A 55,925-nucleotide genomic window follows, 5' to 3' on the forward strand; every position below is an offset into this window, starting at 1 on the left:
ATGAATCTTCCTCCCTGAATTGGTCTTAGCAACTTTATTCTAACTGGAAAGTTCATATGTTTCTATTTTTTTGTGTAAAAATAGGCGTGAATGAATTTCTTCATCCACACCAAAAATTATACAGCCATTTTTTACTAATACGTAGAAATGAGGGGCTTTTTTATGAATTTAAAAACGTTTATTTACCACTTAAAACACACTCAAGGTATTAGCAATCTAAGTCTCTTAAAAATAATTGAGCACTGTTTAACGACTGCTCAAACAGAACTTACTTTTGCTGAACTTGCTGCATTAGTCAAGATTCCTCAAGAGAAACGGCAACTTGTTGAAGCTAGCTTATATGACTCTCAAGCAAATGGTGTGGAACTCTCTAGCGATTGCGGCATGGTGACGATTATCGACCAAGACTATCCAGAGCCTTTAAAAGAAGTCTATAACCCGCCGGCGGCCTTGTTTTATCAAGGTAATATCCAGTTATTAAAAGAGCCTAGTATCGCCATTGTTGGTTCACGGAAAATGACAGATTATGGCAAACGTGTCATTGGCAGCTTAGTTCCAAGCTTAGTCGCTCATAACTTAACAATCGTTAGTGGTTTAGCTAGAGGGGTTGATACGTATGCTCATCAACAAACGATTTATCAAAAAGGCAAAACAATCGGCATCATCGGCTCGGGACTAAACGTGACTTACCCTCAGGAAAACTTCCGGCTTCAAGACTATCTAGGAAAAGCTCACTTACTAGTAAGTGAATACTCACGAGACAGCCCGCCAAAACCTTATCACTTTCCCGCTCGTAATCGGATCATTGCCGGGATCACAGCCGGCACATGTATTATTGAAGCTAAGGAGTCTAGTGGCAGTTTAATAACAGCTCAATTAGCCTTAGAAGCTGGTCGGGAAGTTTTTGCCGTGCCAGGGGATATTCATTCCGAAGAATCAATCGGCCCAATCCAGCTGATTCAGCAAGGGGCGAAGTGTGTAAGAAAGGCTCAAGATATCTTAGAAGAGTACCCATTTAATTGTAAAGATTTTATGAATTAGAGAACAAATGTTGACAAACCCTTACAATATGGCATAAGATTGAAACGATTCGTAATATGAATAGCCGATTTATCAAATATAATGAGTTTATTGAAAAAGGTGGTAGTTAACTACATGGCATATAAATACTTAGTGATCGTGGAATCACCAGCCAAAGCAAAGACAATTGAAAAATATTTAGGACGTAATTACAAAGTAGTGGCCAGTGTTGGTCATATTAGAGATTTACCGAAAAGTAAGATGGGCGTGGATACTGAAAATAATTATGATCCACACTACATTTCAATTCGGGGTAAAGGTCCAGTCATTAAGGAACTAAAGAAATATGCTAAAAAAGCCCAAAAAGTCTATCTCGCAAGTGACCCGGATAGAGAAGGGGAAGCAATTGCTTGGCATTTAGCTTTCTTACTTGGATTAGATTTAGAAGATCAAAATCGCGTTGTTTTCAACGAAATTACGAAAGATGCTGTCAAAGCCGCTTTTAAAGAACCACGCTCAATTAATGTTGATTTAGTTGACGCCCAACAAGCTCGTCGTATTTTAGACCGCTTAGTAGGTTATTCAATTAGTCCACTACTATGGAAGAAAGTTAAAAAAGGCTTAAGTGCTGGCCGTGTTCAATCGGTGGCGTTAAAAATTATTATGGACCGTGAAGAAGAGATTAAGGCTTTTGAACCAGAAGAATACTGGAGCATTAATGGCGATTTCTTAAAGAAACGCAAAAAATTCAAAGCCGCTTTTTACGGCGTCGATGGTAAAAAAATGAAATTGGCTAATGCTGATGATGTCAAATCAGTGACAGAACGCCTAACGTCTCGAGATTATACAGTTGAGAAAATTACTAAAAAAGAACGGAAACGTAATCCGGCTAAACCATTTACAACGAGTAGCATGCAACAAGAAGCTGCTCGTAAGTTAAATTTTAGAACTCGGAAAACAATGATGGTTGCCCAACAACTTTATGAAGGAATTAACCTTGGTAAAGAGGGGACAGTTGGTTTAATTACGTATATGCGTACGGACTCAACTCGTTTGTCAGATGTTTGTAAAAATGAAGCAGCTAGCTTTATTGAAGAAACCTATGGTAAAGAGTATGCTATTGGCTTTAAAGAAACGAAGAAGAATGAAAAAGGGGCTCAGGACGCCCATGAGGCGATTAGACCCTCAAGTGTCATGAGAACACCAGAATCGATTAAAGAACGGTTAGACAAGGACCAATTTAAGTTGTACAGCCTAATATGGTCTCGTGTAGTCGCAAGTCAGATGACACCAGCTGTTTTAGACACAATGCGCGTTAATCTTTTGCAAAACGGCGTTACTTTTATTGCTAATGGCTCAAAAATTAAATTTCATGGCTTTATGAAAGTCTACATTGAAGGCAATGATGAAGGCAAAGAAGAAAAAGAAAATATTTTACCTGATTTGGAAGAAGGGGAAGTTGTCATTGCTGCTGACTTAGAGGAAAAACAACACTTCACTCAACCACCAGCCCGATTCAGTGAAGCAACTTTAATTAAAACCTTGGAAGAGAACGGCGTAGGTCGTCCTTCAACTTATGCGCCGACCTTAGAGACGATTCAACGACGTTATTACGTTAAGCTAGTTAGTAAACGTTTCGAACCAACTGAACTTGGAGAAATCGTCAATGGGTTAATCGTTGAGTTCTTCCCACAAATCGTCGATGAAAACTTTACCGCTCAAATGGAGAAAGATTTAGATAAAATCGCCGAAGCTCAAGAACATTGGGTCGATGTGGTTGATCGCTTCTATAAACCTTTCGCAATTGAATTAGAAAAAGCCGAAACGAATATGGAAAAAATTCAAATCAAAGATGAACCAGCTGGTTTTGATTGTGAAGAATGTGGAAATCCAATGGTTATAAAACTTGGGCGTTACGGCAAGTTTTACGCCTGTAGTAATTTCCCGGACTGTCGCAATACGAAGGCGATTGTTAAAGAGATTGGCGTTAAATGTCCGACTTGTAGTGAAGGTGAAGTCATTGAACGTAAATCTAAGAAGAACCGTCTATTCTATGGCTGTGGTCGTTACCCAGAATGTGAGTTTACCTCATGGGATAAACCGATTGGCCGTAATTGTCCGAAATGTGAAAAATACTTAGTTGAGAAAAAAGTCAAAGGTGGCAAACAAGTCATCTGTAGTGACTGTGATTATAAGGAAGACATTCAAAAATAAACATTTAAAATACGATGCGACGGTTCCAATAATGGAGCTGTCGTATTCTTGATTAATAAAGGAGCTGACAAAATGACAGAAGTCGTAAATATTATTGGAGCAGGATTAGCAGGTAGTGAGGCCGCATGGCAAGCTGCTGAAGCAGGTGTCCAAGTTAATTTATATGAAATGCGGAAATTGAAAAAATCCCCAGCCCATCATACTGAAAATTTTGCCGAGTTAGTTTGTTCCAATTCTTTAAGAGCAAACAATGTCACCAATGCCGTAGGTTTATTAAAAGAAGAAATGCGTCGTTTTAATTCGATTATTATTAATTCTGCCGACCAAACAGCTGTACCAGCCGGTGGGGCTTTAGCCGTTGATCGAGACAATTTTTCAGCGTTGATTACGGAACGGTTGCGCAATCATCCGAACATTAAGGTGATTGATGAAGAAGTTACTAGTATTCCTGAGGGGATTACGATTATTGCCACAGGACCTTTAACAGCAGAAGCTTTGGCTAATGAGATCTCTGAGTTTACAGAGTCAAAAGGTCTTTACTTTTACGATGCAGCAGCACCGATTATTGAAAAAAGTTCTATTGATATGGAAAAAGTCTATTTGAAATCACGATATGACAAAGGGGAAGCGGCCTATTTAAATTGTCCTATGAATGAAGAAGAGTTTATGGCTTTCCGTAAAGAATTAATTACGGCAGAAGTTGCCCCGTTAAAAGAATTTGAAAAAGAAAAATTCTTTGAAGGGTGTATGCCAATCGAAGTGATGGCTAACCGTGGGGAAAAAACAATGCTCTTTGGTCCGTTAAAACCAGTGGGCTTAGAAGATCCTAAAACGGATAAACGGCCACATGCAGTGATTCAATTGCGACAAGATGATGCAGCAGCCTCACTATACAACATTGTCGGCTTCCAAACTCATTTAAAATGGGGGGAGCAAAAACGAATTATTCGCATGATTCCAGGTCTTGAAAATGCTGAGATTGTTCGTTATGGTGTCATGCATCGCAACACCTTTATGAATTCACCAGAATTGTTAGAACCGACGTACCAATCACGTAAACGGTCTAATTTGTTCTTTGCCGGTCAAATGACAGGGGTGGAAGGTTATGTTGAAAGTGCCGCTAGTGGCATGGTAGCAGGAATCAATGCTGCTAAGATGGCTAAAGGTGAGGAGCTGTTAACTTTCCCACGGGAAACGGCTGTTGGCAGTATGGCGTATTACATCACTCATACAGCGGGCAAGCATTTCCAACCGATGAATGCTAACTTTGGCATTTTCCCTGAGTTACCAGCGAAGATTAAAGATAAGAAAGAACGTTACACAGCTATTTCCGACCGTGCTTTAGCGGCGACAGCTGAAGTTTTAAAAAATAAATAAAGTCACCTCAAAAAGTTAAGAATCATTTCTTAACTTTTTTTGTGCCTTGTACTGGTTACTGAATAAGGTTAAAATGAAAAGTGACATGAAGAGTAAATTAACAAAGGAAAAGGAATGAATTCATGAATAACCAAGGAAAACTAATTAAAACATTACGTTTTTGGAATATGATTTTAGTCATTTTCGGTGGCTTAGGGGGAGTTATTGGGATTATGGGCTTACCGGCCTTGCTCGATTCGACAAAACAACTTCAGCAAGTCAATGAAAGTATCAGTAAAGTCAGTGACCCAGCTTTAATCAAAACGATGGAGCAATCTTTAGCTTTGATGATTACCCCGTTGTATCGAGGCTACTCACTCTTAATCTTAGTTTTAAGTCTAGTGATCTTAACGGCCTTCGTTCAAAATCTTAATAAACTTCGACAAGGCTTGCCACTAGTGATGTGGCCTTATTACTTACATTTAAGTAAGATTGTCTTAGCGGTGATCGTCAGCTTGTTAGTCGGTGGGGTGTCATTAAATGGTAGTTTGTTTTTATCAACGATTATCTTAAACTGCTGTTGGGCAATTCCAGCAGTGCTCATCATCCTGAAAGTGAATCAAATGAAAAACCAACAGCCTCCTAGCTAAGGCTGTTGGTTTTTGCTTTCATTAAGGAACTGTATAAAGTTAACTGAGCGTTTTTTATCCCGTCAATTTCCTGACAGGCTTGTTGCTCTCCTTGGTGATATCGGCGATGAAGCTCTTGGGAAATAGTAATTAAATTAGACTCGTGATCACTGCCACCTTCAGAGACGAAAATTAAATGATGAATTTCTAACGTGCCATTACTTGCTGGGATCCTGACGCCAAACTTGTTACGTTGGGCTAAATCTTCGCCAGTCACCCGGCAATAAAAGTCATCCCGGCAAGCAATCCGATAAGGCAAGGCAGCTAAACTCCGTTTGAAATAAGTCGCTTTGCCATAAGCCCGGGAACAACTATCTTTACAAAAGGAGCGACGAGGCGGAGTTAACTTTAAGCCACACCATTTACAATTATTTTTAGTCAAGCGAAAATCGGCGTTACTGGCAGGGGCGGCTTCACCAAAGGCTTTTTCATAAGCCCCTAAACTTAGCCAACTCCGTTGATAAGTCGTTGATTCTTTCGATAAGCGCAGTTGACTGCCGTGAGCTTTGTACTGAAATTTATCTGGTAAGGCTGTCACAAGGGTTTTAAGGCTCTGGCGGCGTTCATCAGACAAGGTTTTTAAACTAGTCGTCAGACTTAGTTCGCCAACCTTGAACTGGTGAACTTTTCGACATTTAAAACAAATGGCAAACTGGGCCAAGGTCTTAGTTGCTTCTTCTGGTAGCAGCAATTCTAACTTACGACCACACTTGGGGCAATAGGCACCAAGTGGTTTTATCCGGAGATACTTCAAGGGAAATCTTCCTTTCTAAGTCTTCAATGGTACTAGTTTAACATTCAAAGGAAAATGAAGAAAGACTAAATAATCTTAAATACAGATTGCATTAATTTTGTCATGGTTTATACTGGATAAGTGTTTATTTTTATTTTAACTCTAACTTAAAAGAAGTTTGTGTTTTAGTATTGAAGGAGATATCAATGAAAACTAAAATTAGATTAGCAAAATTATCAGAAGCAACGAGTGTTACCCGTTTATTAAATCAAGTCACCTTAGACTTGTTAGAAAAGGGCAATAAGCAATGGGGCTACCCTTGGCAACAAGATCAAATAGTTAAAGAAGTTGGCTTAGGCAACGTTAATCTAATTGTCAATGAACCGGAAATTATCGGTGTGTTCTTTTTAAGGCCCGCACCGGAATTAACTTACTTAGGGTCAGTCGACCGCAGTTTATATTTAAATCACATTGCGATTGTCCCGGAGTTTCAAGGAATGGGCTTAGGAACTAAAATATTAAGTCATTGTTATGATTTATCAATTTATAATCAAGCTAATATTTTCTTAGATTGTGCCACAAGTAATACTAAGCTACGTGGGTTTTATGAAAAAAATCGGGGGCAATTTATTGGGGACTTCCCTAAAAAAGATTACCAAATTAGTTTGTATCGATTAAGTCGTTAAAGGGAAGGATGCTGGAGATGAACGTTGTATTTGATTTAGATGGCACGATTTGTTACGACGGTCAAACCATTGCAACAGTTTTAACAGACTTTTTAAGGACAGCTATTTATCGCCAGCCAGAACATCGTTTGATTTTCGCTTCGGCCCGACCAGTCAGAGATATTTTACCTTTATTGCCCGCTGAATTAAGCGAGACTTATTTAATTGGCGGTAACGGCACGATGCTCTATTATCAGGGGAAGTGTCAATGGTTGAACTATTTGGCACCGGCTGATAGCCAGTTTTTAATCAAGTACATCAAAGAAAAAAACTTAGACTATTTAGTTGATGAAGCATGGGATTATGCCTTACATGGTCCCTCCTTAGCTCATTTAAGTAGTAAAATTGATGTCTTAAAGCAAGGGCGAAAACGGGATTTAGACGAAATTAAGGACCCAATTAAAATCTTACTTGCTAATTATCCTAGCCAAGAACAAGTCTTGACTGATTTACAACACTTATCCGTCACTTGTACCTGTTACCCTCGTGAAAAGTGTTTAGATTTTACTAATCAAGGAGTTAATAAAGCCAGTGCTTTAAAAAAACTGTTTGGATCAGAAGAATACATTGCTTTTGGTAATGATCACAACGATGTTGAAATGCTTCGTCAAGGAACCGTTAGTGTGGCAATTGGCGATAATCAAGCAATCCAAGAAATTTGTGATTATCACTTATCTGAGAGTCCTCAGGCAATCATCAAGTTATTAAAAGAGTTGTTACTCCCTTCTTAAAAAGGCGGGAGTTAGTTTCTTCAAGGAGGGGAAAAGGAGATGGCTAAGCAGCTTGAAAAAACAGTCAAAGAACTGTTTAAATGGACAAGTATATCTTTAGTAATCGGTACTGGCATTGGCTTGTTAGCAAGTTTCTTTTTAATGAGTTTAGCACTAGTTACTAAGATTAGAGAAGCTAACCTCTGGATTATTCTTTTTCTACCCCTGAGTGGGATGTTGTTTATGCATCTGTATTTAAAATATAGTCGGGAAAGTTTAGGTGGCAATAACTTAGTGATTCGCCAAGGTCAAGGCGCAACTGGAAATGTCCCATGGCAAATGTTACCTTTGACTTTATTCGGGACGATTACTACCCATCTATTTGGTGGTTCAGTTGGCCGAGAAGGTACGGCTGTTCAAATGGGGGGGGCTTTAGCGGAAGCTACGGGAAAGCTTTTCCGAGTCAATCAAAAAGACCGCTGGCTATTAATAATTTGTGGGATTAGCGGCGGCTTTAGTGCAGTCTTTGGCACACCAGTGGCAGGGGCGATTTTTAGTTTTGAAGTGTTGAAAAGAGCTAAATTCAAAGGCACATCTTTAGTCGTTAGTTTATTAACAGCCTTGATAGCTAATCGCGTCGCTACATTAGCCGGGGCGACTCATAGTCTGTACCAACTTGGGGAAGTTCCCCAAACAACTTTGCGGGTCTTCGGTTACGTCCTTGTTTTTAGTGTGATTTTTGGCCTAGTTAGTCGGTTTTTTGCTTTTTCTGTGAGCTTTATCAAAAAACTTTATCAGAAGTTGATTGTAAATGAGGTTCTTCGGATTGGTTTTGGGGCGTGTTTAGTGTTATTGTTAGCAGGGAGCTATGGTACTAGTCGTTATTTAGGTTTAAGTCTACCAATTTTAAGTGACTCTTTTCAAGGAAGCCAACCAACTTTCGATTTCTTAAATAAATTTATTTTCACAGTTCTATCTTTAGGAGCAGGGTTCCAAGGAGGGGAAGTGACCCCTTTATTTGAAATCGGCGCCTCCTTAGGTAGTCTTTTAGGTCAGCTCAGTCAGCTGCCTGTAGGATTTGTCGCTGGCTTAGGTTTTGTTTCAGTTTTTGCAGGTGCGACTAAAACCCCAGTTGCCAGTTTTTTCATGGCTCTTGAGTTATTTGGGGTCACGGCTGCTGGTTGGTTCTTACTTGGGTCATTTATCAGTGTCTTAGCTTCTGGTAAAAAAGGGATTTATGAAAGTCAGCTAAGGAAAATATCATAAACGTTCGTTAAACGAATAATTCTTTGGTTCTGAATATTTTTATGATAGAATTAAGAATAACTATTTTTGGAGGAGAAAAAATGTATAAAACAAGTTCTCAACTTAAAGCGGAAGCAAAAGAAGCTTTAAAAGGGCGTTGGAAAGACGCCGTATTTTTAAATATCGTGCCATCAGTGTTGAATATCTTAGCCGTGTGGGGTGTCTTACTAGTTTTAGGGATTAGTTTAGTCGCGGCAGTTGTCTTTTTTGAAAATTTTGAATCGAGTAGTCAAACAATGAGTCAAACCGAACAATTCGAAGATCTTTTTGAAGACGGGGATACAATTTGGGATGATGAAGATAATTGGGAAGACCAGAATGAATTTTCAGTAAATAATGAATTTTCATCATCAGATTTTTTTGATGGGGTGGCTTCAGGTAGTACCTCAGTTAATTTCGTTCTCAGAACGGGCTTTAGCGTTATTTTAAGTTTCTTAACAATTGGAATTTCTTTTACGTTCTTAGAAGTTTTGAGAAACCCAAGACGTCAAATTAACCCAAGTAATGACCAATTCAGAATGTTTAATGGTCGGGATTTTGTGCCATTAGTTTTAATTCAATTGTTAAGTTCATTCTTTATCTACTTATGGTCGTTACTCTTTGTGATACCAGGAATTGTTAAAGGTTATGCTTATTCACAGTCATTCTTTATTTATAAGGATTTATCAGAGCATACCGATACTCAAGGTTTATCAGCAAACAACTATATTACTGAAAGTAAATTAATGATGCAAGGTCATAAAGGCCGTTTATTCTACATTGATTTGAGTTTTATCGGCTGGACACTCTTGTCATGGGCGACTTTAGGTTTAGGTTATTTATTCTTAAATCCTTATCGCAATTTAACAAAAGCAGCATTTTACCGTGATCTCTCAAAAGATCGTTACACTAAGTCAGGTGAATCAGCAGAAAATCCTGAAATCGTGACAGAAGCCGATGAGTGGACTAGCTTTTAGATGAAGGTTTTCTCATCTGATTTTTAGAGGCGGCACATAAGATAAACAGCGGTTTTTTATTTCTAAGACGTATGATACTTATATGCCAGTTATCCCGAATTGGTTTTCATACTTACTCTTTTAAAGAGTAACAACAACCTTCATTTCCACCGTATGTCATTACGGTGGTTTTTTTTCTGTTTATTAAAATGATATTTTTTACTAAAATATGTTATAGTATAAGGGAGAGTAAAAGGAGGAAGTTAGATGAATTTGATGGATATTTTGTTAAAAAAACGACAGCTAACCCGCTACGATGTAGCAAAACAGTCTGGTATTTCACAACAAACCTTATATAGTGCCAACAAAAAAGCTGCTGAATCTTATTCTGGTAAAGTCTTAATCGCTTTAAGTCAAGTTATGACGGAAAGTCCAGGCGAAGTTCTCGATGAATTAATTGCGATTGAAAAAAGCCGAGAAATCTATCGAGCAGTTAATTTTCAGGAATTAAAAATAGCCATGGAATCAAAAACCCCCAGATTTATTGCTACAGGGGAAGTCTATCAAGCAATCTTGGCTATTTCTAAAACCCAGTTGTCTGAAACCGAACGCTTAGGTTTTGACTTAGGGAGTAACGGAACTGGTCGGATTTTTGAAAACTTACTAAACAAATTTTGGGATTTTCAAGACAAAAGCCTTACTGCCGAAACTGCAAAAATCAAACGCCAATTAATTGCTACTTATGACTTTAAAAGGCTGTCTCAGAATGAAATTGAAGTTAGTTTGAAAAGTTTAACCTATTAAAATAAGCAGATTAGCTCTTAGCTAATCTGCTTATTAGTTATTTATTCCGAATGACGAGAACATTACCTTTAGCGTGGTTAACGACATAATTAGTTGTTGAACCAATCCAAAGTTTATCTAAGCCCGTTTTACCAGTAGCACCAATCACGATTAAATCGATGTCGTACTTTTCTGGCACTTTATTAGTAATAATATCGCGAGGTTGTCCTTGCTTAACTAAAGGAACAGCTTGAGCGACCCCTTTTTCTTTGGCTAGGTCTGCTAGTTTAAGCATGTCTTCTTTAGCTTCTTCTAATTGTTCTTCTAGAACCCCTTCAATAATATAGGGGGCAAATGGATCTAAGCGGGTATCGACAACTCGTAAAATATACAACGTAGCCTCATTTCTCTTGGCGATTTCCACCGCTTCTTGAAAGGCTAAAAGGGCATTTTCTGAGCCGTCATTGGCAACTAAGATGTGTTGGTAATTTGCTAACATTTTCAACAACCTCCTTCAACTAGTTCTTGCCTTTATTATAACACAGGGATGTGAAAAGGTTTACATTTAACTTCTAAAAAAGAGCTGATTATCGAATCAGCTCTTTTTGGATATAATTATTAATCTAAGTTAAGACCGTTAGAAGCGATGACTTTTTTGTACCAGTCAAAAGATTTTTTCTTGCTGCGGTTTAAGGTTCCGTTACCGTCATTATCTCGATCAACGTAGATAAAGCCGTAACGTTTACTCATTTCACCTGAACCGGCACTGACTAAGTCAATACAGCCCCAAGTAGTGTAACCTAAACATTCCACGCCATCGGCAATGGCTTCGCCCATTTCGCGAATGTGTTCACGTAAGTAGGCAATGCGGTAATCATCAATAATAGAACCGTCAGCTTCAACGACGTCTTTAGCACCTAAGCCATTTTCAACTACGAAAAGAGGTTTTTGATAACGGTCGTATATTTGGTTCATCGTCGTTCTTAAACCAAGAGGGTCAATTTGCCAACCCCATTCACTGGCTTTTAAGTACGGATTTTTCAGTGAGGCGAAGACATTTCCTTCTGTCTCTTCATTGACTTTTGGATCAGCACTAGTCAAACGAGAAGAGTAGTAGCTGAAAGAAATAAAGTCAACAGTATTTTCTTTCATGACTTCTAAATCACCTTCAGCAATCTCTAAAGTAATGTTGTTCTCTTTAAAGAATCGTTTGCTGTAACTTGGGTAGTAGCCGCGAGCTTGAACGTCAATAAAGAAGTAACCTTCACGGTCAGCTTCTAAAGATTTCCAAACATCCTCAGGTGCACAAGTGTTAGGGTAAGTTGCCCCAGCGGCTAACATACAGCCGATTTGGAAATCAGGGTTGATGCTGTGTCCTAGTTTAGTTGCCATAGCTGAAGCGACTAATTGGTGGTGAGCACTTTGATATTTAACTTCTTCAGGGTTTTCCTCATTCGTTAAGTCTAAGCCGCCACCAAAGAAAGGGATATGTAAAATCATATTGATCTCGTTGAATGTTAACCAATACTTAACATTGTCTTTGTAACGCTTAAAGACAACGTCACAGTAATTTAAATAAAAGTCGATTAGTTTTCGGTTTTTCCAACCGCCGTATTTAGTCATTAAAGCCACAGGTGTATCAAAATGTTGAATTGTAACGAGGGGTTCCATACCTAAACGTTGGCATTCGTTAAACAAATCATCGTAAAATTTTAGCCCAGCTTCATTTGGTTCGGTTTCATCACCATTTGGAAAAATCCGCGCCCAACAAATAGATGTTCTGAAAGTTTTAAAGCCCATTTCAGCCATTAACGCTAAATCTTCTTTGTAACGGTGGTAGAAGTCGATAGACTCATGACTTGGGTAAAAGCCGTAATCTGTCTCTAAGGCCTTTGTAGGGTTCATTAAAGCGTCCCAACGACCGTGATGAACGTCTGGTAAGACATCAACCGGTGATAACCCTTTACCATCGACGTCAAAAGCGCCTTCACATTGGTTAGCGGCTACTGCGCCACCCCATAAAAAATCATCTTGAAAATTACTCGTTGTCATAACATAAACTCCCTTCAAATCTAAAGTGGTTACCTAGAGAAGCTTAACCATCCGCCTTTATTTTAGCATAAAATACGGGTGTAAAATAAGGACAATCAGCTTTTATGACTTGTTTTTTTCAAAAAAACAAGTTCTTTTAAAAGAAAGCAAAGGTTAAAAAGTAAATTATTTCAGAATAAGATGAAATCTAAGGTGAAAATAGGTATAATTTGATTTGTGACGTGTTTATCGTAATAGAAAAGAGGGAAAACTAGTGAATACTAAGGATATTTATGCAGTTGTTGATATTGAAACAACTGGCACTAATCCCAAAGAAGATCGGATCATTCAATTTGGTTGTGTCTTTATTAAAGAGGGGCAGATTATTTCAAGTTTTGCCCAAGACATTAATCCTAAAATAAAAATCTCTAAACAAATAGAAAATTTAACGGGCATTAGCAATCAGCAAGTGGCTCAAGCCCCTTATTTAGAAGATGTGGCAAGTAAAATTAGTCAAATGCTAGAAAATTGTATTTTTGTGGCACACAATATTTACTTCGACTACCAATTTTTAAGTAAAGAACTGGTTCGTTGTGGTGAACAGCCCTTAACTAATCCTGGGATTGATACTGTTGAATTAGCGCAAATCTTTTTACCAACATCAGCGAGTTTCCGCTTAGGTGACTTAGCGGAGCAGTACGGTATTAGTCACGATCGGCCTCATCAAGCAGACAGTGATGCCGAAGTGACTGGGGAAATATTGTTGTTAATTACGGAAAAAATGAAAGACTTGCCATTAGTGACAATGGAAAAAATTATCCCTTTAGCGGATCAGTGTGGCATGGAAACCGGAGAATATATTAAAGGCATTGCAGCTGAACAGCGGGAAACTAACAAGTCGTTAGCCTCAGGAATCCAAATTATTAAAGGCTTAGCCATTCGCAAAAAAATAGTTCAGTCATTTGATTATTATGGCTTAGCCAATCAAACCTTTCCTAAAAATAAAGGGAGTAAAGAAAAACTTTACGGCCAACACTTTGATTACCGTCAAAATCAAAGTAAGATGATGAACATGGTCTATGATTTTTTTAACCCGACAGAGAACACGGCTAATCAGTCTTTGGAGCATAAAAATTTAGCCATTGAAGCATCAACTGGTAGTGGCAAAACCTTTGGTTATTTGTTGCCACTTAGTTATTTAGCAACACCAGAACAGCCAGTTGTGATTAGCACAGTCTCTTTATTGCTAGAAAGTCAGCTTGTAGAAAAAGATGTGGCCCAAGTTAATCAAATTAGACCAGGGAGTTTAGTGGCGACTTTAGTTAAAAGTCACCAGCATTTTATTGATTTAGACCGTTTTGAAGCGACTTTACAAGAACCAACGAAACAGAAACAGTACGCCTTGTATCAAATGGGAGTCTTAGTTTGGTTAACCGAAACCGAAACTGGAGATTTAGATGAACTTAATTTAACGACGTTGAATCACCTTTTCTTTAAGCAGATTAAACATAAAGGGGAGGCCTTTTTATCGAAAGTCTCAGCCTTTTACGAAGTCGACTTTTGGCGCCATTTACAAAAGAAAATGGCTCAGTCAAATGTGATTGTGATCAATCACGCCTTTTTATGTCAAGAGAACTACCGGGAAAAACCGTTACTGCCGAAAAGTCATTATTTAATCATTGATGAAGCCCATCATTTATCAGAAATTGCCCAACGCTCAGGTTTTATGCAGTTGAATGATTATCAAGTGACTAAGCAATTAAATCAAATGTTGAATGAAGACGGTCGCTCGGAAAAATTAAAAGAGTTGCAACAACAGCCTGAATGGCAAAAGACTATTCGTTCTTTGGAACTAATTATTGACGAGAGTGTGACGACTTTAGCAGAACTGAAGCAAGACATCGTGGAAGGGCTCCTGATTGATCATAACTATCAGTACGAAGAAGAAGTCTTAATTTCTAACGAATTACTTGCGAATATGCCAGTTTACACCCGAAAAGACTTGGAACAATTTAGTTTATTATTAAAAGAAGGTGTGGAACTTTATGAGTTGCTCCAAGGCCAATTTTTAAAGGAGTTAGATAAGTGGACGCCTTCAGAACAATTAGTCTTATCGGAATGGTTAGAAGATGTTGGGCAACTGGGAGAAATCAAACGTTTTGTTAACTTATTTAGTAATGGCACCGCCAGTAATGTCGTTAAATGGTGCCGCTTAAGTGAGAAAAACCAACAAATCACAGCTTATTACAGTGATTTCACCGCTTCGATTGCCGAAGAAAGTGTCTGGTATCACCGTTTTTCTAAAATTTTATATACAGGCGGCACGATCAGAATTGGAAAAGATACGCAATATTTGGCCCGTAATTTAGGGATTGATTACATTCCCTTTAAGTCGTTACCAAGTACGTATGATTATAGTCAACAAGCCCGTCTGTATGTTCCTACTGAAACTTCAGGATTTAAAGAGCTTAACTCTAGCCAGTTCGTTGATTTTATTAGTCAAACAGTCCAAAAATTAGCTCGCCAAGAACATAAATCGATTTTGGTTTTATTCAGTTCCCATGAGATGTTGCAAAAAGTCTACCAAAAAATCCATTATCAGTTATTGTTAGAAGGAATTGAAGTTCTCGGGCAAGGGATATCTGGCTCTCGGGAAAAAATTATGAAACGCTTTGTTAATTCAAATCACAATATTTTATTAGGAACAGACTCATTTTGGGAAGGTGTTGATATTCCCGGTCAAGCCCTAGAAATTATTATTGTGGCTCGCTTGCCATTCGAATCACCGGAACGGCCCTTTGTGAAAGAGAAGTATCAATTTCTGAAAGACAATGGCATTGATTCCTTTAGTAAGTATGCACTGCCGAAAGCGTCTTTACGTTTGCGTCAAGGCTTAGGTCGTTTAATTCGTTCAGAAGAAGATAAAGGGGTATTGATTGTTCTTGATCGGCGCTTAGTGAAAGCGAAGTATGGTCAAAGAATGATTAAAGCTTTACCGGCTGATTTGCCTTTGTTGGAATTAAGTTTGACAGAAACCTTAGCAGATATTCAAGAATTTCTTTAATTTCTAGCGTTCTAATCACAAGTTTGAAAAAATTCTGTTATAATTAACAACAAGAATATTTATGAGGAGTTTTCATTTGAAAAATAAAGTATTAGCGTCTTTAAGTTTAGTGTTAGCGATTTTTATCTTTTGTTCAATCTTTTTTTTAGTGCGAGCTAATCGACCGATGTACCGGGCCAAAAAAGAAGCCATTGGGATTGCTGAGGAACTAACGGATTTAAAGAAAGTCGATAAGTTCTACTGGTATACCCGTGAAAAAACTTATTTTACACTGATGGGAACGACGGCTAAAGAAGAGCAAATAATTGTAATCGTACCTCAAGATGGCGAAAAAGTGACTGTTTTAGATCAAAAGAGCGGTCTAAGTGAAAATGACGTCTTAACGAAAATTATTGAAGCGGAAAACCCTAATAAAATTGTTAAGATTAATTTAGGGATGATTGACGACCTACCAACGTGGGAAGTTGTTGCCCAAAATGAAAACAATGGCATGGATTATTACTTAGTAGATTTTGAATCGGGTAAAGTCATCGATATCATTAAAAATGTTTAATATAACCTAAGAAATGAGGGATAGTATGGTATTATCAACGAGAGCTCAGCAATTAGAACCATCAGTCACCTTAGCTGCTTCAGCGAAGGCGAAAGAATTAGCGGCAGCTGGCCATGACATTGTTAGTTTAACTTTAGGTGAACCAGATTTTATGACCCCATCACATATTCGGCAAGCAGCGATTGCCTCCATCGATAATGGCAAAGCTAGTTTTTATACGCCGGCTGCGGGGATTCCAGAATTGCGCCGAGCAGTCATCGAACGAACGAAAAAAGATTATGGCATTGAGTATCAAATGAACCAAGTTGTTGTGACTGACGGTGCCAAATTTGGTCTTTATGCCTTATTTCAAGGGATTTTAAACAAAGGGGATGAAGTGATTATTCCAGTCCCTTATTGGGTGAGTTACGGGGAACAAGTCAAGCTTGCTGAAGGTCAGCCGATCTTCGTGGAAACAGCTCAAAGCAATGATTTTAAAATTACAGTGGAACAATTAGAAGCCGCCTTGACACCGAAAACGAAAGCCTTTATTTTAAATACCCCTTCTAATCCAACTGGTTCGATTTATTCTCGCTCAGAGCTCTTAGCCATTGGCGAATGGGCTGTTGCGAAAAATATTTTGATTATTGCAGATGATATTTACGGTAAACTAGTCTATAATGGTAATGTCTTTACCCCGATTGCTAGTTTATCACCAGCCATTGAAAAGCAAACAATCGTCGTGAATGGGGTGTCGAAAAGTTATTCGATGACCGGTTGGCGCATTGGCTACGTCTTAGGTGATGCTGAAATCATTGGAGCGATTATTGATATTGCTTCCCAAGCCACAAGTAACTGTTCAGCTGTTAGCCAGTATGCGGCTTTAGAAGCCTTAAATGGCAACCAAAGTTCAGTGGAAACGATGCGTCAAGCGTTTGAAGAACGCTTAAATAAAATTTACCCGCAAATGGTAGCATTACCAGGCTTTAAGTTAACAAAACCCCAAGGGGCTTTTTACTTGTTTCCAAATGTTAAAGAAACAATGGACCTTTGTGGCTATTCAGACATTAACGCCTTCGTTGAAGGCTTGTTGATGGAAGCCGGCGTAGCAGTTGTCACCGGCGCTGGCTTTGGAGCACCAGAAAACTTGCGTATTAGTTACGCAACTGATTTAGAGACATTAGAAGAGGCTGTCAGACGGATGGCCGCTTTTATTGATAAAAAACAACAATAATATCTTTTGTAGATAAGTTGAAATGATAGAATGGAGAGACATCAATGGAAAGAATTAGAATCATTGATTCAAAAGATCATGTAGGAGAAACAGTTCAAATTGGAGGCTGGATCGCTAATAAACGCTCAAGTGGAAAAATTGCCTTCTTACAATTAAGAGATGGCTCAGCCTATTTCCAAGGTGTCGTAGTTAAGGCGGAAGTTGCTGAAGAAATCTTTGAAACAGCTAAATCATTAAACCAAGAAACCTCAGTTATTATTACTGGCGAAATCCGTGAGGACACACGCTCAAAATTCGGTTATGAAATTGGCGTTTCCGGGATTGAAGTCGTTGGTGAAAGTCATGAGTACCCAATTACACCAAAAGAGCACGGCACTGATTTCTTAATGGATCACCGTCACTTATGGTTACGTTCAAGCAAACAACATGCGATTATGCAAATCCGTAACGAATTAATTCGCGCAACTTACGAGTTTTTCAATACTCGTGGCTTTATTAAAATTGACCCACCAATCTTAACTAGTAGTGCGCCAGAAGGTACCACTGAATTGTTCAGTACGGACTATTTTGGTCAAGAAGCCTATTTATCACAAACAGGTCAATTATACTTAGAAGCAGCAGCAATGGCTTTTGGAAAAGTATTCTCATTCGGCCCAACATTTAGAGCTGAAAAATCAAAAACCCGCCGTCATTTAACAGAATTTTGGATGATGGAACCAGAGATGGCTTTCGTTGAACATGATGAAAGTTTAGAAATTCAAGAACAATACGTGGCCTTTATGGTCCAAGCTTGTTTAGATAACTGTGATTACGCTTTAGACGTTTTAGGACGTGACAAAGAGCTATTAAAATCTTACACTGAGTTGCCATTCCCACGTATTTCCTACGATGATGCGGTGACTTTATTACAAGAGAACGGCTTTGACGATGTTAAATGGGGAGATGACTTTGGATCACCACATGAAACCTTTATTGCGAATAACTTTAATAAACCAGTTTTCATTTTAAACTATCCAAAATCAATGAGCCCATTTTACATGAAGCCTCATCCAGATCGTGATGATGTTGTGATTCGTGCCGATTTAATCGCCCCTGAAGGTTACGGCGAAATTATCGGTGGTAGTGAACGTGCTGTTGGTTACGACTACGTCCTTGATCAAATCGAGAAAGACGGTCTAAATGAAGCAGATTACGCTTGGTATTTAGATTTACAAAAATACGGAGCAGTTCCTCACTCTGGTTTTGGTTTAGGTCTAGAACGCACAGTGACATGGATTTCTGGCACAGAACATGTCCGTGAAGCTAGTCCATTCCCACGTTTATTACACAGAATTTACCCATAAAAATAAAAAAACCAACTTCTTTTAAAGAAGTTGGTTTTTTGTTTTAAAGACTAGTCACTGCAAAATAACGATTTTCATTGTCAGCGAAGTTAAAAACCAATTTGTCGCCTCGTTGGCTTAACTCACTTACAAAATAGTCACTAGTAGCCATTTTGCCGTGGAGTCCGTGAATATCTTCGGTTGTCAGTAACAAAGAAGGAGGCGCTAAGCTAACTTCTGGCGAGAATTTTTGAATAAAGTCACTGGCGAATAACTGTAAATTAAATCCTTGTCCTGTAGATAAAACAATCGACGGGTAGCCTTCAATTTCTAGTTCTTGGATTACTTCAAACTCTAAATAAGTTTGCCAAAAAGTGGCGGTGGCTTTAACGTTAGTCACGTAAAGCATGATGGTTATTTCTTTAATCATCAGTCAGCTCCTTAAGTTGATAACTTTAATTTAGCTAAAAAAAATAAAAAAGTAAACACTTTTGCTTAGATCATTATCAAAAAAGCCGCTGAGTAATCTCAGCAGCGGTGACATATTAGTAGATGTTATGACTTAATAAAGTAAAGAGGCCTAACAATAAATAAAAAACAAACGGCAACAAAATGATCAGTAAGGCGACCCCATTTAAGAGGCGATTATTTTTTTTGATAATTTCAGAAGTTGAGAGCAGTAGCACCGTTGCGCTAAAGAGTAACTGAAACAAGCCGACTTGAGGGGCCATCAGTGACCAAGAACAAATGAAAAGTCCGAGAGAACTAAAGGCGAAACTCAATGATGTCAAGGTTGTCAGCGAATAGTTTGATTTTTGAGTAGCTAGTAACATACTAACACATCCTTTAGATTTAATAATTTAAGTATACGATAAGGACAGTCAGAAAACTATCCGTCTTAAGACTTATTTCCTAATGACAAGGGGGAAGTCTTTAACGTTGACAGTTGTAATCGCAAGGTGTAAACTTAAGTTGAATTCAAGTAGGACAGACAGGAGGGATCTAATGACGAAGGAACAGGATGTAAAAATCAGTGATGCAGAGTGGGAAGTCATGCGAGTCATTTGGACGAAAGGTTATTCAACTAGCCCTGAAATTATCAAAGTGTTAGAAAAGAAAATGAGTTGGAAACCAGCAACGATTAAAACGTTGATTGGTCGCTTAGTTAAAAAAAATATGTTAAGTACGGAGAGCTCAGGGAACAAATTTATTTATCGCCCGCTAGTCTCGGAAGCTAGAACTGTTCGCAGTGCTACAGAAACCTTATTTACACATATTTGTGCGCAAAAAGTTGGCCAAACAATTGCGGATTTAATAATGGAAGCAGAATTAACAAAGGCTGATTTAGACTTAATTATTCAGACTGCTCAAGCTAAGATGGGGGAGGCAGTTAGTTCGATTCCGTGCAATTGCATACCAGGTCAATGTCAGTGCGCCGAACATAAAAAATAGAAATGAGAGTGTTATTATGAAAAAGGAATTTAATGTTACCGGAATGTCGTGTCAAAACTGTGTCAATCACGTTGAAAAAGGCGTCGCTAGTCTCAGTGGTGTCGCAAAAGTTAAAGTCAACTTAAAGAAAGGCCGGGCAATCGTTAAGTACGATGATTCGGTTATCTCTGATTCGGAGATTATTGCTAAAATTAAAGACGTTGGTTATGAAGCTGTGGAAGCTTAGACTGGCTGTTTCCGTTAACGGGTGAGGTTGGCTTCCTGAATCTTCTTAATTATTTCAGTTAATAGTAATTAAAAGCGCTAAAGTTGTTTTCTTTATCGCTTTTTTGCGTGTTATGTATTATCATTATTACTGACGTTTCAAGCTAAAAGGATATAAGGCACTCTGTCATGCAGACGGTAAGAGTTTAAAGGAGGTCAAATAAAAATGAGATACAAGTTAACTAAGCCTTATCAACGGATATTTGATTTATTAAATATCTTATTAGATGCTAACAGCCCCTTATCAAAATTTGAAGTTGCGGAAGAAATTCATTGTTCTCGCCCAACCCTAGACCGGACAATCATCGATACTAATATATTAATTAAGGAATTTAGTCAAATAGAATTCACTAATGAAGGCTTATTTTTAGCTAAATCAGGGTATTTAAACAAACGCCAAGTCCGCTCCCTTATTAGTAACGAAACTTTTGTCGTGCAATTTTTAACTGATTTACTTTTTGGCAAGTTCAATAAAGTCGAAGAATGGTCAGAAGCTAAATTTCATAGCCCCTCAGTCATTTACCGTAAAGTTAAAAATTTAGAGTTCTTTTTAGGACGAATTGGTATCACTTTAGTCAATGACGAATCAGGCTTAATGTTAAAAGGCGATAGCTGGCGCATTCGCTATTTATATTTTCAAATTTTTAAAGAAAAAGCGATTATTGATGATCATTGGCCCTTTAAAGACTTTGAATATCACGTATTACTCAAATTTGTTAAGGCAGTCTGTGCTGAGTTAGAAGTGCGGGTAAGTCCTATTGTGGAGTATTTTTTCAGCTTAATGACCGCTATTCATCTAGTTGTTTCTAAGAGTGCCTATACAGAAGAAATCATAAAGAACGAGCGCTACTTACTTTTATTAAATAATCATAACTTTCAACAGCCTTTAAAAGAACTTGAAGCTCATATTGGTGGCCACTTTACAGAAGAAGAAAAAGCCATGCTTATTAGTTCAATTGAATTATTTCCAGTGACTTATGAAACTGAGGCAGCCATGCATCGTCGCGTTGTTCACTCCACATTAAGTGATCACCTGATGTATCACTTAGCGTTTCAAGTCTATCAAATTTTTCACCCAAGAGAAAAGGATCTCACTAAATTTGTTCAATACTTAGATATTTTCACCTCACTTGAAATGTTAAACGATTTTCAAGTCATTAATTTTGACGGTGCCCAAAGTCAACCACTACGCTTAGAGAGAAGTCGTCAAACAGAAATATTTATGAGTAAAATCCTTCAAGTGGAAGAAAAAATGAAATCATTGCCGTATTATGGTAGTTATGACACTAATCGGGCTTTAATTCAACAAAAACTCTATTTTTTATTTCAAACATATGCTTTTATGCCGAATATAGAACCTCTTTCCGTGACAATTGTTTCTCAAGAAGGTCACTTAAAAGAAAAATATTACAAACATCGTTTAATTGATAATTTTTTTAGTGAACGAATCAGAACGATTGATTCCCAACTTGTTCATGAACAAGACTTGTGGAACGAAGTTGATTTGATTTTAACGGATTATACATTATCAAGCTTTCAAAAAGCCAAAACAATTTATTATTTAGATAATGATTTGACAACGAATGATATTCAAAAAATTGATGAACTTGTGACGCGCCTAGAAAAAGCCCGTCTAAAAAATTATTAAAAGTAAATGTGAGTTTTATGTGATAAAATAAATAATAAAAGAGGAGTGGTAGTCATGGAAGAATTTACAGGAAGTTTCAATCGACAATTAAGTCGTATCACACCGTCGCCAATTAGAGACTTTGACGAAAAATGTTCGAGCATCGAGGGAATTATTAAGTTAACTTTAGGTGAACCGGATTTTAATACACCGGAACATGTTAAAGCAGCGGGGATCCAAGCGATTCAAAATAATTATTCCCGTTACACGCCTAATGCGGGAGAACTTAAGTTACGGCAAGCCGTTAGTGCTTTTTTTCAAGAAAAGTACAACGTGTCTTATCGAGCTGAAGATGAAATCATTGTAACTGTTGGAGCAACGGAAGCTTATTCAGCTAGTTTACTAGCGATCTTAAATCCTGGTGATAAAGTTTTAATCCCAACACCGACCTTTCCAGGTTACGAGCCAGTCGTGACACTAGCAGGTGCTGAAGCAGTTCATATCGATACATCTAGCAATGGCTTTGTGTTAAGTCCAGAGATGATTCGTCAAGCAATGTCGACTCACGGTCAAGCCGTTAAAGCAATCATTTTAAACTACCCGAGCAACCCCACGGGAGTCACGTATAATCGTCAAGAAGTCCAAGCAATTGCTGACTGTTTAAAAGAATTTAATATTTTTGTGATTTCTGATGAAATATATAGTGAGCTGACTTATGAAGGCCAACACGTCTCGATTAGCGAATTTATTCCAGAACGAACAATTTTAGTTAGTGGTTTATCGAAATCCCATGCCATGACCGGTTGGCGAGTTGGTTTTATTTTAACCCCGGCAAGCATTGCGAGAGAAATTAGTAAAAGCCATCAATTTATCGTGACAGCTAGTACATCAATTTCTCAATATGCAGCAATTAATGCCTTAACAGAAGGGAAAAATGATGGACAAATCATGAAAGATGCTTATCAAGAGCGGCGAGATTTTGTTTGTGGAGTATTAGCCAAGCTTGAGATGGAAGTCGCACGACCGTCAGGGGCTTTTTATGTCTTTGCGAAGATTCCCGCTAATTTCGAACAAAATTCTTTAGCTTTTTGTGAAGACCTAGCCGTCACTGAGAAGCTAGCGATTGTCCCAGGAAGTGCCTTTGGGCCTGGTGGGGAAGGTTATGTTAGAATTAGCTATGCTGCTAGTCTTGCAACCTTAGAAGAGGCGATGAACCGCCTGACTCGTTTTTTAAAAAACAAATAGCAAAAGAGCCAGCTTGAGAAAATTCTCAAACTGGCTCTTTTTTCCTCTACCATACTTTCCACAAAGTAATCCAGGTAGAGTGGAACTCATATTACGAGTTCTGACGACTCATCGCATGTTAGCAGTATAGCACAGACTGCTTTTATTTACTACAACTATTTATCAAGTCAGTGAATTAGTCAAAAAGTATGCTATAATATAAGACTTAGGGAACGATTCGACTCAAAGGCTGAGCAAGTAAGTCGGGATAACTTTAGGAGTGTTTTTATGAGTGAGATACTTAATTATTTTAATCAAGATTATCAAAAACTTGGTCAAGCAACACGAGCTGAGATTCATGAAAAAGGCTTATGGCATGAAACGTTTCATTGTTGGATTTATACTTACGTTGAAGGGGAGTTGTCGTTGTATTTTCAACAACGGGCTTGCCAGAAAAAAGATTTTCCTAATCAACTAGACATTAGTGCAGCTGGCCATCTATTAGCAACTGAAGGCGTCTCTGATGGCCTCCGGGAAGTGGAAGAAGAATTAGGCTTAGAACTGACTTTCAAGGCATTAGAAAGTCTCGGAGTCTTTCCAATGTCTTATGATTTTCAAGAGTTGAAAGACCGGGAGTTTACGAATATCTTTCTATATGATGGTTCGAATTTAAGTTTCGCTGATTTTTATCTCCAAATAGAAGAAGTTCAAGGCCTCTATCTGTTTCCATTAAAAACCTTAATGGCTTTGTTGACAGAGGAAATCACGTCATGTGAACTAATGGGAATTAGTCAAGAAGGTAGTCAACATATTAATGAAGTAAAAACCTTTAGAAAAAAGGATATTTGTGCTCAATCAATGGCTTATTACCAATTTTTATTCGAAAAACTAAAAAAAAAGCAGTTTAACTGCAATTCTGATTGACTATTTATAAGAGAATAGGTAACCTATTAGTGTTAGTAAAAGTTAGGAGCGACAGAGATGGCTATAGAAAAAACGAATCGAATGAATGCGTTATTTGAGTTTTATTCTACTTTATTAACTGAGAAGCAAATGAATTATGTGGAATTTTATTATGCAGATGACTTTTCTTTAACAGAGATTGCCGATGAATATGGCGTGAGTCGTCAAGCAGTTTATGATAATATTAAACGAACAGAAAAGATTCTTGAAAACTATGAACGGAACTTACATTTATATTCAAATTTTATTATGAGAGAAGATTTATTAAATAAAATTAACGTTCATGTTAAAGATAAATACCCAGAAGATTTAGAATTACAAAAAATGATAAGAGCAATTCAAGAGATTGAGGAATAGGAGATAGTATAATGGCATTTGAGAATTTAACTGATCGTCTGCAAAATGCAATGAGTAAACTTCGTCGTAAGGGGAAAGTGTCAGAGGCAGATGTTAAGGAAATGATGCGGGAAATCCGTTTAGCCTTACTTGAGGCCGATGTTAACTTTAAAGTTGTTAAGGATTTTACTAAACGAGTCAGTGATCGAGCAGTTGGTGTGGAAGTTTTAGAAAGTTTAAGCCCAGCCCAACAAATCGTTAAAATCGTCGATGAAGAATTGACAGAAACTTTAGGAACAGCTGCTGTTCCTTTGAATAAATCACCAAAAATTCCAACGATTATTATGATGTCTGGTTTACAAGGGGCAGGTAAAACAACGTTCGTAGGAAAAATGGCAAATCAACTTAAGAAAACTGAAAACGCCCGACCGTTAATGATCGCAGCCGATGTTTATCGTCCAGCGGCGATTGACCAGTTAAAAGTTTTAGGCCAACAAATTGATGTGCCAGTCTTTGAATTAGGGACTGAGGTTAGTCCTGTTGAGATTGTCCGTCAAGGTTTAGCCCAAGCTCAGGCGAATAAAAATGACTACGTCTTTATTGATACGGCAGGTCGTCTACACATTGACGAAGTCTTAATGGAAGAACTTAAACAAATTAAAGAATTAGCCAATCCAGATGAAATCTTGTTAGTTGTCGATGCGATGACTGGTCAAGACGCTGTCAACGTGGCTGAAAGCTTCAATGCCCAATTAGAAATTACTGGTGTTGTTGTTACTAAATTAGATGGTGACACTCGTGGTGGTGCTGCTCTTTCAATTCGTGCTGTCACAGGTAAACCAATTAAGTTCGTAGGTACCGGTGAAAAATTAACTGATTTAGAAGTCTTCCATCCTGACCGGATGTCTAGTCGAATTTTAGGCATGGGTGACATGTTAACTTTGATTGAAAAAGCTCAAGTTGACTATGATGAAAAGAAAGCCGAAGAACTTGCCACTAAAATGAAAGAAAATACTTTCGATTTTAATGACTTTATCGAGCAATTGGATCAAGTGATGGGGATGGGACCAATCGAAGATCTACTGAAAATGATTCCTGGGATGAGCAACATGCCTGGTTTAGATCAAGTTAAAGTTGATCCAAAGGACGTAGAGCGCAAGAAAGCTATGGTTTATTCAATGACCCCAGCCGAACGTGAAAAACCAGAATTACTAACACCGAGTCGTCGTCGTCGGATTGCAGCTGGTTCAGGTAATAATGTTATCGAAGTTAACCGGATGATTAAACAATTCAACGAATCACGAAAAATGATGCAACAAATGACGAAAGGTCAAATGCCTGCTGGGATGGAGCAAATGCTCGGTTCAGGGATCAAAGGCAAAATGGGTAAAATGGCCATGAATCAGATGGTTAGAAAAAATAAAAAAGCCCGTAAAAAGAAAGCTCGTAAAAAATAAAAGTCAGAAACAGGTTGCCTCAGTTGAGTGACCTGTTTTTTTGTGATTAAATAACTAAAAAACAAGTTGTTTTTAAGGTGCCTTTTTTAGTTAACGTTATAAAATATGAGCATTATAAAAGGCTATTATGAATCTAAATGCTATAATATAACAAATTAGTTATAAAAAGGAGATGGAAAAGATGAGTGGAATTGTTTGGAATTTATTATCAACAGTCATTGGTGGCGCAATTGGTGGAGGCGGTAGTAAAGCTATTAAAAACTTACCAACTAGCATGACAACAAATGCAGCAACTGGGGCGATAGGCGGTTTAATTGCGAGTTTTCTAGGCAGTGGCCAACTTGATTTAGCAAGTCTCTTAACAACAATCGTTGGTGGTGCTGGTGCACCGGCTATTTTAAATATTATTATGAAATCTTTAGTTAAACCTGCAAAATAATTTATCTTCGTAGCTATTTTAACATTTATTATAAAACGTCAAATAACTAATTTTGAGCTATCCTTTGTACCTAAAGTGATGGCTTTTTATTTTCCTAAATGAAGAAAAAGAGCAGAAATAAAACTTTTTTTGCCATGTAAAGAAAAAACACTTTACATCGTTGTGAAAAACTGTTAAACTACTATTTGTAATCAAGTTAATGGAGGTGGAATTATAAATGTCAGTTAAAATTCGTTTAAAACGTATGGGTTCAAAACAAAGCCCTTTTTACCGTATCGTAGTAGCAGATTCGCGTTCTCCTCGTGATGGACGTTTCATCGAAACTGTAGGAACTTACAACCCGTTGAAAGACCCTGCAGAAGTAGTCTTAAAAGAAGAATTAGTTTTAGATTGGTTATCAAAAGGTGCACAACCTTCAGATACAGTCCGTAACATTCTTTCTGTTGAAGGCGTTATGAAAAAACACCACGAAGCAAAATACGTTAAAAAATAAGGTGGGCTGAAAAATGACAGATGTGAAAGAATTGGTTTTAACCATTGTGCGTCCGTTAGTCAGTCAACCAGAAGAGATTAAGTTAGAAATTAGTGAATCAGCTGATTTTCAAGAGTATAACTTAACTGTTCACCCAGAAGATATTGGGCGTATCATCGGCAAACAAGGGCGAGTAGCGAAAGCTATTCGAACGATCGTTTACAGTGTGCGTTTAGAGGGCCAGAAAAAGGTCCGCCTAAACATATTGGATGGAAAATAATAACGTTCGTCTCAGTTCTGAAAAGAATTGAGGCGTTTTTTGATTGTCTAATTAACATTGGAAAGCAATGTGAAAAACTGAGCAATCTGTTATAATCAAAGTATCACAAATAGATAGGGGTAATCATATGAAAAAAGTAAGATTAGGGTTAGTAATAATGGGAGCGCTTTTATTAGTAACCGGTTGTCAGGCAGATGAGAAAAAAGAGGCAGAGGGGTCAACGTCAGAAATTAAGACTGAAGAAAGGGCAGCAGACTCGACGACTGATGGAACTAGTGGTGCTTCTGAAGCAACAACTTTATCAGTTCCAGCGGGGACATTAGCAATTCGTCAGTTGTATACAGCGCCACATGGGGATAAATCTTTTGCTGTCACAACAGTTGTGATGGATGGTGACAAAATCTTACTAGCTGAAATGGATGAATTCCAGTATTTAAATAAAGCTGAGTTTGAAGGCGTACCGAATTCAGATGGTGGTTTCGGTGAAAATTATCCTGAAGGCTTAGTTTTAAGTTCAAAATTAGTGAATGATCAAGCTTACAGTGAGATGATGAAAGAAAAAGGCCAGGCGACTAAAAAGTATTCAGAATCAATGTCAGCTATTATGAACCACGTTAAAGGCAAAACTATTTCTGAGTTAGAAAAACTAGTTGAAACGGATCCTGTGACTGATGTCATTACGGGAGCGACTTTTGCTGATGCTAACGGCTATCTGCAAGCAGTTATTGATACTGCTAAAAACGGGTATGGTTTAGCTGGCCTTAAAAATGACGACACAGAATTAACTTTAAGCCAAGTTTACGGCGCACCACATGGCGACAAATCATTCTCAGTGACTAGCATCGCTAAGGCTGGCGATAAAATCGCTGCTGTTTACACTGATGAGTTTCAATTTCTTGAAGCAGGGGACGTTCTAGGGGTTCCGAATGCCGATGGTGGCTTCGGTGAGAATTTCGCCAAAGGGACTGTCTTAGTCTCTAAAATGACGAATAATCCAGCTTATAGTAAGATGATGACGGAAATGGGGAAAGCCACCCAAGAATATGCAGAGTCGATGACGGCAATTCTAGAATACGCTACAGGTAAAACTGTCAAAGAAATCGAAGAGGATTTAAAAGCCAATGAAGAAATGACCGACGTCGTAACGGGAGCTACTTTCAGTGACACAACAGGTTACGTTAAAGGGATTGTAGAAGCGGCTAAGTAACAAAGACAATAAAAAAAGCAAAGACCGCTAACGGATAATTAGCGGTCTTTTTTAGCTTTATTTTGGTGGAAAGGTAATTTTTGATAATACTGTTGGTGCTGTTCCTTGATACCAAGGCGGATACTAGCTAAAAAGTCGTTTTTTGACTGTGGTGAAAAAGGTTGTGAAGAGACTTGACTATAATAAGCCTGTTCGTAGGTAGTCGTTAAACGTTGTAATGGTTTTTCCCAGTCTGGATTTTTCAAACTTAGCAGCTTAACATAGTCAGCTAAAGTTTGATTCCTTTCCCGGGGAATCAGTCGTTCCAATTGCTTTAACAATCGGTAGTAAGCGTGTTGGAACTCTTTCGGTGGAAACCACTTGTTTCGTAATAATAACCAATACCAGCGGACTAATTCTGACATGACTAAGAAGAATAAAAGGATCACACTTGAAACAGTTAGTAATTGCCACTGATAAGTAGCGAAAAATTGTTTTAAATCAAACTCTTTATTATCAGGAGTCTGTGGGGTGTCAGTGGCACCGGCTTCTGACTCATTTCTGTTAGAGTCACTTTCTTCAGTCGAGTTAGTTGGATTAGCAGGTGTCCCTTCTAGTGTGTCGTTATCATTCGTTGTGGCAAAGATTATGAGCTGCTAATAAGTTCGTTTGTTCGGGGTTATTAAAAGATTTAGTCGGTTCAAAAGGGACCCAGCCAATCCCTTCAAAAAAGACTTCTGGCCAGACGTGAGCATCTTTATTGCGGATTTCATAGGTTTTTAAGCCATTGCTGTCTTCCTGAACTAAAGTTCCTGGCGCAAAGCCCTTGGCCCAACGAGTTGGAATATCAATCGTTCGTAAGAGCACAACCATAGCCGAGGCGAAATGTTCGCAGTAACCAATTAAGGAATCAAATAAAAAGAAATCAACGTAATCGCGATTGTCAGGAACAGACTCAGCATTTTCTAGTGAATAAGTGAACTCACCTTGTAGCTTCAAATAAGTCTCAATCCTTTTAACTCGTTCATAATCGGATTGACTGTCTTTTGTCAGCTCTTCAGCGAGCTCTCTCACCCGTTCAGGTAAGTTCTCAGGTAATTGCGCATAAGCAGCTTCTTCGCCTTGTTTAAAGGCTGAGGCAGCTTGTAAATCGGCAATCGAGTAATCAGGTAGTTGGTAAGAATAATTAACTGTCGAAAAAGCATTGTAATTAAAAAGTTTTGTATTGACTCGCTGAGTACTAGGAACATAGGTGATTTCAGGAAAGCCTAGAGATGTTTCGGAATTTAAAACATCCCAAGTCACTTTACCATAAGGCAGAGGTAAATAAGGAATGCTTCTTTCCGGAGAAATTTCAACCTTTAAGGAATCTTCTAAATAGTTCGTATAAGTATCCCCTAAGATCAAAGGCGATTCCGTCATAGTGAGGCTAGAATAGTTAGTATTACTCCAACCAGAACCGGAATAAAGGTTTTTCGAGTCGACTCGCCAGTAATGGCTTTCACTTTGTTTAGCAGTGAAAACTAAGCTCTCATCAGGAATTATTGGGCCACCTAAGGTTGAGTCGTCTTCACCAAAACCAGTTTGGCCAATGGAACCTCCCCGGCCTCGTCGTAAAATCCCGTAAAAGTCTTTTGCTTGGAGGTCACGGCGGAGCTGGTTCGTTTCTTTGAGGACTTTAGTATGGAGGGCAGTCTGTTTAACTGGAATCCACCAAGCCAAAGTGGCAATCACTATGAGGGATATTAGACTAATGCTACTTTTTAATAAAAAGTTTTTAAGCGGCAAGTCTTGCATTTGTTCTAAGTAAGCAAAAAATAAGGCAGCCCCAATTAAAGTAATCAGCTGGGGTGTCACATTAGTATAATTGACAGCGGCTAAAGTTAACAAGTAGCCTAAAGAAAAGAAAAAAGCCGTTAGCCAATGGTGATAATTAATAGCAAGTCGTAAAAATAATAAGCTAATACTCAAAAAAATCAGGAGTGCTAATAGTTCTGGAAAATAACTAGCGTTGCCATTAATCACTTGTGAAATGTTATTTTTTAGTTCGTTAGCTAAACTTTGAAACCAATTTTTAGCCACTTGGTTACTAAAAGGGAAATAGTAATACACGGTGATAAAAAAGCTACATAAAAGTAAGGGCACCGTTAGCCACTTTTTCCGGAAAATAGTTAAGGTCAAAGCAACAATGATAATAAAGCTATAATAGGGCCAAGGGGAGTCTAAGCCGTTTGCTTCAGTAAAGGGTCCCACGATAGTCAAGAGCATCAGACTAGCTAAGAAACTATGACTTGCTTTCAGAATAAAGTCTTTAAACATTGACGTGCTCCTTTCTATTAGGAATAATACAGATCGATTTTCTGCTGAGGACGGACTAAGATGACAAAAATGTTCTGCTCCGTATTGTCTAAGAGCTCTTCTAAATAGTTCGTCATGTCTGTTGTGAAAATCACTAGTTGATTTTTCTCAGGGAGACTGGCTAATAAGCTAGTTAAAGCTTGAACTTCGTCAGTGATTGGCCGGACTTCAGCGAAATTAAGTAAGGTAGGGTCAGAAATTAGTTTGTTTTTATCAGTCACTAACTTCACCGACGAACAAGCTAAGGCTTCTTGGTACGTTTGTTGAAAGTCATAAAAAGCCCCTAAAGTCGTTTCGAAATTTGGGTTAGCGAGACCATAAAAAGCGAGACTAATCGCGTTTTTTAGTTCTTTTTCAACTTCTTTTACAATGTAAGTTTGTTTCTTGGCTGAGAGTTTCCAATCAATGCCGTGATAGTCTTCGCCATCCCGGAAAGGTTTGAAGGCTTTAAGTTGAAAATTATCCATATGGTCAGCTATTAATAATTTTTTGGAAGCTGTTGAAAGTCGCTGATAAATTTTTTCTGCCAAGACGCCTTGTTCTTTAGGTAGGACGACAATGTGAGTATCTAATTGAATGAAGCGCTGATGCTTTAATAAACCAAAATAATCAGTCACTGTCAGCTGAATGAGTGGGTTTGGATACGTCCCCCGAGGTAAAAAAGCTAAGTCCCATTGGCAAGCGTGATTAGCGTAAGTCACTCGATAAGTGTCACCAGCAATCAGTAAGTCTCCAGTCAGTTGAACAAGTGAAGATAAGGCTTGATATTTATAAGATAATTCAAGTATTAACGGTTCCTTTGAGCCTTTCGTAAAAATGATTTCTTTTGAAGATTTAGGGATAAGTTGTTTCAAAGGTAGGAAAATAATCAGGGTGGAAGAAAGTAACAGTACTAGAAAGAAATAAAAAGTCAGCCAAAAAATTAACTGATTAAAAATACTAGCTAGACTTAACAAGGCAATCAAAAATAAGAGCCAGAGAAGATTATTGATCAGAGCGCCTTTTTTTTGTTTTATTTTCATTAGCTAGTCCCTCACTGGTATCGGGACAGAAGCTTGGACATCAGCTAGAATTTTTTCAATGGCATTGGGCTGCTGTTTGTAGTTGTTTGCTAAAATCAGGCGATGACCAAAGACTGGCAAAATTAATTTTACGAAATCATCAGGTAAACAATAATCTCGGCCTTCTGTAACGGCTAAAGCTTTAGCAACTTGTAAAAAGGCCATTGAGCCTCGTGGGCTAATGCCTAGCTTAATTTTAGGATGAGTCCGAGTTTTATGAACGAGAGTTAGTGCATAGTCGATTAAGACCGGACTGACGTAAACTTCAGTCACAGCTCGTTTCAACGCTCTAATTTCCGTTTTTTCTAATAAGGGGTGGACTTTAGCTAAGCGTGCTTGGCGATTTTCTTTAGTTAATAATTCTTTTTCCTCTTCAAATGTAGGATAACCGATTTTTAGATTAAGTAAAAAGCGATCTAACTGAGCTTCAGGTAGAGGATAAGTCCCTTCGTAATCGAAGGGGTTTTGGGTTGCTAAAACAAAAAAGTTGGGACTTAAAGGGTAAGTTTTACCATCAATCGTCAACTGTTTTTCAGACATTGCTTCGAGTAAAGCCGCTTGGGAACGAGGGGTTGTCCGGTTGATTTCATCGGCAATTAAAATATCAGTAAAAATAGGCCCTGGATGAAAATCAAACTGTTGTTGCTGATCGTTAAAAATCGAGACACCTAAAATATCACTAGGTAATAAATCCGGAGTAAACTGAATGCGAGTGTAAGCAGCTTGTACCGCTTTAGCAAAAGTTTTAACCAGCATTGTTTTACCAACACCAGGAATATCTTCAAAGAGAATATGGCCGTCAGCTAAAAAAGCTGCGACGGTTAGTTTGATTGTGTCACGTTTGCCGATAATCACGGTTTCAATTTCATTAATTAATAAATCAATTTTATTTTTATTAGATAACTGTTTAATATTTTCCAAGTCAACGCCTCCATCAATTAATAATACTTCCTATTTTAAAGGTTAAGTTAGTGAACTACAAACCATAAGGGTTAAATTATCAGAATATTAAGGAAAGAAGGGCTGGAAATATTCTTGACAGTTGCCTAGATTTACTATAAATTTAAATGAGCTTTATTAAAAGGAGTTATTTAGATGGAAATTTCAACAATCGAGGAGTTATACAAAGTCTTGCGCCGTCGGAAAAGGGACTATCTTTTTTCAGGACCGGTCTTAGACCGCTTGAGTTATTTAAATCAACAAACACTGAATCAAAAAGAAGAAATGATGTGGTATTTAGGCGGACCCATCTATTGGTGGATCAATCAACGAGCCCGCAAGAAAAGTGATTTAAAATTCGGGATTTCAAAAATCGAACGAAAAATAATCCATATTATAAGTAATTACGAAGTTACTCTAAAAAATGAACAGTGCTATTTAGTCGAGAAAGAATCGTTAACTAATGATTAATCTAGTAAGTTTCCCTTAGCAATGTTACAATATGTAATGAATTTAAGGGATTTCCCTGAGAAAAAGGAGCTAAATCATGATAGATTATTATAATGTTGGCAAAATAGTAAATACCCAAGGCATTAAAGGTGAAGTTCGCGTCATTTCAACAACGGATTTTGCAGAAGAGCGCTATAAAAAAGGACAAGTCTTACACTTGTTCCAAGATAAGAAACAACCTGTAGCCTTAACAATTCGTTCTCATCGCAAACATAAGAATTTTGACATCGTTGCTTTTGAAGATCACCCAAATATTAACGACGTTGAAAAATACCGAGACGGCATTTTAAAAGTGACTGGTGAGCATTTAACAGAATTACCAGATAATGAGTTTTATTACCATGAAATCGTTGGTTTAGTAGTCTTTGATGAAAATGGCGTTGAAATGGGAAAAATCAAAGAGATTTTGTCGCCAGGCGCAAATGATGTCTGGGTTGTCCAAAGACCTGGCAAGAAAGATGCCTTAATTCCCTACATTGAATCGGTTGTTAAGAAGATTGATTTAGCTAATAAAGCCGTTCACGTAGAAATTCCAGAGGGGTTATTAGACGATGAGAATTGATGTCTTAACTCTTTTTCCGAAGATGTTTACTGGACCTCTGACAGAATCGATTTTAGGGAAGGCGATTGCGAAAGAAATCGTCGATGTCCACTTGACTGACTTTAGAGATTTTTCAGATAACAAGCATCAGCAAGTTGATGACTATCCATACGGTGGTGGAGCTGGCATGTTGTTAAAAGCACAACCAATCTATGCCTCTTTAGCTAATATTGCAGAAGCTAGCCCTAAAACTAAAAAACGAATTGTGCTGCTAGACCCAGCTGGTAAAAAGTTTGATCAAAAAATGGCAGAAGAATTTGCTGAAGAAGAGCATTTAATTTTTATTTGTGGTCACTATGAAGGTTATGATGAACGGATTCGAAGTTTCGTGACTGATGAAGTCTCTTTAGGTGACTATGTGTTAACTGGCGGTGAGCTTGGGGCAATGGTGATGATTGATGCAACGGTCCGTTTATTACCAGACGTCCTAGGGAATGATGAATCAGCTAAAGGTGACTCTCATTCTACAGGGTTATTAGAACATCCTCAATATACCCGACCAGCTGAATACTTAGGAATGGAAGTGCCTGAAGTTATTCGAAATGGCAATCATAAATTAATTGCTGAGTGGCAACTAAAAGAGTCTTTGCGCCGAACGTATTTACGCCGACCAGAGATGTTAACTAAAGTTGCAATGACAGCTGAGATGGAAAAACTATTAGCTGAAGTCATTGCTGAAGAAAAGACTAATAAGTCAGAGATGTAAAGAATTTCAGCTTTACAAGTAGTTAAGCCTGTGTTAAACTATTTGAGTGAGTGCAAAAGCACTTAACTATTACGATATTCCGCTGTGAAGAAACTCATATGAATGTTTGGAATAAGGGAGAAAGATAAAATGAATCCATTAATCGAATCAATCACGAAAGAACAATTACGTAGTGATATTCCAGCTTTTCGTCCTGGGGACACTGTACGTGTTCACGCGAAAGTTGTCGAAGGTACTCGTGAGCGTATCCAGTTATTTGAAGGTGTTGTTATTAAACGCCAAGGAGCTGGAATTAGCGAGACTTACACAGTCCGTAAAATGTCTGGCGGTGTTGGGGTAGAACGTACGTTCCCAGTCCACACTCCTCGTGTTGCTGAAATTGAAGTTATTCGCTTTGGTAAAGTTCGTCGTGCGAAACTTTATTACATCCGTGAACGTCATGGTAAAGCAGCTCGTATCAAAGAAATGCGTCGTTAATTCAACGTTATTGTTTGAGCAAAGAACCCTTGAGAAATCAAGGGTTCTTTTTGTGTTGTGTCGTTATATTGTTTAGGGGGAATTGATGCTTTAACTTTTTTTACATATAGTAATAACAAGCATCGATTGACCTTAGATCACATAACAAATTTGTCATAGCTAATAAAAAAAGACTCCAACAAGAGTCTTTTTTTGAAATTTATTTGACTGTTAGTCGATATGTAGAAACGGAAACAGGAACTTTCTTCTCGATCAAAGCTAGTCTAGAAAGAATCTTTGCGCTAAACAAGCACTTGAAGTTAAGTGACTCTAATTATTGTCTTTAAATAATTCTTCATTGGCTTCCTTGTAATAGTCAGGATTAATGTCGTCAGTTACTTTTTTTCCTAATAAAGTGGCATAACTAGCGCCGATGCCTAAGAAGCCTAAAACAAGTGCCACAGGGACGTAAAAGCTTTTCTTTTGATACCATTTGGACTTTTCCATAGTAATCACCTCTTTATCTTGATTAACATGATGGCGGTAACTTAATTCTTACAAGTTAGTCACGATTGGAAAATGCTCCTTTTCAGATGGTGAAATGTTAGAAGGGACTGATTTGATTCTAAATTCAAGGGATGACTTTATAAAAAATAGCAGAATCAGTCATTTGAATTACGATGAATCAGCATCAGAAGGATTAATTCTTAGTTAGTTACCTTCTTTTTTAGAAAGTAACTCCCAATATGAACAATATGAGCCGAAAAATATTTTTTTCTTCAAAAATAAAAACAGGAAGAGATTCAGGTTCTTTAGAACCCTTATCAACCTACGAGGAGTTCTATTGGATTCTAGTTAAGGAACATAACTGGCAGATTATTTATGCTGGCTTTTTAAATTAGAGATTGAAAAAGCCTCGTCTACTGATTGACGAGGCAGGAAAATCAAAGAACAAACAGATGTTTTTTATAAATCTTAGTTGGATTGTCAAGATCATAAGCAATTTCTAGCCGATGGCCGATGTCGTAGGTCATCGGAACTTGAATGGTGTTTTCAGAGTTATAGACTTTTCCATCAATGTCATAAGCAAAAGTCGCCAACTTAGAATTCACAAAGGAGACATCTTCTGGTAGAACAGTGTCAAATGCAACAATCCTGCCAATGATTGTTTGCCTATTTTTATTCAGCATATTATCCCTTCTTTCTAATCGTATTATACATCGTTTATAAAGGATTGTTAAATGAAAGGGTTGTTTTAATTTTTTTGAATGATTGTTAAATAGTTATTTCGAGAGAAAGGGACTCAAGGTAATCATCTGGGTTATCGGTCAAAATTTCTGGGGTCCAAAAAACAAAATCGGTCAGTTGTTCTAAATTGTTAGGTAAAAGTCTTAATTTGTAATCTTTAATCGTAGTTGAAGTTCCTGGCTGAAAGGTACTGGGCCATTTAACCATGCCAGATTCATAAAAAATTTGAATTTGTTGCCGCTGATCAGTAACGACGTACTCAAACCCTGGATAATCAACACTCTCTTCACGATTGTTAACAGCGGTAATTGTTAATTCCAAATAATAAAAATGAGAATCTTTAAAAAAAGAAAGCAAGTAGGGGTCATTTTCTTGATAAGTGCTAGGCATCTCTTCTTGAGTGACTTTAATGTGATTAATCGTTAAGGAAAAGTCTTCGTAAATTTCGATAGTTTTATTAGGGTTGCCAGATTTTATTAAGGTTTTTGAAAGAGAATCCGGTAGGGGCTGTAGGTCAGGAAAACGATCAGCTGAAGACTCTTGGTGGGGACTTTGAGAGGAGCTAGTTAAAGTATGTTGATTAACTTCCGGCGAAGATTGGGTACAGGCTGTTAAAAATAGAGCTATTAAAAGTAGCAGAATCAGCTCTAAATAAGTGTTTTTTTTCATAAAAACCTCATTTCTATTAAGGGGGGCTGACTAGTTGGACTGTAAAAGTAATTGGTTGAGCGATAACGACTTCTGAGCGAGATTCTAAAGGCCAAGTTGTAATGGAAAGCTGACTGAGTGTGGTTGGAAGCTCAAGTTCAAGTTTGCCTTCAAAAGGCATTAGGGGAAGACTAGTTTGAGGTAAGCTAAGCTGGTAATAAGGGATTTCTAAAGGTGTTTTAAGCTGAAGAGATTGACTATTATGACTTAGTTGGATGTTTTGAAAGCCTTTGAAAAGAATTGGTTCTGTGTGATTGTTTTCTAAACGGCCGCTGAAAACTAATGATCGATAGCTGTCATTGTCAATATAATTTTTCAGACTATCGTCATGATCCAAGTAAGCAGCTTTTAAATTAGACGTGGTAATGATTGAAACCGACTCAAGTTCTAAGGTAACTTCTGGCATTAAAGTAATCGTTTCATTAAGGTCATAACGCTGGAGGATAGTCTCGATAGACTCATCATATAAGTTAGGGCGAGTATCACCGACTTGGTTAAAAGCAAAGCTGTCAGTTGTTGGTCGTTCTTGAATAGTTTCCAAAGTGGCTGAAGTTTCAAAGGAAGAACTGGAGTTGCTCAAAATACTGGACTGAGAGGGCTGGGAAGTAGTGCAAGCAGTTAAGAAAAAAGTTAGAGCTAGGAGTAATAAAGAGTGGCAAAATGAGGTCATAGTTGTTATCCTCCGATCTAAAAAAAGCTAGTGACAGTTGTCCAAAGAGCTTGATTAGGCATAGTTTACCATAGCTATTAGACTATGGGGAAGGGATTTATTAGAAAATAGCAAGTTTTTTTCAAATAGTGAAGTGGGCGGGAACGGTAATTAAGTCAAATTAAAAAGTCCCGTGTGTTTCCATAACTAAGAACTGCGGTGAGGCCCTTACATATTAGCAACCTGTGCCAATCTAACCTTTAGAGGCATCTTAATGATAGTTACAGAATTTTTAGTAAGGGGCCTTATCTTAAATACAAAATATTAAAAATAAGTCTTAAATCTTAAACGATATCGAATTAGTTATACGAAAGTGTTCGTTGTGGTATAATTAAACATCGTTAAACGAACTAAAAGGAGAGAGAAAATGAAAAAGATTATTTTATGTACCGTTGTCATTTTAGGATTAGCAGGTTGTGGCAATAAAAGCAGCTCAGAAGAGGCAGTCAACGAAATAACACAACCCTCAATTGAATCGACAGAAAAAGATGAATTAGTAGCAAGGGAATTCAACGTTTACACTATTCCTTATGAGCCAAACCAAGAAATTGATCAAGGGGTCTTAGTTGGCGAAGATATTTATTATGTTCTAAATGATAGTTCAGCTAACAAGAGCAGCATTTTAAAATACAATCTTAATAAGGATGACTCTGAAATTATTATTGATTACGATACTGAGGCTTCAGAGTTGCAAGTGATAAAACTGTATCGGTTAGGGAGCTATCTTGTTTGGGACTTAGGAAACGACTTTGAACAACAAAAAAACATAGGCTATTTAGACACTAATATGAAGGAACTTGAGGTAAAAACTCTTTTTCCTTTAGATGATAAAACGAAGATTACTAAGTATAATGTGTTTGAAAATCAAATAGCAGTGGATTACAGTATCGAAAACGATAGTTCTTTTATGGCTGTGTTTGATTTGGAAAAAGCTGGAAAAACACTAGAAGTTGGTGAAGTGTTTGCTAAAGACGGTGTTTACGATAAATTATTTGCTAAATATTTTAACAAGTCCCCAGGGGGAATAGAAAAAAATCTGTCTAATCACCAATTTTTAACAGGTTCTAGTATTGATGACAATAAAAAAGACGTACTCCAATTAAGTAGTAGTCTGGAAGGCACAGTGCTTCAGTGGCCAGGATTAAAAAATTTGAAAATTGACCAAGGGGCAATACTGCCTAATCAACAAGTTATCACCATAAACTATGATAAAATAAGTGATACTGATCAATTTGCGCATTTCAATTTATTTGATTTTGCTACTCAAACAGTGACAGAATTAAGTTACGACATGGGAGAAAGCTTTCAAATTGAAAAAAAATTGTATGCAGGGAAGGATTTTTTCTTATTTAGTGATTTTGTAGCTGGTAATAATGAAATTTACCTTGGAAAAATCAACAATCAAGAGTTAGTAGTTCAACAACTTCAAAGTGGGCTTAAAAACAGTCACTCTTTAAAAATGTTTAATGACAGTTCGGGAGATAGTTATGTGTTAACCTTTGATGATTTTGACAATAACCAAGGAAAATTTTTAATTTTTGAGGCAAAAGATGTATTTCAATAAAGAGCGAGAAAGTTAGGATTTAATTTGACGACAAGCTATTGAAGCTAGAGGCGTCGTTCCGCCGATTTGGTTTAACAAGCTATCCACGTTAGCGACGTAAGCAACATCGGCTAACTCAAAAGTAATCGGTGATTCCTGACTAGTGAAGCTTAATTCCAAGTTGTTTTTTTGAGCATAATGTTCAATCGAAGTACAAATTAGCGAGTCTGTCAGTAAGGTCTCTTCTTGTTGATAAGGTTCAATAAACAAGACGGGAGTTGTTAATAAATCTTTGGAAAGTTTTAAAATATTTTTCATAGATAGGAACTCCTTTAAATGATTTTCTTTTATTATAACACGTCTAAAAAAAGCTTAAATCAGCCTAAAGCCGTAAAATAGTCTAACAAAAATGGCACAGCCAAAAGCTGAGCCATTTTTTTATTAGGTTTCCTTGAAAAAGATTTAGTTAAAAACTAGCAGGTGGGTCGGTTCTTCAGAGAAGGTTGCGACAGTCGTTAATTCTTCAGAGCTGAGATCAACTAAAAGCAAGCTCTTTGCTTGTGGGTCAGTCACTAGTAGCCCCTGATTACTCAACCCAAGACTAGGCTGTGTCCCGCCATGACCACTTGGGGCCTCAAAAGGTTGGAGGACGTTGATTTTCTGACTGACAACTTCTTTCACTAAATCAATGACATAGATATTTCCGTCAAGACCAAGGACATAGCCTTGTTGACTACCATCGTGAATAAAGCCAGACAAGTAAGGGGTTCCTAAGTCAACTTTACTCAGCTGCTCTTCTGCTAAGTTAATAATTAAGACGTTGTTACTTAAAGCAGGTGTTTCTTGGCTGCTGTAATTACTTAACAAGTAAGGTGAATTTGAATCACCAACTAGTCTGCCGACCCGAGCCTCAGTGTCAGGCAGGGCTAATAAGGTGAAGGATTCTTCCTCTTCCGAAAACAATCCAACATGTTCTTCACTACCAAAAGCCATGACTTCTTGACCGTTAGCACTGCCGACGGCTTCGCCGTGAATCCCTTTTAAATGTGGTGTTAAAATAGTTTTATCGCCGTCCTCAGTAAAAAGTCCTAAAGTGTCAGGCAATCCTTCCTCATCGTTAGCCAACGTTCGAATCACACCACCATTACTTAAAGGGAGGGCCACGCCGTGATGGGGACTATCGGGAATTAGTAACTCAGCTTCAGGGAGTTCAGTTGCTAAGAGGGCCGCGGCTGAAAAGACCTGAACCTCTCCTGTGCCATCAAAAAAGATGGCTGACTGCTCCTTGTGATTAACAATATGAGTAGGTTTCTCACCAGTAATTTCGTAAGGCAGTAATTCTGGAGGCTGAGTATAAAAATGGAGATGATCGCCGTGATCTTCGTACCAAACACCTAGATCTAGGACTTTAACGCTATTTTCCTCACGGTTAGCCAAAAACGCTAGCCGTTCATTAGGCCCTGCTGATAGTTGGGGGGCAGTGACTGAGAAGTTGTCAATGGCAATGAAATCATCTGTTTCATAAAGGGAGACTGAATCATCAAAAGCAATGAGTAGTCGTTGTTCAAGATGACTGACCTCTGTTGGCTGACTGCTATTAACAGTCTCTGACTGGGCGGGAGAGCTATCCTGAGATTTTTCTGAACCGCAAGCGACGAGGAAGAAATTTAGTGCCAAGAATGAAAGTAGCAAAAGGCGTTTGGGTAACTCAATCTTAATCATTCATCACCATCCTATATTATTAAACGTGATCATTACGTTTTAGTTTGTAACGTCATTAATTTATCATAATTCCCTAAATATTGTCAAATAAAAAAGTAGTCTAAGACATAGAAAGGTCACACAAATTTCTGGAAATAATAGTAGTAAATAAACGTTTTCTTAGCTACAATTACCTTAGATAATAAAGTGAGGGAGATTAATGAATAAACAACCAACAAAATGGCAATTAAAAATAATCAAATTAATGAGAGGAAGGTATGGTCACTTAGATCAACTGAATCGACATTTGTTAGTATTAGCATTCGGCAGTATGATAATTAATTTATTTTTCAGTCATTACTTATTGATGCTGCTGATGTTGCTTAGTGTCTTTTTAGTCTATTATCGAATCTTTTCAAAGAAGATTTATGTTAGGGCTCAAGAAAATCAAAAATATCAAAGATGGTGGCAAAAAATAAAGCAACCATGGGCGTTAACTAAAAGTAAATTGCTAAATCGCAAAAAATATCGCTACTTCAAATGTCCAGGGTGTAAGCAAGATGTGCGGGTCCCCAAAGGTAAAGGGAAAATAGCGATAACTTGTCCGAAATGTCACCATAAATTTCAGAAGAAAGTCTAGAAAAACAGGCTCTGTGACGATAAAGTCACTGAGCCTGTTTATTTTTGTGAATTGAGAAAGCTGACAACAGAAGTTAAGTATAATTCTGGGTCAAATAAAATGGAAGAAAAATGAGGAGCCTCTTTCACGATAACTAAGTCATTAGGCCCTTGAGTAGCCGCTTGATTACGTTTGCTCATTGCTAAAGGTACAAAAGTATCGGCGTCACCGTGAATAAATAAAATTGGCAACTTGTTTTTTTGTAATTGTTTCTCAGCTGAGGCATCGTATATATTAAATTTTAAACGTGCCCGAGTGATTAAGCTAAACATGCCGACAATTGGCACCCAAGTTGGGACTTTAAAGGCGCTACCTAATAAATAGTTAAAAAGATCTTTGATTGAGGTGTAACCACAATCAGCGACAATTCCTTGAACTTCAGGTGGTAGGACTTCACCACTGGCCATTAAAACTGTAGCAGCCCCCATGGAATCACCCATTAAAAAGACTTTTCCAGGTTTTTTCTGATTAATGATGTAATCAGTCCATGTGAGAACATCTCGTCGCTCTAACCACCCCATAGTAATAAAACGGCCCTCACTTTCACCATGGGCTCTTTGGTCAACAATGAGACAATTATAGCCGGCTGTAACTAAGCGGCTTGCAATATAGCCCATATCAATCAGCCCACTTGTTCGATAACCGTGGAAACATAAGACCCACTTATCGCTATCAGTCTCACTATAGAAAACTCGGCCATGGAGAGTTAAGCCATCAAAAGACTTTAAATGATGATGTTCCGTTGAGGTTTCCCAAAAAGCGGTACCTGTTGCTAACTGGAAAGCTTCACGCTCAGTAATTGCTGAATCATGTTCAGCATCAATATCAGTATTGACTAAACTATGGGCCACATCATCGAACCAAGTGTCTTGTCGGTCTAAGATGCCTTTAAAAAGAAAGTTAGCAGCGTAGTACAGCAGGCCAATAATTACTAGTAATAAAAATAGGCCAAGTATTAGTAATAATTTCATAAAAATCCCTCACATTCAAAGTTTAAGTTGTAACAATAGTATAACACAGACCTTCTATTTACTATGTGTTTTATATACACTGAAACCGTGCCATGGTATCATTAAAGGACTAAAGAGTGGAGGAAAAGATTATGGAAGAAAAAAAGCAAAATAGTTGGACAACTGCCATTATTTTAATTTGTGTTGCAGCAACTCTCAGTAGTTTAAGTCAAGTTTTCTGGAAGTTAGGAGATATGACAACGATTCAAGGGATTTTAATCTTAGTTTTAGGACTATTAATTTCAGGTGGTGGCATGGTCTTGATGATGATCGCCTTTCGTTATGGTGAAGTGTCAATCTTACAACCGATGATGAGCTTGGGCTTTGCCTTATCTATCTTTTTTGGGAATATTTTTTTTGGCGAAACAATTACAACGAATAAGATTATTGGCACGGTAATTATTATTATTGGAGCGGCCCTCTTAAATACTGAAGGAAAGAAAGGTGAGGTCTAATGAATTGGTTTTTAGGAATGATCTTACTACTAGTCACAACTTTAACCGGTAGTGTTGGGGCTTTGTACTTAAAAAAAGCCATGGATAATATGCCAGAACTAAGTCTAGGAAATGTCTTACGCTCAGGTGCAGCATACTTAGGACTGTTCTTTTATATTTTAAGTGCAGTGACTAACATTATTCTTTTAGGGGCTTTTGAATATTCGATTGTTTTTCCCATGACTTCCTTAACTTACGTTTGGACAGCGATGATTTCCGTCTTTATTTTTAGAGAACGTTTGTCACTTAATAAAGGGATTGCAATCCTTTTGATTATTATTGGTGTTTTTGTAATTAGTCGTTAGTTTAGAGGGAAATTAGAATATAATAATTTTAATGTTTATAATAACCTGTATTTAAGGGGTTATCTGAGCATTAGTCTTTTAACCAAATAGTAGTATCGTATATAATAGAAGTGTTAGCCGTTGTTATTAAATGCTAGCAAAGAGAATGATGGAGGCTGTTGTGTGAATCAGGAGCGTTTTTGGGGGATTATTGAAGAAGTTATTAGTAAATATCAAGGAACAAAAGAATCTTATTTAGATGAACTAACTTACCAATTAGAAAAGTTAAGTCTAACAGAGGTGGTGTTGTGGGATAATTATTTTGAGGCGTATTTACAACTAGCAGAAAAAGAAAAACTTTGGGCAGGGGCTTTTATTATTAATAAGGGCGATTGCAATGAGGATGGCTTTACAGATTTTCGTTGTTGGTTAATTTCAATGGGAAAAGACTATTATTTTGACATCATGGCACAAGTAGATGATTTAGCCGACTTAATCGTGAAACACCCAGAAAATTTTAGTGCTAAATTTGAAGAAATTATTTATAGTGGTCAAGAAGTTTTTATTAGTAAAGTTAAACGGGACGCTAGTCAGCGAGATCGAGACCCAGAAGCGCTCTATTTTGACTATGTCAACAACTTAGCTTTAGGGGCTGAAGTAACTCATCAACTCGCTTTAGAGCTAGCTTTAGATAAAAACATTAACTTTTCTTGGAATGAAAATTCAACGAAACGCTTTAAACGGGAATTACCAAAGTTATGCCAAAAATACTTAGGGTATTTAAATAAATACGCGATGAAGTATGAGATTAGTGTAGTCAATACGGAGTTTGGCGAAGGCTGATTTGTAATATCAGTCTAAAGTCTGTATTTTAATTTCTCAAAAACAGTTATACTTGTAACACAAAGACAATCTAACTGTAATGTAAATGTCATGAAAGGCAGTTAGCAAAAAACTAGGAGGTCGTTAAGATGAAAATGAATAAGATGGTATTAGGAATTATCAGTGTGGTCGTTGTAATAGGAATCCTTTTTGGAACAACTTATAACGGATTAGTGAGTAAAGAGGCAGATGTTGATGCACAATGGGCCAACGTCGAGTCAAAATTACAAAGACGTTATGATTTAATTCCTAACTTAGTTAACTCAGTTAAAGGTAGTATGAAACAAGAAAAAGAAGTCTTTGGTAACATTGCTGATGCTCGTGCTAAAATGGCAGGAGCTAAAGGGCCAGAAGAAGTTTCTGAAGCTAGTGGCGAACTAGAAGGGGCATTATCTCGTTTATTAGTCGTGATGGAAAATTATCCTGAGCTTAAATCAAACGAAAATGTCCAAACATTAATGACTCAATTAGAAGGAACGGAAAACCGGATTTCAGTTGAACGCGATCGTTACAATGAAGCTGTTAAGTCATATAATGTGGCAATCAGAAAATTCCCGAAATCAATTTTTGCTAGTATCGGTGGGTTTGATAAGAAAGAGTTCTTCGAAGCTGACAAAGGAGCCGAAAAAGCACCAGACGTTAACTTTGACGATGAGGATGACGAGTAATTAGTCAATTAGTATTAAGGGGATGAGAAAATGAGACGTCTGATTAAATATGGGACTGGCTTAGTTGCAATCCTTGGACTACTATTACTTTTTTCACCAGCTAACGTCAAGGCGGAAGTTAAGACAATTTTTGTTGAAGATTATGCAGGGATCTTGAATGATCAAGACAAAATGGCTATTCGTGATTTAAACGAAAAAACCTTTAAAGAGTTAGAAGGAGAGCCTCAGTATGCAGTGGTGACTCTTAAAAACTTAGATAAGTATGGTAGTATCGAAGATTATGCTGAGAAGAAGTTTCAAAAGTTAGGTATTGGTAATGAAAACAGTGACAATGGCTTCTTGTTTGTGATTTCAATTGAAGACCATGACTATCGTTTAGAAACCGGTTATGGTGTTGAAGCTGTTATTACCGATGGCATGAAACGGGACATTGTAACTAGTGACATTGAAGATGAACTTAGAGCTGAAAACTACGGCAAAGCAGTGATGATGATTACTGCTAATATTGAAAAAGTGGTAGTAGAGCGTTATGGTGATTATGCCGCTTCAGTGGCCCAAGTAGATGAATCAAAAGCACGGACCCGCCAGTTTATAAAAATGGTCTTAATGGGGATTATGTCCTTAGGCTTAGTCTTTGTCTTTGGGATTTCCCAACATAATCAGAAGAAGAAAAAGATTCAAAAAGCAGCTGAAAAATTTGTCAGCCCAGAACTCCAAGTCCAATTATACAATAACCCTCGCAAACCCCTTGTTTTAGGGGGTCAGCAATTACCAACGGATCACCGACTTAGAGATTGGCAACTCTCGAAAGCTGTGGCAACAGCCTTGATTAGTCAACCAGCTTGGAAAAACGTTGATGATCGGGAAGAGCTGTTAAAGGAGCAAATTGGGAAGTTTTTTGTGGAGGATGCTGTTGTTAAGTATTGGAAACAGAAACCAGAAAATGCTGAGTATAATTTAGATATTTATTTGGAGCATGATAGTTTTAATTCGTTAGTCGCAACGTATCATCAACAATTCTTCAATCAAACTGTTTTAACTAGAAACCCTTTAAGTGGTGAAGTTGGTTATAAAATCATTAAAGAATTTGTTGATAAGGTGACTCAAGAACATAAACTTGCTTTACAAATTACGGCTCAAAATAAAGCTAAAGTAAAATCGGTATCAGAACAATTTTTAGTCAACAATAATGTCAGGTTCCGAGATACAACTGACCAACGACTAATGGTTGCTTTAATGGTTTACTTCGTTTTAAAAGATCGAAATTTAGCAGACCCTAATTTGGTGACGCAAAACTTAATCGGGCAACCGGAAATCGAAAGAGCTTATGGCTTCGCCCGTAAAAAACGCCAGAGTATTGAAAGAAGCTACCGCAACAAAGCGATTGCTGATTTAGAAAGCATGATGCTCGGGACTTACTTCTTGCAAAGCTCAATGATGTGGTCAAGTTATCGTTCTAGTAGTAGTGGTTCCTCCCTTGGTGGTGGCTCCTCATTCGGAGGCGGCTCATCAGGTGGTGGCGGTTTTTCAGGAAAATGGTAAAGGGAATGCCAGAACAACTCGAATTAAGAGTTGTTCTGGCATTTTTGTTTATAGGTCAGTAATTCGTGCTCGGAGCAAGGCGTTGCGAATAAGCAGACCAACCATGGCAGCCGCCACAGCTTTAATAATTCCTGGAATAATAAAAGCGACTAAACCACCAGATAAAGCGGCACTCCAAGTCAAATTAGCGGCAACTTTTAACCAAGCCATCCCGAATAGAAGAGTAACTAAGGCGCCAGCACAGTTGGCAATGATTGCCCAAAACGTTGTATGCTTGGTTTTTTGTAATAAATAGCCAGTTACTAAACCATTAAAAATAAAGCCGACTAAGTAGCCGCCAGTAGGACCGAATAAGATGGCAATGCCTGAGCTGAAGCCAGCAAAAACAGGTAGCCCGATAATCCCCATGAGGAGATAAATTAAAATAGCAATCACACTATTCAGTGGTGATAAGATAGTTGCAACAATCCCAATGGCAAAAGTTTGACCAGTTAAAGGCACTAAACCAAAGGGTAAAGTAAATTGAGCGATGATCGCGATAATAATGGCGAATTGGGCATTAATAATTAGTTGTTTTAATTTTTTATTTCTCATATGTCACTCCTGTTTTTGTATTGTTAACCGCTAACTATTTTAGGTTAACATTGTTTTTTGGAGAAAGCAAGAAAATAATCAAAAATAAAAAAGGGCCGTGACATCAGTCAACGGTCCTTTGATCTTAACGGAAATTACTAAATTGGAGTTCAATTGGTAAGGGGAGTTCACGGGTTAACGCCATGACCGCCTGTAAATCATCCCGACTTTTGCCAGTGACTCGAATTTGGTCATCTTGAATCGTTGCTTTGACTTTTAGCTTAGAATTTTTAATGGCTGTCGTGATTTTTTTAGAATTATCACGATCAATGCCACTGACTAAGTCACCCGTTTGCCGAGCATTACCACCTAAAGCGTGTTCACTTTTAGAAAATTGGATATTTTTAATGGGTACACCGTGCTTCATTAATTTACTGAAGAGCACATCTTTGACTTGTTCTAATTTAAAGTCATCCTCAGCAACAACAATTAGTTTATCACCATCAAGTTTTATATCAGCGATTGAGCCTTTAAAATCAAAACGGTTAGTAATTTCTTTTAATGCCACAGCTAAGGCATTTTTTACATCTTCCATATCAATCTCTGAAACAATATCGAAACTAGCATCTTTAGCCATTTTATTTCCTCCTAATAATATATATTCAAATAAGGCAGATAACTTCTTATATATCTTAGCATGAAAGGGGTTAACAATAAAGAAACTCGGGAAAATTTTCGTAAATATCCAAAAAAAGGCTATGAATCAGCCGCATAAACTGATATTCTAAGCTAGTGAATAATTTAGGAGGCTTAACATGAAGAGAAGTTTTTTGTGGTTATTAAAAAATGAACTGCTTTCAAAAATTGGGGTTGTAATTTTAGCCGGAATTTTGGCAGCTGTGTCTTTAAATATGTTTTTAATCCCAGCCAATGTTTTTTCAGCTGGTATGAATGGGATTTCTCAGCTAGTTTCAGGAGCCTTTGAGATGTATTTAGGTATTAAAATTGATACTGGTCTATTAATTTTCTTACTGAATGTGCCAATTTTTATTATTAGTTGGCTGAAACTCGGGAAATCAGCGACAGTCTTTAGCTTTTTAACGGTCCTTTCGATTTCTGTTACAACAATGATTATTCCCCAACAAGTTGTTACTGATAATGCTTTAATGAATGCAATCGTCGGTGGTGTCTTAGTTGGTTTTGGGGCTGGTTTATGTCTAAAGCTTGGTTTTACAACTGGTGGTTTAGATGTGATTTCCTTAGTCATTGCTAAAACAACAGGACGATCAGTGGGGAGTTTACTATTCTCAATGAATTTATTAATTATTATTGTCGCTGGCATGATGTATGATTGGGAAGCGGCCTTGTATACGATTATCTCGATCTATTGTTTAACCCAAGTTGTAGATATGATTCATACTGGCAGTCAAAAAGTTACCGCCTTTATCGTGTCTAATAAATCAGAGATTGTCATCAAAGAAATTAAAGAAAATGTTGCTCGGGGAATGACTTTAATGCCTTCCCGTGGTGGATATACTAATTTAGAAAGTACGATGATTATGATGGTTGTCAGTCGTTATGAATTATTTGACTTAGAAAAAGCCGTTTACTCTGTTGACCCTAATGCCTTTATTAACATCACCCCGACTCAAAGTGTGATGGGAATGTACTGGAATGAAGATCAGCAAAAAGCCTTTAAACAAAATCAAGAAAAGGCTTTAAGAGAAAGTTAGCAAGTTCAATCAATGAACTTGTTTTTTCTTTGCTTATTTTTTGAACTATGCTATTCTTTTAGTACATTAAGAAAGAATGAGGGCAAAAGAATGACGTTATTCGGGACTGCAGTATTTAACGAAAAGCAACACCTTGAAATTGGTGGCTGTGACACAGTTGCCTTAGTGAAAGACTACCAAACACCATTATTTGTTTACGATGTGGCTTTAATTAAAGAAAAAGCTCGCGGGTTTAAACAAACATTTGAAACATTAGAGATGCCTCACCGGGTTGTGTACGCAAGTAAAGCCTTTACGTCAATTGCTTTATATCGCTTGTTAGCGGCGGAAGGCTTAGCCTTTGACGTTGTTTCTGGCGGTGAGCTTTACACGGCGCTAAAAGCCGGGGTTGACCCTGAAATGATTGAATTTCATGGAAATAATAAAACACCTGAAGAATTAGCAATGGCCATTGATAGCCAAGTCGGAGTAATTGTCGTTGATAACTTTTACGAATTAAGTGTCTTAACAGACTTGTTAAAAACGAAGAAAACTAGACAAAAAATCTTGTTACGCCTTGCACCAGGAATTGACGCCCACACACATGATTATATTTTAACTGGTCAAGAAGATTCCAAATTTGGTTTTGATGTCAAGAGTGGTCAAGGGGAACAAGCCTTACAACAAGTTTTAAGTACACCAGAATTAGAGTTACTAGGAATCCACTGTCATATCGGTTCACAAATTTTTGGAACGGAAGGCTTTCAAGCGGCGACTGAAAAGATGTTAAGTGTCTTAGTTGATTGGCGCCAACGGTTTAATTATGTGGCAAAGGTGCTTAATTTAGGTGGTGGCTTCGGTGTGGTTTATTCGGAAGCAGATACGCCTTTACCAGCGGCAGAATATGTTAGACAAATCGCCACTATGGTTAAAGAAAGTTGTTTAGCTGAAACCTATCCTTTACCGGAAGTTTGGATTGAACCTGGACGCTCGATTGTAGCTGAAGCGGGAACAACACTTTACACCGTTGGGGCTGAAAAAGTCGTTCCGAGTATTCGCAAGTTTGTCTCGGTAGATGGCGGCATGGGGGATAATATTCGCCCAGCGTTGTATGGTGCTCTCTATTCAGCAGTTTTAGCTAACCGTCATGAAGAGGAAACAGAGGTCATCACATTGACAGGTAAGTATTGTGAATCTGGTGATAAATTGATTACTGATCTTGATTTTCCGAAAGTTGTTCCTGGCGATTTAGTTGCTGTCTTAACGACTGGGGCCTATGGGTATTCAATGGCTAGCACTTACAATAAAAATCCTAAGCCAGCAGTTGTCTTTGTGGAAGCGGGTCAAGCCCAACTAGTTTTACGCCGAGAAACTTTCGCTGACTTGACTCAATTAGATGTGTTTTAAAAACTAGACTTGCTAATTAGCAAGTCCTTTTTTATAACGCTTATTATTTAAAGAGCCGATAGTCTATGATACAATAAAGCCATGATTATGATTGAGGAGGAATATGGAATGATTAGTGTTTACGATCGAGTGATTTCAACAATCCCTGTATTAGAAATAGTTCTCACAGAACGTCAAGGAGAAGCCTTGCCGACTGTGGTTTTTTATCATGGTTGGACAAATGTCAAAGAGCAAAGTTTGATTCACGGGTATGAAATTGCTAAAAAGGGCTTTCGGGTATTGTTACCTGAAGCCATTTACCATGGTCAGCGGCAAGATGACAAACTAACGAAAGAACACATGATGGATTTTTGGGAAATTATTCAGCAAAACATAACAGAATTCCCAATTATTACTGATTATTATATTAAAGCCAAGCTAAGTGATCCTGAACGCTTAGGAGTAACGGGAGCTTCCATGGGTGGGATTACAACCTGTGGCTTACTAACATCGTATCCAGCAATTAAAGCGGGTGTTTGCTTGATGGGTAGCCCTAATTTAACCGCTTTTGCCCAAGGGACAGTCGCAGCCATTGAAGCAGCAGGCACTGTTTTACCAGCAGATACGGCAAGTCAATTAGCCAAATTAAAGAAATATGATCTGAGTCTTAATCCAGGTAACTTAGCTGGTCGGCCAATTCATTTTTGGCACGGCGAAGAAGATCCAGTCATTCCTTATCTTGAGACTTTCGCTTTTTATGAAAAGTTCAAAGGAACTGAAGCTGGTCGGAATTTGAGTTTTACAAGGACTGCTGACGGTCACCGGGTGCCTTATCAGATCTCTTTGGAAACAGCCACTTTCTTTGGAGAACACTTGTAATAATTAAAGACTAGACTTTCTCATTTACAAAAAGCCGAATAAAAGTTATTATATGTGAGAGAGTTGTAAAAGGAGGTAATTAAGATGAGTCAAGAAATAGAATGGACGTCAGAAGAGATGGACGTTATTAAAGAAGAAATTTTAACAGCCTTAGAAACAGTTATTGATCCGGAATTAGGGATTGATATTGTTAACCTAGGTCTTATATATGAAGTTGAATTTGCCACAGATGGGTTATGTACCGTTAAAATGACCTTAACAACGATGGGCTGTCCTTTAGCAGATGTGATTACTGAGAACATCATCGACGCTTTAAAAGAAGTTGAGGAAGTCAAAGAAACAGAAGTCAAACTTGTGTGGTATCCGGCGTGGACAACAGACCGGATGAGCCGTTATGCTCGGATTGCTTTAGGGATTAGAGCTTAAGGATTGCCCAAAAGTGATTAAATGATAAGTCGTAGAACGATTGAACTTTCTAATGTAACTATTAGAAAGTTTTTTTATTGCCTAAAAAAGGATTGACAGCCTCTAGGGAAAATAAAATCAATAATTACTAAAGCCTAACATCCAGCTGTTTAAGTAGTCTTTATAAAGAAAAATTGCTATAATTTAGGCAACTATTTGTTGTGATTGTTTGTCAGAAACCGTCCTGATTAACTTGAAACTTTGGTGACGCTCAAGAGGTCTTGTCTTTAAGTAGAGACCATTGCTACTGATGTTACGTTTTTATCCAAAGGAGTTAAAATGATTACACTTACTAATATTACTAAAAGTTATGATGGAAAAACGATTATAAAGGATGTTACTTTAGAGATGCCTTTAGGCAAAGCTTTAGGGATTATTGGCCCAAATGGCTCGGGAAAAACGACGTTAATCAATATTATGACGAAGAATTTAAAAGCCGACCAAGGACAGGTGACTTATCAGTTTCCTGAAACGGACTTTGCTACTAAAGTCGGAATTCAAATGCAAGATGGGATGTTTGAAGAGTATGTTAAAGTTGGTGAGTTAGTCGCTATTTATTGCCACTTATATCGCTTATCATTGGATGTTGGCGAAAATTTTTTAAGGGAATTTGGCTTGGCAGACTTAAAAAAGACGTATTTGACTAAATTATCTGGTGGTGAGAAGCAAAAAGTGACGATCCTATTGTCTTTGATTCATGATCCTGATTTCCTGTTTTTTGATGAAATAACGACCGGTTTGGATGGTTTTTCAAGAAAGAAGCTACTTGAGTCTTTACTTGAAATTAAAAAAACTGGGAAGAGTTTAGTTCTTGTCAGCCACTACTATGAAGAAATTTGGAAATTATGCGATGAACTTTTAGTTCTTAGTCAAGGTCAAACTTTATTTTATGGCAAGATCCTTAAAATTGCTGATAACTACTCTGATTTTTCAGAAAAAATTGATCAGTTAGTAGGCGAAAGCCGATGAAGAATATCTGGGTTTTTACTCAATTAGAAGTCAAAAAATATTTCCGACAGCCACTAACAATCGGTTTTGGGGTAATTTTTCCAATTCTATGGGCAATGTTTAATGGTAGTTTTTATGGTAATGCCCCAAGTAGTCTGTTTGAGGGAGTAGGAACAATTGATTTTATGTTCCCAGCGTATGTCTTTATGATTATTTTAGTAGCTGGCTTAAGTAGCTTACCTATAGTGATTGCTAAGAACTACGAAGATAAGGTGATTTTAAAATATAGTTTTACCCCACTAAAAAAGCATCAATATTTATTGGCTCTTTATTTAGGTGGCTTTTTATTAGTGATGATTTCAACTTTAACGATGTTCCTCATAAATTATTGGCTATTTGATTTGCAAGTACCACCTATCATCAATTTGCTGGCCTTTCTTTTAGTTATTTTCATCGTGTTTTGCGGCATTGCTAGTTTAGGAATAATCATCGCTAGTGTTATCAAAGGATTGCAAGAAACCTTGTCAATCGCCTTACTAACTTATTTTAGTTTATTGTTTTTATCTGGGGCGACAGTGCCGCTGCCAGTCTTTCCACTAGCTGTTCGAAACTTTAGTGAGACTTACGTGCCTTATACAAAAGTCGTGAAGCTCTTACAAAATATTTGGTTAAATCAAGTGGAATCTGTGAGAGTTAATTTTGTCACTACGATGCTGATTAGCGGAGTGATGTTTTTCTTAGGAATAAAAGCTTTTAGATGGCAACGCCTAGACTAACCGAGGAGTCAGCTCTTAAATATTTAGCTAAGTAATAGTTGAAGGAAAGTTAGTAAAGAGCTATACTTGTGAATTCACGGGGAAAGAGCAGGTGGCTTAAAAGAGTGATCTTAAGTTATGTTTAAAATTAAACTTAGTTTGCAAATGCAAATGCAAATAGAATGGGGAACAAATGGGAAATACAGAATTATTTAATCAAATGGCAGAGAAATATGATTCATTGGAACGTTCAGCAGTTAGTCAAATAATTACAGCACAAATTAAAGCAGAACTAGGCGAATTGCCAACGGGTTTAACGTTAATTGATTATGGCTGTGGGACAGGGGAAGTCGGGTTAGAATTTGTGGCTGACTTCGAAACCGTTTATTTTGCTGATACCGCAGCAAATATGTTAACGGTGGTGGAAAGGAAGTTGGCTTTGGCGAGTGTCACTAATAGTCAGACAGTCCAAATTCAAGAAGGTCAGGATTTAGGAATTAAGGCCGATGTGATTGTTTTAGTCCAAGTGATGCTCCATGTCTCAGATACTCAAGCTTTACTAGAATCCTTATATCGGAGTTTAAAACCAAATGGCCAGTTAATTATCATCGATTTTGATAAAAATCCCTTAGTGACTTCAGATTTAGTTCACAATGGCATTGAGGAAACTGCCTTAAGTCAACTACTAAGTGAGATCGGTTTTAACGTTCCAGCGAGACAGATTTTTTATACAGCGGATTCCTTATTTATGAAGGAAAAAGCGTCGTTATTTTCTTTAGTCTGTCAAAAATAAGAAAAAAGGCAAATTAAATAGGCATCAGGTGAAGTTTGTTCATTCACTGATGCCTACTTTGAGTTCGAACAATCATTGTCCATGTAATTACTCAATCTCCTTAGCTATTTTTTTTTAGTTCAGCGATAGCTTGCTCTATTGTAATACCGTAGCCAATTTTGCTTGGATTTTCAGGGTCGTAAGCCATAAAGACTTGTTTCGCTGTATCTAAAGCAATACCGTATTGCAATGTATTGTTACCGAATGTCATAGTTGTCATATCCATTCTCCTTTCTTAAAACTGTTTCTGAAAGGCGGAAGTTACTAACGGGTCATTCTGTAACGAAATTCCACTATTAATATACCGCCTTTTTCAAAATAATGCAAGTAAAAGCCTTAACAAGAGCTGCATATGATTAAATAACATGATAAAAACTTAATAATTGAATAACTTACAATAGTTTAGTATACTAAAAAAATCACTTCTGTTACGACGTTAAAAAATGTCACAGATGGTCACTTCACTCGGAAAAAGTGGAAGGACTGGGACCTTTACTCTTATGATGGAACAGTCTCCATGTCATTAAGGAGACGAATAAAGGAGGAATATAAATGACAACAGGATTGATACTGCTTGTATTAGCAGTCTTTGTAGGGATATTATTTGGTTTTTATCACTTACAAAAAAAACATGTGAAGTTTTCTTCACGAGTATTTTTAGCTTTAGGTGTGGGGATTATCTTCGGGGTGATTTTACAATTACTCTTTGGGATTGACTCGAAAGTAGTTGTCACAGCGATTGATTGGATTAACTTAGTCGGGAATGGCTATGTCGGTCTCTTACAAATGTTAATCATGCCCTTAGTCTTTGTGTCGATTGTCGTGGCATTTACGAAAATTGAAACAACTAAGAAGCTTGGTAAAATTAGCTTCACTGTTCTGGCGACACTGCTTGGAACAACGGCGATTTCAGCCTTAGTCGGAATTGGTTCAGTCTTTTTATTTGGCTTACAAGGTGCAGAATTTACTGAAGGTGCTACGGAAACGGCGAGAATTGCTGAATTAGCCAGTCGTCAAGAAATGGTTCAAAACCTTTCGATTCCCGAGCAATTAGTCTCATTTATCCCTCGGAATATTTTTGCTGACTTAGCCGGAACTCGAGCGACAAGTACGATAGCTGTCGTGATTTTTTCAGCCTTTGTTGGTGTTGCTTACTTAGGAATTAAGAAGAAAATGCCTGAAGAGAGTGCCTTTTTTGCTAAATTAATCGATGCTCTATATGCAATTGTCATGCGAATCGTGACATTAGTCTTACGCTTAACGCCTTATGGAATCGTCGCGTTAATGACAAAAGTCACAGCAACGAGTAATTATCAAGCGATTCTGAATTTAGGGAAGTTTGTCGTTGCTTCTTATTTTGCTCTGATTGTGGTCTTTATTATCCACTTACTCATTCTTTTAACAGTTAAAGTTAACCCGGTAACTTATCTCAAAAAAGCTTTTCCCGTTTTGAGTTTTGCTTTTACTTCACGATCTAGTGCAGGAGCGTTACCTTTAAATATTGAAACTCAAAGAAATGCCTTAGGCGTTGATGACGCGACAGCTAACTTCGCTGCTAGTTTCGGTTTATCAATTGGCCAAAACGGCTGTGCTGGGGTTTATCCAGCAATGTTAGCAGCAATCGTCGCCCCAACGGTGGGAATCGATGTCTTCAGCCCAATGTATATTTTAACGATCGTTGCAGTTGTCACGATTAGTTCCTTCGGTGTAGCTGGCGTTGGTGGTGGGGCAACCTTTGCTTCCTTAATCGTCTTAGGAAGTCTTAACTTACCAGTTGCAATCGTCGGTTTAGTTATTTCAGTTGAACCTTTGATTGATATGGCCCGGACTGCGGTCAACGTTAGCGATAGTATGTTAGCCGGCGTTGTCACAAGTCGTCGCATCAATGAATTAGATGACGACCTTTTAAATGATCAAGAAGCT

The 55,925-nt window shown here is 37.6% G+C and carries 62 protein-coding genes (1 of these 62 running past the window's edge); 43 read left to right on the forward strand and 19 right to left on the reverse strand.

The genetic code is table 11. The features are described from left to right. The first annotated feature begins 162 nt into the window (after window positions 1-162). The 4 genes from dprA (at window position 163) to CBF35_RS07470 (ending at window position 5,240) form a co-directional block, all read left to right on the forward strand. On the forward strand, window positions 163-1,041 hold the full coding sequence (dprA, locus tag CBF35_RS07455) for a DNA-processing protein DprA (RefSeq protein WP_126779677.1): 879 nt from the start codon (window positions 163-165) through the stop codon (window positions 1,039-1,041). Window positions 1,042-1,155: 114 nt separating this feature from the next. Continuing rightward, a complete protein-coding gene (gene topA, locus CBF35_RS07460; protein ID WP_126779679.1) occupies window positions 1,156-3,234 on the forward strand; it encodes a type I DNA topoisomerase in 2,079 nt (692 codons plus the stop codon). Between the two features lie 72 nt (window positions 3,235-3,306). Further along, window positions 3,307-4,611 carry an FADH(2)-oxidizing methylenetetrahydrofolate--tRNA-(uracil(54)-C(5))-methyltransferase TrmFO gene (gene trmFO / locus CBF35_RS07465; RefSeq protein ID WP_126779681.1) on the forward strand — a complete coding sequence of 435 codons (1,305 nt, stop codon included), beginning with the start codon at window positions 3,307-3,309 and terminating at the stop codon, window positions 4,609-4,611. A 122-nt stretch (window positions 4,612-4,733) separates the two neighbouring features. Continuing rightward, entirely contained in the window at window positions 4,734-5,240 is a 507-nt protein-coding gene (locus CBF35_RS07470) for a hypothetical protein (RefSeq protein WP_126779683.1), read from the forward strand. Here the strand turns inward: CBF35_RS07470 and CBF35_RS07475 are convergent. Next, window positions 5,233-6,033 carry an HNH endonuclease gene (locus tag CBF35_RS07475; protein ID WP_126779685.1) on the reverse strand — a complete coding sequence of 267 codons (801 nt, stop codon included), beginning with the start codon at window positions 6,031-6,033 and terminating at the stop codon, window positions 5,233-5,235. The two genes, CBF35_RS07470 and CBF35_RS07475, sit on opposite strands and share 8 nt — an antisense overlap. Window positions 6,034-6,218: 185 nt before the next feature. Here CBF35_RS07475 and CBF35_RS07480 point away from each other — a divergent pair, with 185 nt between their 5' ends. The 5 genes from CBF35_RS07480 to CBF35_RS07500 all read left to right on the forward strand — a co-directional run bounded on the left by CBF35_RS07480 (window position 6,219) and on the right by CBF35_RS07500 (window position 10,491). Continuing rightward, the gene (locus tag CBF35_RS07480; RefSeq protein ID WP_126779687.1) at window positions 6,219-6,698 is read left to right on the forward strand and encodes a GNAT family N-acetyltransferase; all 480 of its coding nucleotides are present in this window, start codon (window positions 6,219-6,221) and stop codon (window positions 6,696-6,698) included. A gap of 17 nt (window positions 6,699-6,715) precedes the next feature. Beyond that, window positions 6,716-7,468, forward strand: a complete 753-nt coding sequence (locus CBF35_RS07485; RefSeq protein ID WP_170174741.1) for an HAD-IIB family hydrolase — start codon at window positions 6,716-6,718, stop codon at window positions 7,466-7,468. A gap of 39 nt (window positions 7,469-7,507) precedes the next feature. Continuing rightward, window positions 7,508-8,713: a chloride channel protein gene (locus CBF35_RS07490; RefSeq protein ID WP_126779691.1), complete on the forward strand. Its 1,206-nt coding sequence runs from the start codon at window positions 7,508-7,510 to the stop codon at window positions 8,711-8,713. A gap of 80 nt (window positions 8,714-8,793) precedes the next feature. Further along, a complete protein-coding gene (locus CBF35_RS07495) occupies window positions 8,794-9,708 on the forward strand; it encodes a DUF975 family protein (protein ID WP_170174742.1) in 915 nt (304 codons plus the stop codon). Between the two features lie 246 nt (window positions 9,709-9,954). Beyond that, a complete protein-coding gene (locus CBF35_RS07500; protein ID WP_126779695.1) occupies window positions 9,955-10,491 on the forward strand; it encodes a helix-turn-helix domain-containing protein in 537 nt (178 codons plus the stop codon). A 37-nt stretch (window positions 10,492-10,528) separates the two neighbouring features. Here CBF35_RS07500 and CBF35_RS07505 read toward each other — a convergent pair whose 3' ends face one another. Together CBF35_RS07505 and CBF35_RS07510 are read right to left on the reverse strand one after the other, a co-directional pair. Then, on the reverse strand, window positions 10,529-10,969 hold the full coding sequence (locus CBF35_RS07505; RefSeq protein ID WP_126779697.1) for a universal stress protein: 441 nt from the start codon (window positions 10,967-10,969) through the stop codon (window positions 10,529-10,531). Between the two features lie 119 nt (window positions 10,970-11,088). Then, the gene (locus tag CBF35_RS07510) at window positions 11,089-12,522 is read right to left on the reverse strand and encodes a 6-phospho-beta-glucosidase (protein ID WP_126779699.1); all 1,434 of its coding nucleotides are present in this window, start codon (window positions 12,520-12,522) and stop codon (window positions 11,089-11,091) included. Window positions 12,523-12,775: 253 nt separating this feature from the next. Here CBF35_RS07510 and CBF35_RS07515 point away from each other — a divergent pair, with 253 nt between their 5' ends. The 4 genes from CBF35_RS07515 (at window position 12,776) to asnS (ending at window position 18,674) form a co-directional block, all read left to right on the forward strand. Then, complete coding sequence (locus tag CBF35_RS07515; RefSeq protein WP_126779701.1) at window positions 12,776-15,565, forward strand: helicase C-terminal domain-containing protein; 2,790 nt, start codon at window positions 12,776-12,778, stop codon at window positions 15,563-15,565. A 76-nt stretch (window positions 15,566-15,641) separates the two neighbouring features. Further along, on the forward strand, window positions 15,642-16,118 hold the full coding sequence (locus CBF35_RS07520; RefSeq protein ID WP_126779703.1) for a cell wall elongation regulator TseB-like domain-containing protein: 477 nt from the start codon (window positions 15,642-15,644) through the stop codon (window positions 16,116-16,118). Window positions 16,119-16,143: 25 nt separating this feature from the next. Next, window positions 16,144-17,331 carry a pyridoxal phosphate-dependent aminotransferase gene (locus tag CBF35_RS07525; RefSeq protein ID WP_126779705.1) on the forward strand — a complete coding sequence of 396 codons (1,188 nt, stop codon included), beginning with the start codon at window positions 16,144-16,146 and terminating at the stop codon, window positions 17,329-17,331. A 44-nt stretch (window positions 17,332-17,375) separates the two neighbouring features. Next, entirely contained in the window at window positions 17,376-18,674 is a 1,299-nt protein-coding gene (gene asnS, locus CBF35_RS07530) for an asparagine--tRNA ligase (RefSeq protein ID WP_126779707.1), read from the forward strand. Between the two features lie 43 nt (window positions 18,675-18,717). On the opposite strand, the gene CBF35_RS07535 is transcribed toward asnS, so the two are convergent. Then, window positions 18,718-19,083: a VOC family protein gene (locus tag CBF35_RS07535; protein WP_126779709.1), complete on the reverse strand. Its 366-nt coding sequence runs from the start codon at window positions 19,081-19,083 to the stop codon at window positions 18,718-18,720. Window positions 19,084-19,198: 115 nt separating this feature from the next. Next, entirely contained in the window at window positions 19,199-19,486 is a 288-nt protein-coding gene (locus tag CBF35_RS07540) for a hypothetical protein (RefSeq protein ID WP_126779712.1), read from the reverse strand. Between the two features lie 172 nt (window positions 19,487-19,658). Here CBF35_RS07540 and CBF35_RS07545 point away from each other — a divergent pair, with 172 nt between their 5' ends. The 11 genes from CBF35_RS07545 to CBF35_RS07600 all read left to right on the forward strand — a co-directional run bounded on the left by CBF35_RS07545 (window position 19,659) and on the right by CBF35_RS07600 (window position 28,374). After that, a complete protein-coding gene (locus CBF35_RS07545; RefSeq protein WP_126779714.1) occupies window positions 19,659-20,105 on the forward strand; it encodes a CopY/TcrY family copper transport repressor in 447 nt (148 codons plus the stop codon). 16 nt (window positions 20,106-20,121) lie between these two features. Beyond that, window positions 20,122-20,331, forward strand: a complete 210-nt coding sequence (copZ, locus tag CBF35_RS07550) for a copper chaperone CopZ (protein ID WP_126779716.1) — start codon at window positions 20,122-20,124, stop codon at window positions 20,329-20,331. A 204-nt stretch (window positions 20,332-20,535) separates the two neighbouring features. Beyond that, the gene (locus CBF35_RS07555) at window positions 20,536-22,017 is read left to right on the forward strand and encodes an AcpB/EbpR/MafR family transcriptional regulator (protein WP_126779718.1); all 1,482 of its coding nucleotides are present in this window, start codon (window positions 20,536-20,538) and stop codon (window positions 22,015-22,017) included. A 54-nt stretch (window positions 22,018-22,071) separates the two neighbouring features. Beyond that, a complete protein-coding gene (locus CBF35_RS07560; protein ID WP_126779720.1) occupies window positions 22,072-23,241 on the forward strand; it encodes a pyridoxal phosphate-dependent aminotransferase in 1,170 nt (389 codons plus the stop codon). A gap of 267 nt (window positions 23,242-23,508) precedes the next feature. Beyond that, window positions 23,509-24,144, forward strand: a complete 636-nt coding sequence (locus tag CBF35_RS07565) for an NUDIX hydrolase (RefSeq protein ID WP_126779722.1) — start codon at window positions 23,509-23,511, stop codon at window positions 24,142-24,144. 57 nt (window positions 24,145-24,201) lie between these two features. Further along, on the forward strand, window positions 24,202-24,540 hold the full coding sequence (locus tag CBF35_RS07570; protein ID WP_126779724.1) for a putative DNA-binding protein: 339 nt from the start codon (window positions 24,202-24,204) through the stop codon (window positions 24,538-24,540). An 11-nt stretch (window positions 24,541-24,551) separates the two neighbouring features. Further along, window positions 24,552-25,976, forward strand: coding sequence for a signal recognition particle protein (ffh, locus tag CBF35_RS07575; protein ID WP_126779726.1), 1,425 nt, complete (start codon window positions 24,552-24,554; stop codon window positions 25,974-25,976). Window positions 25,977-26,157: 181 nt separating this feature from the next. Next, complete coding sequence (locus tag CBF35_RS07580; RefSeq protein ID WP_126779728.1) at window positions 26,158-26,415, forward strand: hypothetical protein; 258 nt, start codon at window positions 26,158-26,160, stop codon at window positions 26,413-26,415. Between the two features lie 217 nt (window positions 26,416-26,632). Continuing rightward, window positions 26,633-26,908, forward strand: coding sequence for a 30S ribosomal protein S16 (gene rpsP, locus CBF35_RS07590; RefSeq protein WP_126779730.1), 276 nt, complete (start codon window positions 26,633-26,635; stop codon window positions 26,906-26,908). Between the two features lie 13 nt (window positions 26,909-26,921). Beyond that, entirely contained in the window at window positions 26,922-27,167 is a 246-nt protein-coding gene (locus CBF35_RS07595; protein WP_126779732.1) for a KH domain-containing protein, read from the forward strand. A gap of 127 nt (window positions 27,168-27,294) precedes the next feature. Beyond that, window positions 27,295-28,374 carry a peptidoglycan-binding protein gene (locus CBF35_RS07600; protein ID WP_126779734.1) on the forward strand — a complete coding sequence of 360 codons (1,080 nt, stop codon included), beginning with the start codon at window positions 27,295-27,297 and terminating at the stop codon, window positions 28,372-28,374. Between the two features lie 38 nt (window positions 28,375-28,412). Here the strand turns inward: CBF35_RS07600 and CBF35_RS07605 are convergent, their stop codons facing one another. The 4 genes from CBF35_RS07605 to CBF35_RS07620 form a co-directional block, all read right to left on the reverse strand. Then, window positions 28,413-28,802, reverse strand: coding sequence for a DUF4129 domain-containing protein (locus tag CBF35_RS07605; protein WP_148112180.1), 390 nt, complete (start codon window positions 28,800-28,802; stop codon window positions 28,413-28,415). A gap of 178 nt (window positions 28,803-28,980) precedes the next feature. Continuing rightward, window positions 28,981-30,672 carry a transglutaminase-like domain-containing protein gene (locus CBF35_RS07610; RefSeq protein ID WP_126779738.1) on the reverse strand — a complete coding sequence of 564 codons (1,692 nt, stop codon included), beginning with the start codon at window positions 30,670-30,672 and terminating at the stop codon, window positions 28,981-28,983. A 17-nt stretch (window positions 30,673-30,689) separates the two neighbouring features. Beyond that, complete coding sequence (locus CBF35_RS07615) at window positions 30,690-31,733, reverse strand: DUF58 domain-containing protein (RefSeq protein ID WP_126779740.1); 1,044 nt, start codon at window positions 31,731-31,733, stop codon at window positions 30,690-30,692. Window positions 31,734-31,736: 3 nt separating this feature from the next. After that, the gene (locus CBF35_RS07620; RefSeq protein WP_244922579.1) at window positions 31,737-32,693 is read right to left on the reverse strand and encodes an AAA family ATPase; all 957 of its coding nucleotides are present in this window, start codon (window positions 32,691-32,693) and stop codon (window positions 31,737-31,739) included. 174 nt (window positions 32,694-32,867) lie between these two features. Here CBF35_RS07620 and CBF35_RS07625 point away from each other — a divergent pair, with 174 nt between their 5' ends. The 4 genes from CBF35_RS07625 to rplS all read left to right on the forward strand — a co-directional run bounded on the left by CBF35_RS07625 (window position 32,868) and on the right by rplS (window position 35,005). Next, complete coding sequence (locus tag CBF35_RS07625) at window positions 32,868-33,182, forward strand: hypothetical protein (protein ID WP_126779743.1); 315 nt, start codon at window positions 32,868-32,870, stop codon at window positions 33,180-33,182. A 76-nt stretch (window positions 33,183-33,258) separates the two neighbouring features. Next, window positions 33,259-33,783 (forward strand): ribosome maturation factor RimM, encoded by a 525-nt coding sequence (rimM, locus tag CBF35_RS07630; protein WP_126779745.1) that lies wholly within the window; start codon window positions 33,259-33,261, stop codon window positions 33,781-33,783. Continuing rightward, a complete protein-coding gene (trmD, locus tag CBF35_RS07635; protein ID WP_126779747.1) occupies window positions 33,773-34,528 on the forward strand; it encodes a tRNA (guanosine(37)-N1)-methyltransferase TrmD in 756 nt (251 codons plus the stop codon). The genes rimM and trmD overlap by 11 nt, the downstream gene beginning before the upstream one ends. A 129-nt stretch (window positions 34,529-34,657) precedes the next feature. Further along, complete coding sequence (rplS, locus tag CBF35_RS07640) at window positions 34,658-35,005, forward strand: 50S ribosomal protein L19 (protein WP_126779749.1); 348 nt, start codon at window positions 34,658-34,660, stop codon at window positions 35,003-35,005. Between the two features lie 309 nt (window positions 35,006-35,314). On the opposite strand, the gene CBF35_RS14875 is transcribed toward rplS, so the two are convergent. From CBF35_RS14875 to CBF35_RS07655, 4 genes are all read right to left on the reverse strand, one after another. Further along, entirely contained in the window at window positions 35,315-35,491 is a 177-nt protein-coding gene (locus tag CBF35_RS14875) for a hypothetical protein (protein WP_170174743.1), read from the reverse strand. Window positions 35,492-35,928: 437 nt separating this feature from the next. Further along, a complete protein-coding gene (locus CBF35_RS07645) occupies window positions 35,929-36,174 on the reverse strand; it encodes a hypothetical protein (protein WP_126779751.1) in 246 nt (81 codons plus the stop codon). 85 nt (window positions 36,175-36,259) lie between these two features. Next, window positions 36,260-36,901: a hypothetical protein gene (locus tag CBF35_RS07650; RefSeq protein ID WP_126779752.1), complete on the reverse strand. Its 642-nt coding sequence runs from the start codon at window positions 36,899-36,901 to the stop codon at window positions 36,260-36,262. 16 nt (window positions 36,902-36,917) lie between these two features. Continuing rightward, window positions 36,918-37,610 (reverse strand): hypothetical protein, encoded by a 693-nt coding sequence (locus tag CBF35_RS07655; RefSeq protein WP_126779754.1) that lies wholly within the window; start codon window positions 37,608-37,610, stop codon window positions 36,918-36,920. A 406-nt stretch (window positions 37,611-38,016) separates the two neighbouring features. Here CBF35_RS07655 and CBF35_RS07660 point away from each other — a divergent pair, with 406 nt between their 5' ends. Further along, window positions 38,017-39,213 carry a hypothetical protein gene (locus CBF35_RS07660; protein ID WP_126779756.1) on the forward strand — a complete coding sequence of 399 codons (1,197 nt, stop codon included), beginning with the start codon at window positions 38,017-38,019 and terminating at the stop codon, window positions 39,211-39,213. A gap of 12 nt (window positions 39,214-39,225) precedes the next feature. On the opposite strand, the gene CBF35_RS07665 is transcribed toward CBF35_RS07660, so the two are convergent. Both CBF35_RS07665 and CBF35_RS07670 read right to left on the reverse strand, forming a co-directional pair. Beyond that, window positions 39,226-39,510 carry a DUF4318 domain-containing protein gene (locus CBF35_RS07665; protein ID WP_126779758.1) on the reverse strand — a complete coding sequence of 95 codons (285 nt, stop codon included), beginning with the start codon at window positions 39,508-39,510 and terminating at the stop codon, window positions 39,226-39,228. Window positions 39,511-39,654: 144 nt separating this feature from the next. Next, window positions 39,655-40,914, reverse strand: a complete 1,260-nt coding sequence (locus CBF35_RS07670) for a hypothetical protein (protein WP_126779760.1) — start codon at window positions 40,912-40,914, stop codon at window positions 39,655-39,657. Window positions 40,915-41,113: 199 nt separating this feature from the next. On the opposite strand from CBF35_RS07670, the gene CBF35_RS07675 reads away from it, so the two are divergent. Continuing rightward, on the forward strand, window positions 41,114-41,533 hold the full coding sequence (locus CBF35_RS07675) for a hypothetical protein (RefSeq protein ID WP_126779762.1): 420 nt from the start codon (window positions 41,114-41,116) through the stop codon (window positions 41,531-41,533). Window positions 41,534-41,571: 38 nt separating this feature from the next. Here CBF35_RS07675 and CBF35_RS07680 read toward each other — a convergent pair whose 3' ends face one another. Next, entirely contained in the window at window positions 41,572-42,543 is a 972-nt protein-coding gene (locus tag CBF35_RS07680) for an alpha/beta hydrolase (protein WP_126779764.1), read from the reverse strand. Between the two features lie 131 nt (window positions 42,544-42,674). Between CBF35_RS07680 and CBF35_RS07685 the strand changes: the two genes are divergently transcribed. The 5 genes from CBF35_RS07685 (at window position 42,675) to CBF35_RS14880 (ending at window position 46,452) form a co-directional block, all read left to right on the forward strand. Next, window positions 42,675-43,037: an EamA family transporter gene (locus CBF35_RS07685; protein WP_126779766.1), complete on the forward strand. Its 363-nt coding sequence runs from the start codon at window positions 42,675-42,677 to the stop codon at window positions 43,035-43,037. Next, on the forward strand, window positions 43,037-43,381 hold the full coding sequence (locus CBF35_RS07690; protein WP_126779768.1) for an EamA family transporter: 345 nt from the start codon (window positions 43,037-43,039) through the stop codon (window positions 43,379-43,381). The genes CBF35_RS07685 and CBF35_RS07690 overlap by 1 nt, the downstream gene beginning before the upstream one ends. A gap of 162 nt (window positions 43,382-43,543) precedes the next feature. Beyond that, a complete protein-coding gene (locus CBF35_RS07695; RefSeq protein ID WP_170174744.1) occupies window positions 43,544-44,203 on the forward strand; it encodes a DUF4240 domain-containing protein in 660 nt (219 codons plus the stop codon). A gap of 128 nt (window positions 44,204-44,331) precedes the next feature. Next, window positions 44,332-44,910: a LemA family protein gene (locus CBF35_RS07700; RefSeq protein ID WP_126779773.1), complete on the forward strand. Its 579-nt coding sequence runs from the start codon at window positions 44,332-44,334 to the stop codon at window positions 44,908-44,910. 30 nt (window positions 44,911-44,940) lie between these two features. After that, window positions 44,941-46,452 (forward strand): TPM domain-containing protein, encoded by a 1,512-nt coding sequence (locus CBF35_RS14880; protein ID WP_170174752.1) that lies wholly within the window; start codon window positions 44,941-44,943, stop codon window positions 46,450-46,452. Between the two features lie 48 nt (window positions 46,453-46,500). Here CBF35_RS14880 and CBF35_RS07710 read toward each other — a convergent pair whose 3' ends face one another. Both CBF35_RS07710 and CBF35_RS07715 read right to left on the reverse strand, forming a co-directional pair. Further along, window positions 46,501-47,046, reverse strand: coding sequence for a biotin transporter BioY (locus tag CBF35_RS07710; RefSeq protein WP_126779775.1), 546 nt, complete (start codon window positions 47,044-47,046; stop codon window positions 46,501-46,503). A 124-nt stretch (window positions 47,047-47,170) separates the two neighbouring features. Then, window positions 47,171-47,662 (reverse strand): YajQ family cyclic di-GMP-binding protein, encoded by a 492-nt coding sequence (locus CBF35_RS07715; RefSeq protein WP_126779777.1) that lies wholly within the window; start codon window positions 47,660-47,662, stop codon window positions 47,171-47,173. A 178-nt stretch (window positions 47,663-47,840) separates the two neighbouring features. On the opposite strand from CBF35_RS07715, the gene CBF35_RS07720 reads away from it, so the two are divergent. The 7 genes from CBF35_RS07720 to CBF35_RS07750 all read left to right on the forward strand — a co-directional run bounded on the left by CBF35_RS07720 (window position 47,841) and on the right by CBF35_RS07750 (window position 53,963). Then, window positions 47,841-48,758 (forward strand): YitT family protein, encoded by a 918-nt coding sequence (locus CBF35_RS07720; RefSeq protein WP_126779779.1) that lies wholly within the window; start codon window positions 47,841-47,843, stop codon window positions 48,756-48,758. A gap of 90 nt (window positions 48,759-48,848) precedes the next feature. Beyond that, window positions 48,849-50,144 (forward strand): diaminopimelate decarboxylase, encoded by a 1,296-nt coding sequence (lysA, locus tag CBF35_RS07725; protein WP_126779781.1) that lies wholly within the window; start codon window positions 48,849-48,851, stop codon window positions 50,142-50,144. 108 nt (window positions 50,145-50,252) lie between these two features. Continuing rightward, window positions 50,253-51,002 (forward strand): prolyl oligopeptidase family serine peptidase, encoded by a 750-nt coding sequence (locus tag CBF35_RS07730; RefSeq protein WP_126779783.1) that lies wholly within the window; start codon window positions 50,253-50,255, stop codon window positions 51,000-51,002. Window positions 51,003-51,086: 84 nt separating this feature from the next. After that, entirely contained in the window at window positions 51,087-51,428 is a 342-nt protein-coding gene (locus CBF35_RS07735; protein WP_126779785.1) for a metal-sulfur cluster assembly factor, read from the forward strand. Window positions 51,429-51,746: 318 nt separating this feature from the next. Next, window positions 51,747-52,436, forward strand: coding sequence for an ATP-binding cassette domain-containing protein (locus tag CBF35_RS07740; protein WP_126779787.1), 690 nt, complete (start codon window positions 51,747-51,749; stop codon window positions 52,434-52,436). Continuing rightward, window positions 52,433-53,191, forward strand: a complete 759-nt coding sequence (locus CBF35_RS07745) for an ABC transporter permease (RefSeq protein ID WP_126779789.1) — start codon at window positions 52,433-52,435, stop codon at window positions 53,189-53,191. The genes CBF35_RS07740 and CBF35_RS07745 overlap by 4 nt, the downstream gene beginning before the upstream one ends. A gap of 172 nt (window positions 53,192-53,363) precedes the next feature. Continuing rightward, on the forward strand, window positions 53,364-53,963 hold the full coding sequence (locus CBF35_RS07750; protein ID WP_126779791.1) for a class I SAM-dependent methyltransferase: 600 nt from the start codon (window positions 53,364-53,366) through the stop codon (window positions 53,961-53,963). Window positions 53,964-54,063: 100 nt separating this feature from the next. Here CBF35_RS07750 and CBF35_RS14885 read toward each other — a convergent pair whose 3' ends face one another. Beyond that, window positions 54,064-54,222, reverse strand: coding sequence for a hypothetical protein (locus tag CBF35_RS14885; protein ID WP_170174740.1), 159 nt, complete (start codon window positions 54,220-54,222; stop codon window positions 54,064-54,066). A gap of 332 nt (window positions 54,223-54,554) precedes the next feature. Here CBF35_RS14885 and CBF35_RS07755 point away from each other — a divergent pair, with 332 nt between their 5' ends. Next, on the forward strand, window positions 54,555-55,925 hold the 5' portion of the coding sequence (locus CBF35_RS07755) for an L-cystine transporter (RefSeq protein ID WP_126779793.1). It continues 21 nt past the right edge of the window; only the first 1,371 of its 1,392 coding nucleotides appear in the window; the start codon lies at window positions 54,555-54,557; the stop codon falls past the right edge of the window.

Origin of the sequence: Vagococcus salmoninarum (assembly GCF_003987495.1) — a bacterium.
GTDB lineage: Bacteria > Bacillota > Bacilli > Lactobacillales > Vagococcaceae > Vagococcus_D > Vagococcus_D salmoninarum.

What these genes read in the sequence shown, in the direction of transcription:
- CBF35_RS07535 (WP_126779709.1), bottom strand. Translation starts at nt 19,083, where the DNA reads ATGATTAAAGAAATAACCATCATGCTTTACGTGACTAACGTTAAAGCC.
- CBF35_RS07700 (WP_126779773.1), top strand. Translation starts at nt 44,332, where the DNA reads ATGAAAATGAATAAGATGGTATTAGGAATTATCAGTGTGGTCGTTGTA.
- CBF35_RS07580 (WP_126779728.1), top strand. Translation starts at nt 26,158, where the DNA reads ATGAGTGGAATTGTTTGGAATTTATTATCAACAGTCATTGGTGGCGCA.
- CBF35_RS07735 (WP_126779785.1), top strand. Translation starts at nt 51,087, where the DNA reads ATGAGTCAAGAAATAGAATGGACGTCAGAAGAGATGGACGTTATTAAA.
- CBF35_RS07505 (WP_126779697.1), bottom strand. Translation starts at nt 10,969, where the DNA reads ATGTTAGCAAATTACCAACACATCTTAGTTGCCAATGACGGCTCAGAA.
- ffh (WP_126779726.1), top strand. Translation starts at nt 24,552, where the DNA reads ATGGCATTTGAGAATTTAACTGATCGTCTGCAAAATGCAATGAGTAAA.
- CBF35_RS07730 (WP_126779783.1), top strand. Translation starts at nt 50,253, where the DNA reads ATGATTAGTGTTTACGATCGAGTGATTTCAACAATCCCTGTATTAGAA.
- CBF35_RS14875 (WP_170174743.1), bottom strand. Translation starts at nt 35,491, where the DNA reads ATGGAAAAGTCCAAATGGTATCAAAAGAAAAGCTTTTACGTCCCTGTG.
- trmFO (WP_126779681.1), top strand. Translation starts at nt 3,307, where the DNA reads ATGACAGAAGTCGTAAATATTATTGGAGCAGGATTAGCAGGTAGTGAG.
- CBF35_RS07645 (WP_126779751.1), bottom strand. Translation starts at nt 36,174, where the DNA reads ATGCTGAATAAAAATAGGCAAACAATCATTGGCAGGATTGTTGCATTT.
- CBF35_RS07740 (WP_126779787.1), top strand. Translation starts at nt 51,747, where the DNA reads ATGATTACACTTACTAATATTACTAAAAGTTATGATGGAAAAACGATT.
- CBF35_RS07690 (WP_126779768.1), top strand. Translation starts at nt 43,037, where the DNA reads ATGAATTGGTTTTTAGGAATGATCTTACTACTAGTCACAACTTTAACC.
- CBF35_RS07750 (WP_126779791.1), top strand. Translation starts at nt 53,364, where the DNA reads ATGGGAAATACAGAATTATTTAATCAAATGGCAGAGAAATATGATTCA.
- CBF35_RS07660 (WP_126779756.1), top strand. Translation starts at nt 38,017, where the DNA reads ATGAAAAAGATTATTTTATGTACCGTTGTCATTTTAGGATTAGCAGGT.
- rplS (WP_126779749.1), top strand. Translation starts at nt 34,658, where the DNA reads ATGAATCCATTAATCGAATCAATCACGAAAGAACAATTACGTAGTGAT.
- CBF35_RS07615 (WP_126779740.1), bottom strand. Translation starts at nt 31,733, where the DNA reads ATGAAAATAAAACAAAAAAAAGGCGCTCTGATCAATAATCTTCTCTGG.
- CBF35_RS07545 (WP_126779714.1), top strand. Translation starts at nt 19,659, where the DNA reads ATGACGAAGGAACAGGATGTAAAAATCAGTGATGCAGAGTGGGAAGTC.
- trmD (WP_126779747.1), top strand. Translation starts at nt 33,773, where the DNA reads ATGAGAATTGATGTCTTAACTCTTTTTCCGAAGATGTTTACTGGACCT.
- dprA (WP_126779677.1), top strand. Translation starts at nt 163, where the DNA reads ATGAATTTAAAAACGTTTATTTACCACTTAAAACACACTCAAGGTATT.
- CBF35_RS14880 (WP_170174752.1), top strand. Translation starts at nt 44,941, where the DNA reads ATGAGACGTCTGATTAAATATGGGACTGGCTTAGTTGCAATCCTTGGA.
- CBF35_RS07745 (WP_126779789.1), top strand. Translation starts at nt 52,433, where the DNA reads ATGAAGAATATCTGGGTTTTTACTCAATTAGAAGTCAAAAAATATTTC.
- CBF35_RS14885 (WP_170174740.1), bottom strand. Translation starts at nt 54,222, where the DNA reads ATGACAACTATGACATTCGGTAACAATACATTGCAATACGGTATTGCT.
- CBF35_RS07625 (WP_126779743.1), top strand. Translation starts at nt 32,868, where the DNA reads ATGGAAATTTCAACAATCGAGGAGTTATACAAAGTCTTGCGCCGTCGG.
- topA (WP_126779679.1), top strand. Translation starts at nt 1,156, where the DNA reads ATGGCATATAAATACTTAGTGATCGTGGAATCACCAGCCAAAGCAAAG.
- lysA (WP_126779781.1), top strand. Translation starts at nt 48,849, where the DNA reads ATGACGTTATTCGGGACTGCAGTATTTAACGAAAAGCAACACCTTGAA.
- CBF35_RS07665 (WP_126779758.1), bottom strand. Translation starts at nt 39,510, where the DNA reads ATGAAAAATATTTTAAAACTTTCCAAAGATTTATTAACAACTCCCGTC.
- CBF35_RS07570 (WP_126779724.1), top strand. Translation starts at nt 24,202, where the DNA reads ATGGCTATAGAAAAAACGAATCGAATGAATGCGTTATTTGAGTTTTAT.
- CBF35_RS07650 (WP_126779752.1), bottom strand. Translation starts at nt 36,901, where the DNA reads ATGAAAAAAAACACTTATTTAGAGCTGATTCTGCTACTTTTAATAGCT.
- CBF35_RS07565 (WP_126779722.1), top strand. Translation starts at nt 23,509, where the DNA reads ATGAGTGAGATACTTAATTATTTTAATCAAGATTATCAAAAACTTGGT.
- CBF35_RS07470 (WP_126779683.1), top strand. Translation starts at nt 4,734, where the DNA reads ATGAATAACCAAGGAAAACTAATTAAAACATTACGTTTTTGGAATATG.
- asnS (WP_126779707.1), top strand. Translation starts at nt 17,376, where the DNA reads ATGGAAAGAATTAGAATCATTGATTCAAAAGATCATGTAGGAGAAACA.
- rimM (WP_126779745.1), top strand. Translation starts at nt 33,259, where the DNA reads ATGATAGATTATTATAATGTTGGCAAAATAGTAAATACCCAAGGCATT.
- CBF35_RS07595 (WP_126779732.1), top strand. Translation starts at nt 26,922, where the DNA reads ATGACAGATGTGAAAGAATTGGTTTTAACCATTGTGCGTCCGTTAGTC.
- CBF35_RS07500 (WP_126779695.1), top strand. Translation starts at nt 9,955, where the DNA reads ATGAATTTGATGGATATTTTGTTAAAAAAACGACAGCTAACCCGCTAC.
- CBF35_RS07670 (WP_126779760.1), bottom strand. Translation starts at nt 40,914, where the DNA reads ATGATTAAGATTGAGTTACCCAAACGCCTTTTGCTACTTTCATTCTTG.
- CBF35_RS07540 (WP_126779712.1), bottom strand. Translation starts at nt 19,486, where the DNA reads ATGTTACTAGCTACTCAAAAATCAAACTATTCGCTGACAACCTTGACA.
- CBF35_RS07485 (WP_170174741.1), top strand. Translation starts at nt 6,716, where the DNA reads ATGAACGTTGTATTTGATTTAGATGGCACGATTTGTTACGACGGTCAA.
- CBF35_RS07685 (WP_126779766.1), top strand. Translation starts at nt 42,675, where the DNA reads ATGGAAGAAAAAAAGCAAAATAGTTGGACAACTGCCATTATTTTAATT.
- CBF35_RS07680 (WP_126779764.1), bottom strand. Translation starts at nt 42,543, where the DNA reads ATGAAATTATTACTAATACTTGGCCTATTTTTATTACTAGTAATTATT.
- CBF35_RS07490 (WP_126779691.1), top strand. Translation starts at nt 7,508, where the DNA reads ATGGCTAAGCAGCTTGAAAAAACAGTCAAAGAACTGTTTAAATGGACA.
- CBF35_RS07715 (WP_126779777.1), bottom strand. Translation starts at nt 47,662, where the DNA reads ATGGCTAAAGATGCTAGTTTCGATATTGTTTCAGAGATTGATATGGAA.
- CBF35_RS07560 (WP_126779720.1), top strand. Translation starts at nt 22,072, where the DNA reads ATGGAAGAATTTACAGGAAGTTTCAATCGACAATTAAGTCGTATCACA.
- CBF35_RS07555 (WP_126779718.1), top strand. Translation starts at nt 20,536, where the DNA reads ATGAGATACAAGTTAACTAAGCCTTATCAACGGATATTTGATTTATTA.
- CBF35_RS07720 (WP_126779779.1), top strand. Translation starts at nt 47,841, where the DNA reads ATGAAGAGAAGTTTTTTGTGGTTATTAAAAAATGAACTGCTTTCAAAA.
- CBF35_RS07710 (WP_126779775.1), bottom strand. Translation starts at nt 47,046, where the DNA reads ATGAGAAATAAAAAATTAAAACAACTAATTATTAATGCCCAATTCGCC.
- CBF35_RS07480 (WP_126779687.1), top strand. Translation starts at nt 6,219, where the DNA reads ATGAAAACTAAAATTAGATTAGCAAAATTATCAGAAGCAACGAGTGTT.
- CBF35_RS07600 (WP_126779734.1), top strand. Translation starts at nt 27,295, where the DNA reads ATGAAAAAAGTAAGATTAGGGTTAGTAATAATGGGAGCGCTTTTATTA.
- rpsP (WP_126779730.1), top strand. Translation starts at nt 26,633, where the DNA reads ATGTCAGTTAAAATTCGTTTAAAACGTATGGGTTCAAAACAAAGCCCT.
- copZ (WP_126779716.1), top strand. Translation starts at nt 20,122, where the DNA reads ATGAAAAAGGAATTTAATGTTACCGGAATGTCGTGTCAAAACTGTGTC.
- CBF35_RS07495 (WP_170174742.1), top strand. Translation starts at nt 8,794, where the DNA reads ATGTATAAAACAAGTTCTCAACTTAAAGCGGAAGCAAAAGAAGCTTTA.
- CBF35_RS07510 (WP_126779699.1), bottom strand. Translation starts at nt 12,522, where the DNA reads ATGACAACGAGTAATTTTCAAGATGATTTTTTATGGGGTGGCGCAGTA.
- CBF35_RS07655 (WP_126779754.1), bottom strand. Translation starts at nt 37,610, where the DNA reads ATGACCTCATTTTGCCACTCTTTATTACTCCTAGCTCTAACTTTTTTC.
- CBF35_RS07675 (WP_126779762.1), top strand. Translation starts at nt 41,114, where the DNA reads ATGAATAAACAACCAACAAAATGGCAATTAAAAATAATCAAATTAATG.
- CBF35_RS07525 (WP_126779705.1), top strand. Translation starts at nt 16,144, where the DNA reads ATGGTATTATCAACGAGAGCTCAGCAATTAGAACCATCAGTCACCTTA.
- CBF35_RS07610 (WP_126779738.1), bottom strand. Translation starts at nt 30,672, where the DNA reads ATGTTTAAAGACTTTATTCTGAAAGCAAGTCATAGTTTCTTAGCTAGT.